The sequence below is a fragment of the Mesorhizobium sp. M1A.F.Ca.ET.072.01.1.1 genome (assembly GCF_004023325.1).
In the GTDB taxonomy this organism is placed as follows: Bacteria; Pseudomonadota; Alphaproteobacteria; order Rhizobiales; family Rhizobiaceae; genus Mesorhizobium.
This window is the reverse complement of the sequence record NZ_RZSF01000019.1, coordinates 1-41831: the sequence shown is the minus strand read 5'-3', so window position 1 is coordinate 41831 and position 41831 is coordinate 1. Positions and strand designations below refer to the sequence as shown.

Genomic DNA, 41831 nt, shown 5'->3' with positions numbered 1-41831 from the left:
TACCGGGACCGCCCTCTTACTGGTACTTGCGTGTCGGCGGCACTGACAGCGCTTGACAGATATCCTCCTGCGGCAGGCGCAGGAGGCGGCCATCGCGGGCCCAAAGCCGGTCGAATCGCTCGACGATCAGCGTGCGGCGCTCGCCGAAATCGGCAATTTCTGCGCGGGCGGCAGGAACGCCGAACGCCTCGAGAAGCATAAGGCACAGATACTCGTTCTCGACGCTGTTGGAGAGGTCGATGCCGTTGGGCAGACGGCCGATCTGCGGTTTCAGGATGTGGGTGGTCGCCGCCGTGCCGATTGGCTTGAACCAGCGCCCGTCCTTGCGTAACAGCGCCGTCTTTTCCTGTGCGCCTGCGATCGAGATGCGGAAATCCTCGTCCTCACCGAGGCCAAGGGGAGCGCTAGCGAGGTTGTCGATTATCCCGGCGATGTCCCTTTTGCTGACCGGCCTGCCATCGCTGCTGCCAGTATTGCCGGGATCGATGCCGTCGAGCAAGAACTGCAGCGCGCCGACACAGTCATGGCCGACGGTGGCGAGCAGGCTGTAGGCGTCGGTGCCATCCGCGCCGACGCGTTCGGCAACGCGCTTGCGGACGGCGTCACTATCGGGAAGCAGGTTGTCGAAGGCGTTGATGACTGGAGCGCCGATATAGCGATCCTCCCGCAAAGGGAGCGAGAGTGAAACCGGGAAGGTGCCGTGCCAGTCCAGCCATTCGCTGTCGTACTGGAAGTCTATCGCGCCCGTCGGTTCCCTGCGCAGCACGCCCACCAGGCGCCCGTTCAGGAAGACGTTCAGCGGCGCGTGAACACGGCGCCGCGCCATCAGAACAGGTCCTCGATGTCAGCGGCGCTGCCCTTGCTGCGTGCGCGCACGACGAGTTCGAGATCTAGGGCGGAGAGAGCCGCCATCAGTGTACGCAACTGCACCGCGGGCTCGCCCGCTTCGAGGCGAGATACCGTACCCTGCCGCAGGTGGATCTGATCGCCAAGCGCTCCTTGCGTGAGGCCGGCCTGTCTGCGGGCGCGGCGCAGGATGGCGCCGAGTTGCTTTTCATTGCGGGCAATTGGATCTGTCATAGCGAGCCTCCAGACGGCAAAATACGCGATCGCGTATAATCCGTCAATATACGCGACCGCGTATAGGTTCTGCTGAATACGCATTCGCGTATAATTCGGAAATATACGCAGCCGCGTATAAATTCGCAAACGCCGGAGATCCGAAAGAGCGAGGCGTGAGCGGGCGAAAGCGCAACGGCGCCAGTCGTGGTCAGCCGTACCGAGTCGGCTGGCGAGGCTACTCCAGAGTCTCAAAAAATCGACTCGTAACACTCTCGAAGCGATGGCAGTTGGCACCAGTATCGCCGTTCACCTGTAATTACACGCCACGCTACGATGCCTCGACATACTTGTTGAAGCGACCCGCAATCCGGCTCTTTTAATCATCCCCGAGCGGGACCCGAGGTGTTCCCGACAGAAAAACGGGGACCAGATGGCGGTTTCGCACAACACAGAAGGACACGCGCGCAGCTCGCGCATGCTGCGCACAGCGCTCGGAGCAGCCATCACCCGGCTGCTTGACGATCCCGCCATCGTCGAGGTGATGCTGAATCCGGATGGCCGTATATGGGTCGATCAGCTCTCCGCGGGTCTGGCCGATACAGGGGAGGTACTATCGGCGGCCGACGGCGAGCGCATCGTGCGTCTGGTCGCCCACCATGTCGGCGCGGAAGTGCACCCGCGCTCACCGCGGGTGTCAGCCGAACTGCCGGACACCGGCGAACGCTTCGAGGGGCTTCTGCCGCCGCTCGTTGCCGCGCCAGCCTTCGCCATACGCAAACCCGCTGTCGCAATCTTCACGCTCGACGACTATGTGACCGCGGGCATCATGACCCCCAAACAGGCGGTTGCGCTGCGTGCCGCGGTCGCTACTCGGGCAAACATCCTGGTTGCCGGAGGCACATCCACGGGCAAGACGACGCTGACCAATGCCCTGCTTGCCGAGGTGGCGAAAGGAGGCGACCGCGTCGTCATCATCGAAGACACACGCGAGCTGCAATGCGCCGCGCCCAATCTTGTCGCGATGCGGACGAAGGAGGGTATCGCCACGCTCGCTGACCTGGTTCGCTCCTCGCTGCGCCTGCGTCCCGATCGCATCCCCATTGGCGAGGTCCGTGGCGCCGAGGCCCTCGACCTCCTGAAAGCGTGGGGCACCGGTCATCCTGGCGGCATCGGCACCATTCACGCCGGTTCCGGCCTTGGCGCCCTGCGTCGTCTCGAGCAACTCGTCCAGGAAGCCGTCGTCACTGTCCCGCGAGCCCTGATCGCCGAAACCATAGACGTGGTCGCCGTCCTGTCCGGACGCGGTTCGGCGCGGCGGCTGACCGAGCTCACCCGCGTCGAAGGGCTCGGCCCTGACGGCGACTATCGCATCTTCCGATTTGCCCACGACAGCCAAGGAGACAATTCATGATCCGCCTCATTTCGCGCGGTTGCCGGAATATCGGCGCAAACGCCATGGCCCTTTTCGTTAGCCTCACGCTCGCAAATAGCGCGCATGCCGCCGGATCATCGATGCCATGGGAGCAGCCGCTCGAGAAGATTCTTCAGTCAATCGAGGGTCCTGTCTCCAAGATCATTGCAGTAATCATCATCATCGTGACGGGGCTCACACTTGCCTTTGGCGATACCTCAGGTGGCTTCAGACGGCTGATCCAGATCGTCTTTGGCCTCTCCATCGCCTTCGCAGCATCAAGCTTCTTCCTGTCTTTCTTCTCGTTCGGCGGCGGGGCGCTGATCTGATGGCTGCCGCTTTCGAACAAATCGACGCGGTGCCGGGATTTGTGATCCCCGTCCACAAGGCGCTGACCGAGCACATCCTGCTTGGCGGCGCGCCACGCTCCATCGCAATCCTCAACGGCACGCTTGCGGGTGCTGTCGGTCTTGGCCTGCGCCTATGGCTGATCGGCCTCGCGATCTGGGCGCTCGGGCACTTTGCGGCTGTGTGGGCCGCCAAACGCGATCCCCTTTTCGTCGATGTTGGCCGCCGGCATTTGCGCTTTCCGGCTTTTCTGTCGGTTTGAGGGTGGCCTCATGATGAACCTTTCCGAATATCGCCGCAGCGCCACTCGCCTGGCCGACTACCTGCCCTGGGCTGCTCTCGTCGCGCCTGGGGTGGTGCTCAACAAGGATGGGAGCTTCCAGCGCTCCGCCAGATTTCGTGGGCCGGATCTCGATTCCGCCATGGCCGCGGAACTGGTCGCGGTGGCCTCGCGCATCAGCAACGCCTTCCGTCGCCTCGGCTCCGGCTGGACCGTCTTTGTAGAGGCCCAGCGAAACGAGGCAGCGACCTACCCGGAAAGCCGGTTTCCCGATCCGGCCTCCGGCCTCGTGGATGCCGAGCGCAAGGCCGACTTCGAGGAAGAGGGCGTTCACTTCATCGCGGCCTATTTTCTCACCTTCCTCTATTTGCCGCCAGCAGAGGAGACGACGCGTGCCGAGACGTGGCTCTATGAGGGGCGCGAACGGTCGGGCGTCGATCCGCACGAGATCCTGCGGGCCTTCGTCGATCGTAGCGATCGCGTGCTCGCGCTGCTCGACGGCTTCATGCCCGAATGCCGATGGCTCGACGATAGCGAGACACTGACTTATCTCCATTCGAGCGTTTCCACGAAGCGCCAACGCGTGCGCGTGCCTGAAACACCGATCTATCTGGATGTGCTGCTGGCCGATCAGCCGCTGACCGGCGGGCTGCAGCCATGCCTGGGCGACCAGCACCTGCGCATTCTCACGGTCGTTGGCTTTCCGGCCGCGACGACGCCCGGTCTGCTCGACGAACTCAACCGGCTCGCCTTCCAATATCGCTGGTCGACCCGGGCCATCCTGCTCGACAAGCCCGAGGCTGCGAAGCTTGTGACGAAGATCCGCCGGCAGTGGTTCGCCAAACGCAAGTCGATCGCGGCGATCCTGAAGGAGGTCATGACGAACGAGGCGTCCGTCCTCGTCGACACGGACGCTGCCAACAAGTCGGCCGACGCTGACATGGCCCTGCAGGAACTCGGCGCCGATGTCTCGGGCATGGCCTATGTCACCGCGACGATCGCGGTCTGGGATGCCGATCCGCGTCACGCCGACGAAAAGATGCGCATGGTCGAGAAGGTGATCCAGGGCCGCGACTTCACAGCGTTCGTCGAGACCGTCAACGCCGTGGACGCCTGGCTCGGCTCCTTGCCTGGCCATGCCTACGCCAATGTTCGCCAGCCGCCCATTTCGACGCTCAATCTCGCCCACATGATCCCCCTCTCTGCCGTGTGGGCGGGGCCGGAACGGGACGAGCACTTCGGCGGTCCTCCCTTGCTCTACGGCAAGACCGAGGGCTCGACCCCGTTCCGGTTGTCGCTGCATGTCGGCGACGTCGGGCATACGCTCGTCGTCGGGCCGACCGGCGCCGGCAAGTCCGTCCTGCTTGCCCTGATGGCCTTGCAGTTCCGCCGCTATGCGCGCAACCAGGTCTTCGCCTTTGACTTCGGCGGCTCGATACGTGCCGCAGCACTCGCCATGGGCGGTGACTGGCACGATCTCGGCGGTGGGCTTACCGATGGTGCTGAGGCCTCGGTGTCGCTCCAGCCACTCGCGCGCATACATGACACTTATGAGCGTGCCTGGGCGGCGGACTGGATGGTCGCGATTCTCGGCCGCGAGGGGGTCGCGGTCGGTCCGGATGCCAAGGAGCATATCTGGGCTGCCCTGACCTCGCTCGCGTCTGCCCCGGTCGAGGAGCGCACCATTACCGGCCTTTGCGTTCTGCTTCAGGCAAACGACCTCAAGCAGGCTCTTCGACCATATTGCATCGGCGGCCCCTATGGCCGCATGCTTGACGCGGAGGCCGAATACCTCGGCGCTGAATCCGTGCAGGTCTTCGAGATAGAAGGACTTGTTGGCACCGGCGCCGCGCCGGCGGTCTTGTCCTACCTGTTCCATCGCATCGGTGAGAGACTGGATGGACGCCCGACCCTGCTCATCGTGGACGAGGGCTGGCTTGCCCTGGACGACGAGGGCTTCGCAGCTCAACTGCGCGAATGGCTGAAGACGCTGCGCAAGAAGAACGCCAGCGTCGTCTTCGCCACACAGTCGCTGTCCGACATCGACAACTCGAGAATCGCGCCGGCCATCATCGAAAGCTGCCCGACCAGGCTGCTGTTGCCGAACGAGCGCGCGATCGAGCCGCAGATCACGGCCGTCTACCGTCGTTTCGGCCTCAACGACCGCCAGATCGAGATCCTGGCGCGCGCGACGCCGAAGCGTGACTACTACTGCCAATCACGACGCGGCAACCGGCTCTTTGAACTTGGCCTGTCGCAGGTCGGTCTCGCGCTCTGCGCGGCATCTTCCAGGAGCGATCAGTCCCTCATCGCAGGAATCGCGGCCGAGCATGGCCGGGATGGCTTCCTCGCTGCCTGGCTGGAGGCGCGAAACGTCGGCTGGGCAGCCGACCTCATTCCCGATGTTCCGACACACTTCCCCCAAGCCGAAAAGGAGATCCACTCATGACTGTCCTTCGCGTCCGTTCACACGCCCTCCTTCTGGTCGCCGCCTTCCTCGCTCCGCCGCTCGCCGTGTCGCCCATAGTGGTGACATCCGCCTACGCGTTCATCGTTTTCGATCCCTCAAACTACGCACAGAACGTGCTGACGGCGGCACGATCGCTTCAGCAGATCACCAACCAGATCACTTCGCTTCAAAATGAGGCACAGATGCTGATCAACCAGGCTCGCAATCTCGCAAGCTTGCCTTTCTCCTCCCTGCAGCACTTGCAGCAATCGGTGCAGCGAACCCAGCAGCTCCTCGGTCAAGCGCAGAATATCGCCTTCGACGTCCAGCAGATCGACAAGATGTTTCAGCAGAAATACGCAAACGTCTCGCTTTCCGCTTCCGACCAGGAGCTCGTCACGGACGCGCGCTCACGTTGGCAAAACACGGTTGGCAGCCTTCAGGATGCCATGCGCGTTCAGGCGGGCGTCGTTGGAAATATCGAGGCCAACCGCGTTCAGATGTCGGCGTTGGTCGGCGCCAGCCAATCGGCGACGGGCGCGCTCCAGGCGACGCAGGCCGGTAACCAGCTTCTCGCGCTTCAGGCGCAACAGCTCTCCGATCTCACGGCTGTCGTCTCCGCCAACGGCCGCGCCCAGGCGCTGAGCGAAGCAGAACGCGCCGCCGCGGCCGAACAGGGCCGCGAGCAGCGTCGTCGCTTCATAGCGCCAGGCTCCGGCTACCAGGCTGGCGACGCCAAAATGTTCAACCGCTGAGGTGCGCTGTCATGGACGGCAACACGCTTGCGCGCATCGGCGCCGTCATCTTCGTCGCGGTCGCCGTCACGGCGACCGCTGTCGAAATGACCCGAAAAGAGGAAAAGCGGGAGGGTGCGGCATCGTTGCCGTCGTCTTCTACGCTGAGCCCGCTCCGCTGGGAGCTTCGGCGTTGTCAGATCCTCGGCGAGGCCGCGTTGCTCGACGGCGGCTGTCTGCGCCTGTGGGCCGAACAGCGCGACCGCTTCGTCGGATCTGCCGCGCCATCGTTTGGCTCAGAGCCCAAGCCGATCGCCTCTCCGGTTCCAAACGCGAACACCCAAGAGGCGCGATAGGAATGGGCAATACCGGCGTCATCGACCAGTTCCTCGCCACCTTCACCCGCTATATCGACAGCGGCTTCGGCCTGCTCGGCGGCGAAGTCGCCTTCGTCGCCACGACTCTGATCGTCATTGACGTCACGCTCGCCGCCCTCTTTTGGAGTTGGGGCGCGGACGACGACGTCCTGGCGCGGCTCGTGAAGAAGACGCTGTTTGTCGGCGTCTTCGCGTACCTGATTTCCAATTGGAACAGCATTGCGCGGACCGTCTTCGAAAGCTTCTCCGGTCTCGGCCTGAAGGCGAGCGGCACAGGCTTCTCGGTTGAGGACCTGCTCCGACCCGGCAGGATCGCCCAAACCGGCCTCGACGCGGGACGTCCCTTGCTCGAGGCGATCTCTGGATTGATGGGCTACGTTTCCTTTTTTGAAAACTTCATCCAGATCGCCTGCCTCCTCTTCGCCTGGGCGCTCGTCCTGCTCGCCTTCTTCATCCTGGCTGTACAGCTCTTTGTCACCCTGATTGAATTCAAGCTGTCGACGCTTGCCGGCTTCGTGCTGATCCCGTTCGGCCTTTTCGGCAAGACCGCTTTCATGGCTGAGCGCGTCCTCGGCAACGTCATCTCGTCAGGCATCAAGGTCCTTGTGCTGGCCGTCGTCATCGGCATTGGTTCGACGCTCTTCGGAGAATTCACCCGAGGCTTCGGCAGCGACAACCCAACCATCGATCAGGCCATGGCGATCGTGCTGGCGGCCCTGTCGCTGCTTGGGCTGGGCATCTTCGGTCCCGGCATCGCCAATGGTCTCGTCCCCGGCGGACCGCAGCTGGGAGCCGGTGCCGCTGTTGGAACAGGCCTAGCGGCGGGTGGCGTGACGCTTGTCGGCGGCGGCGCAGCCGGCCTTGCAATGCGCGGCGGAGCTGCCGCTTTCTCCGCAGCGCCTTCCGCAGCGCGAGGCGGCTCATTCATCGCCGGCGGTGCCACGACTGCCTACGTTCTGGGAGCCGCGGGTCAGACAGGCGCGGCAGGCGTCGTGTCCGGCCTTAGTGGCATTGCGAGCGCGGGAGCGAATGCCGCAACCTCGCCGCTCAAACGTGCCGCGGAGCGCGCCGGCCAATCGATGAAATCGAGCTTTGCCGCCGGCGCTGGCTCCGCCTTCGAAGACACGGGCGGGTCATCAACCCTGGGAACAGTCGGGGGCTTTACCCAATCCGCCAACGACGCCTCTTTCGGCCCTGTTGGCCAGACGGTTGGCGCGGCTGCAAGCCCGCCCGATTGGGCCAGACGCATGCAGCGCTCCCAACGTCTTTCACATGGCATTCAGACCACCGCCCATGCCGTGCGGGCCGGGGAATCTCACGGGGCCGGAACCTCCATCTCTCTCTCTGAAGGCAAATGACCAATGAACATCTTTCGACGCCCAGCCGTGCACTACGGCAAGACACCGCAACCGGAGACGCCTTACCAGAAGGCGGCGCAGGTCTGGGACGAGCGCATCGGTTCAGCTCGGGTGCAGGCCAGGAATTGGCGCCTCATGGCCTTCGGCTCCCTGATCCTGTCGGCAGGTCTCGCGGGCTCGTTTGTCTGGCAGTCTGCTCGTGGCACAGTCGTGCCCTGGGTGGTGCAGGTCGATAGTCTCGGACAGGCGCAGGCGATCGCGCCCGCGGCCGCCGACTACAAGCCCAGCGATCCCCAAGTAGCCTGGCATCTTGCCCGCTTCATCGAGCAGGTCCGATCGATCCCGGCCGACCCGATCATAGTGCGCCAGGACTGGCTGCGAGCCTATGAATGGACCACCGACCAGGGCGCGGCAATGCTCAACGATTATGCTCGCGCCAATGAGCCGTTCTCGAAAGTCGGCAAGCAGCAGGTAGCCGTGGAAGTCTCGTCGGTCATCCGCGCCTCGCCGGATTCTTTCCGCGTCGCCTGGACCGAACGTCGTTACGAAAACGGCCAGCTGTCCACCACTGAGCACTGGACCGCGATCCTGACGATCGTGGTTCAGCGGCCGCGCGACGCCGAGCGGCTTCGGGCCAATCCGCTCGGCATCTACGTCAATGCCATCAACTGGTCGCGGGAGATGAGCCAATGACCTTTGCCTCGCGAATTGTCGCCACCAAGGCCACCGGTCGACATGCGATCGCCATGGTGTTGCTCTCGGGGTCTTTCCTCGCCGGCTGCGCTACCCCCCAAAAGCCGCCGCAGTTTGCCTACGACGCCTATGTGCCTTCACTGCCAGCCGCTCCTGCCCTCGCAAAAGAGCGGCCCCCGAAACCGCTGCATATTCCGCCAGGCTGGACACCGGCGCGGGGCGGGGCTGTCGGAAACAGCCCAACGGCTCGCGTCGAGAACGCCAATGCCGCGGCGCGTATCGAGCCGCGGCGCGAGGGGTACTACAACGCTATCCAAGTCTATCCGTGGAGCGAAGGAGCGCTCTACCAGGTCTATGGCGCACCCGGCCAGATAACGGACATCGCGCTAGAGCCGGGTGAGAATCTGACCGGAACAGGTCCGATCGCGGCCGGCGACACAGCCCGGTGGATCATCGGCGACACAGAAAGCGGTTCGGGCCCCACACGGCGCGTCCACGTCCTGGTGAAGCCCTCGCGCGCCGACATTACCACAAATCTCGTCATCACCACCGACCGGCGCAGCTACATGATCGAGCTGCGCGCTGACCAGAAGCCCTATATGCCGGCCGTGGCGTGGGCGTACCCAGCCCGGCCGGGCGGACAGGAGCAGGCCGTCCCTGCTGTGCCGATGGTCCCCGACCCGGGCGCGCGCAACTACCGCTATGAGTTGACGGGTGACGCGCCGCCCTGGAAGCCCGTCACGGTCTATGACGACGGCAGGCGTGTGTACGTCGAGTTTCCACGCGGGATCGTACAGGGCGAGATGCCGCCGATCTTTGTCATTGGGCCTGACGGCGAACCCCAGATCGTCAACTGCCGAGTCTATCGAAACGTCCTCATTGTCGACCGCCTCTTTGGCGCAGCCGAGTTGCGACTCGGCAGCGGCAAACGGCAACAGACCGTCAGGATTGTCCGCACGAATGGGCCGAAGACAGGTCAAGTAACGTGGACCCCACGTTTCGGTGCGGTTCCGAAAGTCACAAACACCACGAGGCAGCGAGGAGGGGACGCGTCATGAGCGAGCACGAAACCGCTGCCGCACCGATGCGGCTTCGCGCCGAGCCGCCGCGCGTGACACGCCTGTCGCGCAAGGTGCTTGCCGGCATAGGCTTCGTTGCATCGCTCGGCATTGGCGGCGCACTGATTTATGCGCTGCAGAGCCGCGATACCGGCAAGCATGGCGAAGAGCTCTATTCGACCTCCAACCGGCAACCCGCAGATGGTCTAGCCAACCTACCACGTGATTACAGCGGGCCAATACTTGGGCCGCCGCTGCCCGGCGATCTCGGCAGGCCCATCCTTGACGCCCAGAGCAAGGGTCAGCCGGTCGTACCGCCAATGATTGCCACACCCTCTGTTGATGAGGTCGAGCAGCGCAGGAAAGCCGAAGAGGAGGCTGCGCGAACCTCGCAGGTCTTTTTCCAGACGGGTGCGCAGTCGGCAATCCGAGCCCAATCGTCGGGCGATACAGGTGAACTGACCCCCGCCAGCCTGGATCCAGCCAGCCAAGCCTCGCAGGATCGTCAAATGGCATTCCTGAAGACGGCAACAGACCGACGCACAGTAGCCCCCGATCACATTGTGCCTCCAGCATCACCTTATGTGCTCCAGGCCGGAGCTGTAATATCCGCGGCGCTGATCACCGGCATCCGGTCCGACCTTCCTGGCCAGATCACCGCGCAGGTGACGGAAAATGTTTACGACAGCCCCACCGGCAGGGCGCTTCTGATTCCGCAAGGTACGCGCGTTGTGGGCGAGTATGACAACGACGTCGGCTTCGGGCAGCGCCGCGTTCTGCTTGTCTGGAACAGGCTGATCTTTCCTGACGGCCGATCCATTGTTCTGGAGCGGCAGCCCGGAGCGGATGGAGGGGGCTACGCTGGTCTGCAGGACGGGATCGACCACCACTGGGGCGAGCTATTCAAGGCAGCCGCGCTCTCGACAATTCTCAGCGTTGGGGCAGAAGCCGGTTCGTCCGGTCAGGAGAGCGACATTGTGCGTGCGCTTCGCAGCGGCGTTTCCGATAGCGTCAGCCAGGTCGGCCAGCAGATCGTCCAACGCCAACTCCAGATAGCGCCGACACTAACCATTCGGCCGGGATTTCCAGTTCGCGTGATCGTTACTCATGACCTAATGCTCGAACCGTATGGAGGTTGAAATGGCCAAGCTGAAACTCGGGCCAATCGCCGATGACAAACCCGTCAAAGTCACGGTGGAGCTGCCGGCGGCACTGCATCGCGACCTGGCCGCTTATGCCGAGATCCTGGGCCGCGAGTCGGGACAAGCTCCTGCCGAGCCATCACGCCTCATCGTTGCGATGCTGGAGCGGTTCATTGCCACAGATCGCGGCTCTGCCAGCGCCAGGCGGTCGGCGAGCGGGTGAGCGTCTCAATGTTTAGTCACGCCTCCTTGGCTGACTTGCGGGTACCCCGTAGTGCAGGTTCCACGCTCCCGTTGATAAAAGATTCGGGTGGTTTTGCCGACGCCATGTTCCGGGCGGTCCCCACGAACTGCAGCAACGCGCGCTTTGGGTTCGATTCCAGCCACATCGCCCGTATGGACCTGCTGCTGTCGTGCCCTTCCATGGGCTTCCACACCGCGGAGTTTATGGCGACTGTTCTGGCGAAACCTTCGCCCGCCAAGGTGACGCCGTGACCGAGCTGGACTTTGAGAATGACCGTCGCCTCGCTGGCGCGACACATCTGAATGACAGGCCCTCCATTGGCAGCGATATGCTCGATCAAATTTGAGTCGAGCTGCGATGGGGCCGAGACCAGGAGACTGGTTCCCGCGAGATCGTGCCAACTCACGGCGGGCCTGTCCGCGAGCCGATGGCCGCAGGGAAGGAGAACGAACAACCGCTCATGCGTGAATATTTCGCTTCGGCATGAGGCGGCGTTCAGAAGCCCGTGCGCAAAGACGATGTCGAGGCGCCGGCGGCGTATTGCTGCCAGGCAATGTTCATGTGCGACGTCCTCGATGGCCACGCCCACGTTCGGATGAAGATGGTGGAAGCGCTTGACGAGGCGAGCCAGGAAAGCGCGACCGATCTGGGCGCACAATCCGATCCTTATCGTCCTGACGTCCTGATTGCCGCAATCGCCACCGACCAGCGCATCATGCAAGCCCTCGTAATGAACCCGCACGAGGTCGGTCCAGGCGCGGCCTGCTTCCGTGAGCCGCACGCCATGCACGTTGCGGTCGAACAGCTGCATGTTGAGCACCTGCTCCATGGCGACGATGTTTCGGCTGACGGAGGATTCCCGCACTCTGAGAACTCTTGCCGCCTGCCTGAGGCTGCCATGGTCGACAGCTGCGAACACATAGTCCAGGCGGCGAAAAGTGTTGCTGGCCTGCTTCAAAGGCTCAGTACGCCTCGGGTTATTTGGGCAAGGCGGCTCGACGCTGCGGCAGCGTCAATCCGGTGAGCCGCCATGCAGGCTGGTTTCGTAAACATATTCGTGTGGAATGGCCGGCGTGGCCATCTGGGAAACATAACGGCTCAGGTTATCCGCGCTGTTGCTCGCCGCAAGGCTGTAGAAATTTCCGCTGTTCCACGTCAGCACGCAGTGGCTGAAATGTTGGTGTATGGCCTCACCCATGTCCGCCAATGTCACCTCATTGGCGAACATCGTGTTCAGAACGGCGGCCTTCTTCTTCTCGATCTCCTCGGGAGGAAAATAGCGCGCCTTGAAACCGAAATCCTTTTGGTACTCACGGAGCCTGTAGTCCATCTCGTCGGTCGCCCGGAACTTCTCGACGAAGACGAAGATTCCGTCATTCTTGAGGTGCTGGCTCACGAATTCGACCTGATCCGCCCGGTTCGGTGAGTACATTTGAAAAGTGGTATCCTCCAGGATGATGTCGAAGCCGGAGGTGAAATGTGTCAGTCGCGGAGTGGAAGCGAGAACGTCCTTGGTGAGCCTATGGAAGGGGCCGATGAAGAAGTCGGCATGTGGGGGCTCGCCATACGCCATGAAGCACTCGTAGTTCTCCGGGTTCGGGCTGCACGACAAGGTGCGTATCTGCCCCTGGGATAGCTCGGATAGCGTCCTGGCCATTGTGCCTTCCGCCGTTCCAAGGCTGTAAAGCGAGAGCGGTCGGTCGCGATGACGAGCATATTTCAGTACAGCATGAGCCATCCGGCACTCTTCCTCCAATCTGTAAGGAATGCTGCCGTGATAGTGCTGGTCGAAAAAGCCTTGACGCGCTGCGTGCAGGCTGACCACGTCGCGCAGAAGTTCGTCACGCGGGAGCAGACGATTATCGGCCGCCGGTTTGCGCAGGGGAACCCCATTCTTGCCTGCGGCTGTCGCGGCAAAGAAGCCGGCGAGTTCGTTGATGCGCGGGGCGTGGTCGCATTCAGCCAGGAAGTCATCGAGTCCACGCATCGCAGTATGCCTCTACACCCATCGAGATGGTGAGGTGCCAATGCGCCCATGGAGCGGTGCCGACAGATTTAAGAATAATCTAATATTCAGTCGGGTGAAGCATTGACTTAGGCAAGTCGTAGGAAGGTTGGGAACTGACGGCTTTCCATTGATTGCGATTTTTTCGATAAAGCCACATCTTCAACCAATCCTGAGTTATTTGTGATTTGTTTGACAACCAAAGGTTCGACAAAACAGTGCTGACGTGACGAAAGTACGGGAACAGCTTCGAGTCGTGCGTTGTCTTGGCTTTGATCCGAACGAAATGCGTCCTTCGCAGCACCGTACGCTTGCTCATCAGTATGGAAGCTGGGGGCAGGTGCGGGTGGACATGGTCAGAAGAACCGGCCTCAAGCGGCAGGAGACAAAAATCTTTTGTCCCGGGCACGTGTTTCTGATGAATTTGCATGGCACGGCGCGCAACGGCGAGGACTTTGTCGACGGGCGCCGGATCTCCTTTTCTCCACGCCGTGCCGGTTCGATCGTCTTTGTGCCCGCCGGCAACGACTGGACCGGCTGGGACGAGGGCGACGAGACGGCGTCCTTCCTGCTGGTCTCGATTGAACAGCAGTTCGCGCAAGAGATGTTCGGGGAAGCGGCGCGACACCGCCAGACGGTTTTGCCGCCTTCGATCGGATTTCGAGACGGTCTCGTCGAAATGGCGTTGCAGAGGATCGCGATCGAGCTCAAGCAACCTGATCCGATCAGCGCCGCGATGGTTGAGAGCCAGGCCAAGCAACTGCTTGTGCAGATGGTCAGGCTAAGTGGCGCCTATCAAGAACGACAGAAAGGTGGTCTGTCTTCATTCGACCTCAGGCGCGCCATGGAGATGATTGGCTCGCTGTCGGGCGAAACCCTTACGCTTGCCGCCCTGGCAAAGGAGCTTGGCCTCAGCCGGTTCCACTTCTCCAGGGCGTTCAAGCAGTCGACAGGCAAGACGCCGCATGCATTCATCGCTGAGCGTCGCCTGGAGAAGTCGTCCGGCATGTTGCGATCGACCAGTCTATCGGCAACCGAAATCGCGTTGGAGTGCGGGTTCGGAAGCTCGAGTCACTTTGCCATTGCCTTTCGCCAGGCCTTCGGCGTGTCACCCACGGAATATCGCCGCATGTGCAAGCTCTAGGTCACGACATTTATTGGCAGCAAGTATTCGAAAACTGCAACATAGGCGCAAAGAATGCTTTTGGTGTCGGATGATATGCATGTGCGATCGACGTTCACGAGGCGCTGACATCGACCTCCGGGCGATAAGGGCAACGGGGAGAAGAGGGCGGATCGGGAGGTGGACGAGCAGACAACAGAATTAGAAGCGAAGCGGGCAATCCTGGAGGCGCTAGAATCACTCTATCCTTGGATGAAGCCGTTTCGATCCAGGCCGGTGCGCGAGTATGCATCTCGCCTGTTTGAGGCGCCTGCTTCGGGGTTAGTACCCGCGGTCCGGAGGCAGGCCCTAGACAAATTGTTGGGCATCATCAGGAAAGCGGCGGCACGTTGGGGGCTCTCCGCCGATACTGCCTCGGAAATCTGCCGCGATCTGGAACGGCGGCGCGTGTTGCAGACAGGGCCACATTTGCTTCTGCTTGTCGAGCCGGAAGCATATTACACGCACATCTTCAGCATGCTCGGTCTCGCCGCGCATGGCTGCTCGACCTATGTATCCTATGCGGTCTCAACGGTGAGCATCGTTGAAAGGTCACGCAAAGGACCGGGTTGGCTCGCTGTAGATGGAAGGCCCACCAACGTCTTCGGCCTCAGCCGAAGCCAGATGGTCGGCTACAATCTTCTGAGCGGGCCTGGATCCTACCGATTTAGGATGGTGCCTGTAGAGCCGGACGCGCAAAGCGATGCGCTAACGCAACTGCGCGATCTCCTGCCGAACATTGAATTTCAGCGGCCTGCGCATGCCGTCAAGGCTGCCAATCAGGTGCTTTGGCCAATGCTCTTCGGAAGCCGTTTCGCATTTCTGCAGATCGATGACGAAGATATTGCCGATTTGGTGGCAGCCCATCTTTCAGACCCAGATTCCTGGCTTCGGGCGTCGCTGCTGGAAGAGCCGGCGCTCGCTTCGAACATCCTTGCGCAACTTGACAGGCTGGCCACCGGCCTCTGGAGTGGGTGGCTCACGCGGGCTACCGATTTCTTCTGGTTCTACCATAATGGGAAGCGTCTCCCGCTGAGACTTGCTGCGGGAGATTTAATCGAACCCTCAAGCGGCATGAAGGTCGCCCGATTCACGGCCTCAGACATTGTGGCGCGGCTGGCAGACCGTACGCTCATTCCAAATTTCCTGACGGCCATGTTGGTAGTGTCCATCCTGCCCGGGGTGCGGGTCCTCGGAGGCAGCCACCAACCAGTCTTCTATCCATTGATGCGCCATGTGGTTCACAGGGCGCTCGATGTTGCGGGCGTCGCTCCCGACCTTCGACAAGCTCTCGCGACCGACGGCGTTTCAGGTGCTTGGGGACACCGGGTAATCGAGTGCGACGATGATCCGTTGGAGCGATTTCTGAATGATCCGATCGGTAGTGCGCATGCTGTTGCGCAGCGTCTTGGCGCCACCTCGCTGGCAGAGGCATGTGGCAGTTTGAAAAGCTTTGTCAGCGACGCATCGTGGCTTGAGCTTCATAGACGATTGGGGCGGGGCATGATCACTGCTGCCGATGACGAATGGGCTCTTTCCTGACGGGTTTTGCGCGTTGTCAGAAGCTGGCATTCAATAGCTGGCTAGCTTGGCTAAATGATTGATATGGCAACATTATCATTCGTTTTGCCTCTCCGACAAGCTGTGCGTTTTGACGCGAAAATCGTGGCACAAAGCGCACGGCCGCTTTACCCTCCAAACACATGATTCGCCTCGATCCCGCGACCGCCAATCCGGCTCCGCCGCCCACCGTGCCGGCCTGGGCGCTTACGGCCGCCGGCGCGCCGAGCGACTGTGACGCCGCCTTCCGGGCCGGCGCCGCCTTGGGCGCGCTCGACACGCTCGCCCGCGCGCAAGCCAGCTGGGCCGGCGCCTGGCGCCAGCGGCTGGCGCTCCGCTGCGCCGCCGCCAGCATGCGGCTCGCCGGCCGCGCCGAGGATGATGCCGCCCTGCGCGACGCCTGGCAGCTTTGCCCGGCCGGCGCCGATCCCGGTCCCGCCGGCGCCATTTTTGGCGCCTGGCGCCAGCTGGCGCTGCAGCCGCCGGCGGTCAGCGCCGATCGGCTGGCAAAGGTGGCCGAAATGCTCGGGCTCGCATGGGATGACGAGGCGCTCGCCGACCTGTGCATTGAGATCGAGGACGTGGCGGGGTCGCGGCGGCCGGCGCCGTTCGCCGCCGCGGCAATCGCCGCCCGCGTCGTCGCCGCTCGCCCCGATGCCGAGCTGTTTGCCTGGTGGCTGGCCGACCTGGTTCTGGCGCAAAGCCTGCGCTGGCCGCGGCCGCTGCCGCTGTTGATGGCCCAGGCCTTTGGCCCGGCCTTCCGCACTGAGGGCGGCGGCGGCACGCGCATCCGACCGGGCGAAAGAGGTTTTGAGCGCGTGGTCTGTCTTGCGTCGGTTCAAGCGGCGGCCGAGGCCTGCAGGCTGGCGGCCGACTTGTCGCGCCGCGCCGAAAAACTCCTGGCGGTGGCGCCAAAGCTGCGCGCCAAAGGCGCCGGCGACGTGATCTTTTTGCTGCTCAATGAAGATGCCGTCGCTGGATCGCTGACGACCAAAAACCTGTCGCGCTTTGCGGCGCGGCGGCTGTTCGAACGCCTGCAGCAACTGGATGCCGTTCGCGAGCTCTCCGGCCGCCCGACCTTCCGGCTGTTTGGGCTGTAGCGATGAGCCAAGCCTCCGTTCGCCACAAGATGAACGAGCAGCCGGCACTGCTGGACACCGAGCTCGAGCACCTGCCGCCGGAACTGCGCTGGCGCGAGTGGATGGGCCGGGTCGAAGCCGTGATCTTCGCGGCCAGCGAACCGGTGACACGTAGTGTTCTCGCGCGGGTGGTCGGAAGAAACTGCAACATCGATCTGATCATCGACGACATCCGCGCCGAGCTCGCCGGTCGCCCCTATGAACTGGTCTCAGTTGCCGGCGGTTGGCAGCACCGGACCAAGAAGGTTTTTGGCGACGTCATCCACGCCGCCTTCGGCACGTCGGCGGGGGAGGGTGCAAAAGAACTGTCGCAGTCGGAGACGCTTGTGCTGATGTGCATCGCCTATTTCCAGCCGATCACCCGTGGCGAGCTGTCTTCCTTCTTCGGCAAGGAAGTCTCGCGCGACCTGATCGGCGTGCTGCGCGCACAGGACCTCATCGCCTCGGGGCCGCGCAGCCCACAGCCGGGCGCGCCTTACACCTATGTGACGACGAAAAATTTCCTGTCGCAGTTCGGGCTCGACACGCTGCGCCAGCTGCCGGATTTCGAGGCGCTCGAGGACGCCGGGCTGCTGTCGAGGGAAAAGCTGCTCGCCGGCGCCATTCCAGCCGGGTTGGCGGGCGAGGAGGGGGAAGACGATATCGTTGAGGATCAGGTGCCGTGAGCAGGGCGTTGTCGCGATGCGGCCATAAAGAAGTCGATGCCTCAGAGTCAGGACGACTGGTCGTGCGGCAGCCGGTGATCGGGATCGTGAGCCGCGACATGATCGCCGTCGACAAGATTGGCCGGAAAAATCACCAGGTTGGTGCCGCCGGCATGACGCAGCGATGGAAACAGGGCCGGCCCGTTGACCGTTTTTCGCTTCCGCATCACGCCGACCTCTATCTTGACGATGTTGCCGCCCTCGGTCCTGTCTCGTAAACGAAGGACGGGCCTGCACAAGATGGAGCAGCCGATGGCGCCACCTCCGGGACGGATTCCCGAAAGCCCGGGTTGTGGGCGTTTGTGGGACCCCTGTCTGAAGCGCGCACTTCGCGTTTGATAGTCCACTGACGGCATTGTCAGCAGACATCACTCGATCATCTCTGTGCGCTCTTGGGGCGGTGCTATGGTACGCCTGCTTAACCGGCAGCGAGGAGGACGTAATCCATGCCCGCCATGACCCGCCGTGCTCTTTTTGCGTTGGCCGGCGCAGCGGTTACCGTCGACCCGGCGTCCGCTGACGTAAGGACCTCGCCGCAACTGCAGGCACTGATCGCGGCGCATGAGGCGGCCTATGCCGCGTTCCACCGCGTTGTTCGTCGAGCGGGGAGCAGCAGGGATAACCGCGAGCGCGCCGACCGGGTCGAGCAGGAGGCGCTGCTGGCCGTCTGCTCCTATCCTGCGATCAGCCGAGATGACCGCCGGATCAAGGCAAAATATCTACTCGCCGTCGAGGCTCGTGGCGAACTCGACCTGGAAGAGCACCTACAAGCCATCCTCCGCTCAACGATGCGGGGCTGATCGCGCCTCAACAAATCTCAAGGAGCGCAAAAGGGCGACGGTGATTGCAGCGAAGTACTTCCACTCAATGCATGGGTCCGAACCGCGGGCGCTACATCGCGAACACAACTGCCGAAGAGGTTCGATAACTGTAGGACAGCCCAAACAGAACTTAGAGCAAAGGCTGCGCATCCGGCCAACCGCAGCCTCGAAGACTAGAGTCGACCCCGCGACGCCTTTGATCGCTGCACAACTTTGCCGCTGGCACTCTTCGCTCACCGTTAACGGGGAGCGGTCGGCTTGACGATTTGATTTTGTGGCTGGTCACGGAGCCGCGTGGGGCGGATTTGGGCGGTAATTTGGTTCAGATTGGGCATGCCCGCCGATCCATACCCATTTACTGCGCGAAATGCCAACGAGCATTTATCGCGTCAATCGCAGTAGGAAAAGTGCGATTTAATGTGGCCAATGCGCTTTCGATCGCCTATGCATAAATGCGTTAAATCACTCACCTTGGACGATATTTTGTGGCGCTGGTGATCACGACCTGTACGAACCGCAAACGCAAGCCGGTCACGGATAGTCTCCGTGCGTCATCCCTTCTACAAGCAAATCTGGTCGAACTTGCAGGACGATGGTGTGATCGCCTGGCTCTGGCCAAGCCCAGATTCCCGGCCTCACAACTTTATGCGGGTCGAGCATTCAGGGAGGCTACTGCCGCAGCACAGGCGATAGACGCGCGGCTGTACGTGGTCTCGGCTGGTCTGGGTTTGATTGGCGCCTCGACCGAGGTTCCGTCTTACGCGTGTACGGTCTTGCTCGACGCTGAAGACAGCATCGCCGCGCGCGTCACAGGAAGTTTTGTCCGTTCGGTATGGTGGAAAGAACTCAACCGGTTCTCGCCATTTTCAGAGCTTCTCCGGCCCATCATTTCGCATTCGGATGGTTTGGTGTGCGCAGCACTTTCTGACGCCTATCTTGATATGATCAGTCCGGATCTAGTCGAGTTAGCGGCAACAGATCGGCACCGGCTTCGAATCTTTACTCGCACCCCAGTCGAGCGGATAGCGCCCGAGCTGCGGGATTTCGTGATGCCGTACGATGATCGGCTCGACGGACCTGATAGCACGATGCGAGGCACACGCAGTGACTTTGCCTCGCGGGCCCTTCGGCACTTCGTTGAGCATGTCCACATTGCTTTCGGTGGCAATGATGCGGCAACGGACTCCCTGCACGTCACTGCCATGCTACGGGATTGGCGATATCCGACAAGGGTTCAGCGGGAACGCTGTGATGACGATGCGATGCGCCGTCTCATCAATGAACATTGGATTATGTCAAACGGTAGCACCGCCCGCCTTCTGCGGCTGTTCCGAGACGAACTAAATATCGCCTGCGAACAGGGCAGATTGGCGGGGTTGGTGCGCGAAGTCAGGATGGAACGTTCATGACTGCAGTGGAGCATCTGAGAATTCGAGCGGTTCGTGCGGAACAGGGTGGAACCGGCGTTTTCGCGTTCTTTCTTCAAGGCTCTGACATCACGCGCATAGCCGATATCAGTCGTATCCGTCGCGAGGAGCAAGAACTTAAGGGGTTTCAGCGTGGCGTGATTCGCGAACATGTGAAGCAGATCACCGCCTTTCTGGACAGCGGTCCGGTGCTCTTTCCAAATGCCATCATTCTCGCAATGGCGCCCGAGGTGGAATTTGCGTCGGCGCGCGGGCGAGCACCCGGAAATATTTGTGAGGTGGGTGACGCCGGCACGCTGTCGATCCCGATATATCCGGAAGGACGACGAGCGGCGTGGATCGTTGATGGTCAGCAACGCTCACTTGCACTTGCAGAGGCGAGGGATCGATCGATTGCTGTCCCTGTCATCGGTTTCGTGTCGGCACACCTGGCAACGCAGCGGGAGCAATTCATTCTGGTCAACAAAGCGAAACCGCTTCCCACCCGTTTGATAAATGAGTTGCTTCCGGAGGTCAGTGTTCTTCTGCCGCGTGACCTCGCAGCGCGTCAGTTGCCGAGTGCGCTTTGCGAAGCGCTCAATACGGATCCAAGCTCGCCATTCTACGGATTGATCCGCCGCGAATCTGACGGCAAGGATAAGGTTGGCATTGTCACCGACAATTCGCTCATCGAAACGATGCGCATGAGTCTCAAAACGCCAGCGGGGGCGCTCGGCCAATTTAAGCACAACGGACGTGGCAACGATACAGAGGCAATGTATGAGGCCCTGTTGCTCTATTGGTCTGCGGTCCGCGATACGTTCCCCGACGCTTGGGGAAGGCCTCCGGTTGAGAGCCGTCTTATGCACAGCGCAGGTATACGTGCGATGGGCGCGCTGATGGACCCTATTATGCTTCGGACCGACGGGGTGCCCGATCGCGTAGCGGCGGTTCGAACCACGCTCAAGCGGCTCGCGCCCCATTGCGCGTGGACGAGCGGTTCCTGGAAGGGCCTCGGTATTGACTGGAACGATATCCAGTCAACGTCCCAGCACATCAGCAAACTCAGTGATCATTTGATGCACCTCGAGCGTGACCTCGCGCGAGGCGTCGCATGAAGTTTATTTTTGCTGACAGCCTGGACTATGTAGATCCTGCCTTCGACTTCATAGCCGATCGCAGCCCAGCGGAGCGACAACCCTATTGGGACGACGCTTATCCGCACGAGATCTTAGGCTACGCGCCTTATGATGGAGTGCTGGTTTCGCGCGGTATTGTTGGAGACCATCGTGTGAAGGGCAAATACACGGCGAGCCAGGCGCGGCGCTTTGGCTTGGTTGGTGTCCGCAAATTTCTCCGCCTCGACAAGCCAGAATTCACACACCTGGACATATTCGGCGACTGCGGCGCCTTCACTTATGTCAACGAAGAGCGTCCGCCCTATACGCCGGCGGAAATGGCTGAGTTTTATGACGAGTGCGGCTTCACTCACGGCTGTTCCGTCGACCATGTCATATTCGACTTCGACCCCACCGTCGTCGCGATGGAAGGCGGGTCTGCTGATGCTAAGCAACGGTTCGACATAACGCTTGAGAACGCCGATCAATTTCTGCGTGAAGCCGAACAGATAGATGCGAGTTTCACGCCGTTGGGGGTCGTTCAAGGATGGTCCCCCGGCAGCATGGCCGAAGCCGCGCGACGGCTCGTCACGATGGGATATGAGTATCTTGCAATCGGCGGCATGGTTCCGCTCAAGTCGCCAGAGATCAAGATTTGCCTAGAGGCTATTCGCGCCGTGGTGCCAGCCTCAACCCAGCTTCATATTCTGGGTTTCGCCAAGGCCGACGATATCGACAGCTTCCACGGTTATGACATCGCCAGCTTTGACACGACATCGCCGCTAATAAGAGCGTTCAAGGACGCTAAAAAGAATTATTATCTCCCGAGCGACGGCCTCGCGCTGCGGTATTTCACATCGATCCGAGTGCCGCAGGCGATCGAAAATCCTAGGCTTCAGCGAAGCGTGAAAAGGGGAACGTTCCGGGCCGAGGATTTAATCCGAATGGAGGTGGCGGCGCTTGGATCGCTTCGCGCCTTCGATCGGGGCGAAGCCGATCTTGATGAGGCGTTGCATAGTGTTCTTGTTTACAGCGCCCCGCTGTTTGAAGAAAAGCCTTTCGACGACTGCAAAAACAGTCCAGCACTATCGCAACTTGCGAAGCGCTATCGGGAAACCTTGTCTGAACGGCCATGGCGGCAATGTCCTTGCTCGATATGCGCGGCCACATCGGTCGAGGTAATCATCTTCCGCGGCAGCAATCGCAACAAACGCCGCGGGATCCACAATCTCGCTGTCTATAAGAATCATATTGAACGATTGGATCTGAAGCGTGCTGTCAATCGAACCGATGAAATATCTCGCCGTCTGTGCGCAGCAGAGTGCTGAGCATCAGGTACTCACCTTCGCGGCGAGGGCCGCTGACGTCTTACGCTTTGCGTCGATCGAGCGCATTGGCCGCGACGAGCAGGGTGAACTCAGTGGGTTTCAGCGGCCACAGGTTGCGGCCCACATTCGAGAAATTCGCGACTATCTCGAAAAGCCGAACGCTGTGCTCCCGAATCCCATTGTGGTCGCGTTCACAGATCGCGTCGTAATTGATGATCTTGGCAACGGGGCCGCTCAACTCACAATCGACGTCAGCGCGGGCACGCCAGGGCTTGTCGTCGATGGTCAGCAACGACTGTCAGCACTTACCCAAGTTGATCGCGACTTCCAGGTCTTCGTTTCTGCACTAATTTGCCGCGACGATGCAGAACTACGGCGCCAGTTCGTCCTCATCAATAACACGCGACCGCTACCTAAGTCCCTTATCTACGAATTGCTGCCTACGGTCGACGACTTGCCGCCGCGTCTTAGCCGGCGTTCCATGGCGGCGAACCTGACTGCGCGCCTGAACTTCGAGAATACCGCGCTGAAGGGCTACATTAAACAACACACATCCCCGGGCGGGATCATCGCTGACACGGTTATTCAGAAAATAATCATGGAATCCCTCGCAAATGGCGTGATGCGTGAACTGGTCAAATTGCATAATGGTGAGAAGAGTTGCGTCCGACTTCTCTCGGACTTCTTCGACGGAGTGAAGCGAGCCTTTCCCGAGGCCTGGCATGGCCACAATCCCAGTTCGTCGCGACTGTTACACGGTGTTGGCATTCAGGCGATGGGAGATGTCATGGAAGTGTTGGCGCAGCGGGCGAGTGCTCGAACCGTCAACGACTTTTATGATGGCCTCCAGTGTCTCAGGGGCAAAACCGCATGGACTGAAGGTAGGTGGGAGTTGGGCGGGGAGGTTCGAAGCTGGAACGCGCTTCAGAATGTCAACCGCGATATCTCGCTTCTAAAACACTACCTCGTCGGTGTCGTGAAGGCAGATCAGCGCCAGCGGCGCAAAGCGGCGCCGACTCCACTTCTCGATAGGGCCGTTGGCTGACCATGAGTTATGCAGTGAAGGAAATATTTTACACTCTCCAGGGTGAAGGCCGGCAGGCTGGACGCGCGGCCGTTTTTTGCCGTTTCGCCGGATGCAACCTTTGGTCGGGCAGGGAGGCCGATCGCCTGAAGGCCGTGTGCCGGTTTTGCGATACCGACTTCGTGGGCACAGATGGCGACGGCGGTGGTCGCTTTACAACATCCCATGACTTGGCTAGCGCCATTGAGGTGAAATGGCCGAACTCATTGTCGCAACGGAGGTTCGTCGTATTAACAGGCGGCGAACCACTCCTTCAAGTCGACCCATCTCTCATCGACGCGTTGCACGATAGGGGATTCGAGATCGCGGTCGAAACCAACGGCACGCTCATGCCACCCTCAGGGATCGACTGGGTCTGCGTAAGCCCAAAAGCAGGCACTGAAATCGCGATTAAGACCGGAAACGAACTCAAGTTGGTATTTCCGCAGGTAGGCGCAGAACCGCAACGCTTCGAAGCTCTGGCTTTCGAGCATTTCCTCCTCCAGCCAATGGATGGGCCCAATCGCGTCTCGAATACGCAGGACGCAGTCGCCTATTGCCTAGCGAACCCTCGCTGGCAACTCAGCCTTCAAACTCACAAACAACTTGGAATCAGATGAAAATAACTCAGGCATTCACGTTTGAGGCTGCCCACCGGTTGCCCCATGTGCCGTTGACGCACCGCTGCCACCGCATGCACGGCCATTCCTATAGAATTGAACTCCGCCTCGAGGGACCTGTTGACAATCACACCGGTTTTGTCGCCGACTTCTTCGACGTGGAGGCCGCCTTTAAGCCATTGCTCCTTCAACTCGACCATTATTGTCTCAATGATGTCGAAGGCTTGGAAAACCCTACTGCAGAAAACATTGCAATTTGGATCTGGAACCGCATCAAGCCTGCGGTGCCGCAGACGTCTGCTGTTGTCGTCTACGAGACGCCTGACTGCTGGGCTGAATACGAAGGGTGAGATGGCATCATGGAAGACTCTAAAGCAATCGTCCTGTTCTCCGGAGGTCAGGATTCAACTACGTGTCTTGCTTGGGCACTAGACCGCTTTGAACATGTCGAAACGATCGGGTTCGACTATGGTCAACGTCATCGCGTCGAACTCGATATTCGTCCGGAGGTGCTCGCAGCAATTCGCCAAGGTTTTCCGTCTTGGGACAAAAAGCTCGGCGAAGATTGTGTGATCGACGTGACTGTCCTCGGACAAATCAGCGACACGGCGCTCACACGCGATGTCGAAATTGCGATGCTTCAAAATGGCCTTCCCAACACGTTTGTCCCAGGGCGAAATCTGCTTTTCATGATTTTTGCGGCAGCGGTCGCTTATCGCCGTGGGGCACGCCACATCGTCACAGGTGTTTGCGAGACAGACTACTCTGGCTACCCCGATTGCCGCGACGACACCATGAAGGCGATGCAGCTCGCTCTCAATCTCGGCATGGACCACCGCTTCATCGTTCACACACCGCTAATGTGGATCGATAAAGCCGAAACCTGGCGGATGGCAGATGTTCTCGGGGGCAAAGCTTTGATCAACCTCATACGTGATAAAACACATACCTGTTATGATGGTAATCGAACAGAGCAGCACGTCTGGGGGTGGGGCTGTGGACACTGCCCGTCGTGTGAGCTTCGCGCCAACGGTTACCGCCAATTCACCTGTGATCTTGCACCCTAGCTTTCTGGCCGAGTCTGCCGGCTTGCAGCACGTTAAGTGGAGGGACGAGATGAGCAATGACCTAACAATAGATAGCCTTCCCGAAGCATTGATGTGGGTCAAGGACGCTCCAATGTTTATCGACCCGCCCAATTTGGAACGTTTCTATGATGCTGTGGTTCGGCCTACCTTCAAAACCACGCAAGGTCGTACTATCCAGATTTCTGCCAACAAACGTGCCGAACTAAAAGCGAGGTTCGCCGCTAAGGCCGGCTTCAGTCTCCCTTCTTGGTTGTCTGGCCTTTTCGCCGCCGGAGCAGAAGCTGAAGCAAACGCCGAAGGTGGCTCCGAAACCGGCAAATCCGATGTTGAGACTATCAATTTCGAGTCGATCGATACGCCCGAGCGCCAACTGGATCAATTGATTGCCTTCTATTTTCTCGAACGAGAGGACCGGTTGCTGGTAGGCGACATCGCGGGGGCGGGTCGTTGGCAATCGGAAGGCAAGGCATCAGCGGTGCCGCGTGCTCTGGTGATGCTCGATCTAAAGCCGCGAACGAAACTTATCCCGATGGCGGCTGAGTTTTCCAACGGCAAAGTAATGACGTTCTTCGATAAGTTTTCCAAGTCGAATGGTGAACGGCCGCCAAAGGGCCTTGGCGACACTCGGGAACTTTGGAAATGGCTCGGAGACAATTTCGACCCTGACGCCGCTATGGCGATGATCGAAAACGGTGCAGCCGAACAGAACAGTCGAATCGAATGGATTGACTATCGGCTTCCCCTCAACGACGTGGGAGATACCATGCACGTTCATATAGAAGCAGGCGGGCGCTATTATACAGGGACCTTTGCCTTCGCAGATGTCACGGCCACGGCATGAGGTTGATTGGGACACTAAAGGATGGGCCTGATCTAAATGTGCTGGCGATCTATGAAAAATAAACATACGACACGAAGCGGGTATTAGGCCCATAAGGGCGGCGCGGTCTTCTCAGTTACGATTGGTACAATTGGCCAACTTGCAACGGGTAATCTGATCAAGGTTAAGCAAGTTCTGGACTGTTCGCCTAAGCCAAATGATCAAGAACGGCACGCAGTATGCTCGCGGTTCCCTTGCCCGGTGCCCAGATCGGCTCTCCCTTGGTGAGGGCGTCCTTGACGCAATAGAAGGCTTGATGGCTGCTGCTTTTCCAGGCGAACACGAACATATCGGCACTCTTTGCCAAACTCGTGAGTTGCGGTGTAGCCACGAGGTCAGAGTTCACCACGACTTTACAGCCAGGAAACAGCTTCTCCAACGCAGCCTTGGCCCTGCTGCCAGCAGCCTCCGCCAGTGTGTAAATTCCGATCATCTTGCCCTCAAGATTAGGCAGCAGCGGTCCAGCATCATCACCCTTTGCGTCGCGTCTGAGCGTACTGACTGTTTCTGGGCTGACGCCGTAGTCCTTGGCGAGTATTTCAATCGGCACCAAATCGTGCGGCGCAAGGCGATGGGCAAAGCCGGCTGCTTGACCTAGCACCTGTAGGAACAGGCGCAGACGGGCATCGCGCGCTACGTCAGACGTGCAGGGTAAAATCGCCAGCGCCTCGGTGAGGTCCAAGCTCCAGGGCAGATATGCGTAGGAACCGATCCGCTTCTGAACATCCTCGAGATCTTTGATCAGGATGACATAGTCCTCAGACGACAGCCCCTGCTCGACAAGGATGCTGGCCAGTTGCGCGAGCAGGTCGAGATCGGCCCGCGAAAGGGCCTCATCCATCGCGATCAATAAAAACAGGAGCGATGCGATCGGCTTGGCGGCCGGCGATGGGACGGCATCGACGGGAAAGAAGCTCGCAAAGATTTGGGGCACCGCCGCTCGCGCGATCATACCGGCCTCACCGCCGAGACCACTAACGATGGTGGCGAACCGTTGAGAGAACGGGCCGCTCTCTCGGACTTCTGAGGCATCCCAGTTGGTCGGCGCCGATTGGACCTCCTGCTGCGCCGCGGCTAGATTATCACCCGCCTGCAACCGCTCCGCCCAATTCATCCACGGGTTGGCAGTGGGTTGTGCCGGCTTGCCCGTGACCGCGGACAGCCAGGAAGGTTGCGCCTGCCTAAGGCTCTCGACTTTACCGGCGATGCCTGGTGTCAGCTCCGCAGTCAGGTCCGGCTTTGCCCGGTCCACTAGGGCAAGCAGCCGGTTGCGCGCGTCGTCGGTCCCGATCATACCCACGCACGACAGTAGCCGGCTGATTGTCTTCTTACTGGGCGCAAGACGCAGGTAGAACTCGAAAGCACGATCGAACTGCCCATCATCGAAGGCTTCGTCCGCTTCATCCGATATTGCCGCACCGGCCACCCTTGGAGCCGGTCCGGCTGGACGCGACGCCTCGAAGAGTGAAGCGTCGGTTCCCGGCGGCAACACGTCGAGCAAGTCCCCAATAATTGCGGGGTCGGGACTCGCCTGCAGGCGCTCGAACAGCAGAAAGGCCTTTATGACGCGGGAGGTACGAATGCCGCGGCGTGAGGCGAACAGTTTGGGATATGGGGCTGCGATATGCCGCGCGAAGGCATTCTGCATTGCAGCCGCGTCGCCGCTTGCCTCCGCCTCATCGACATAGGTCCGATAGAGCGCCTCGATCAGGTCCGCGAGGACCTGCGGCGGCAGCGCCAGATCGGCCATCGTCTTGATGAGCCAGTGATCGCGGGCGATCTGCGGCCAAAGTCCGAGGCCCGCGCTTAGTCGCACTTCGAGGTAGCGCAGATTCTCTTCGTTGAGGCGGCCGGTCTGCTTCAACTCGGCGATCATCGCCTCCGCCTGGGCTTCGTCTCCGGCGAGGAGCGCGCGCTCGAAATCGCTGCGAATGGCCCCGACCGGCCGGGCCTGAGTCCGAGTGACCAGCGGCCTGCGCTCCAGCAGGGCGGCGAAATTACCCAGCCGCGCCGAGATCGCTTGAAGGGCAGCGTCGTCAGGCCCCGTGAACCGATAGACCGTCCCGCCAAAGCGGTCGCGCAGCGCTTCGGCCATCGGATCGGAGGAACCCTCTGACACTCGCTCGAGGTGACTGAGCCAGGTGGGACCCAGCCACGCATTGATCTCGTCGCGCAGTTCGGTTCCGCCCGAAGTTCCTTGCGTGGTGGCGTACCAGCCCGTGATCGTGCCTCCCCGAACGAAAGGGAGGACGAGCGGCGCACTTGGGTGCTGAGCGGCGAGCAGTCGAAGCCATTGCCGCACCTGATCAGCCTCTCTCGTCGACACCGATCCGTCCAGCAGAGAAGACCACCTCAACTCGTTGGGCGCCGCAAAGAAGCGCGCCAGCCATTGCTGCTCCCGTTCGGGCAGATGCTCGATCATGTGCCCGCTCCCACATAGGATTCGAAGTTGATTCGTGCCTCGGCGAGCGTCTTGGGTATCGTGTCGTAAACAACCATCTCGTCGTTCAACTCGAGCCCGCTATAGGTGAGGTTCATCGAGCCTGTCAGAAGTCCTCGTTTCAGCAGCACGCCTTTGATGTGCAGATGCTCCCGGCGCACGATAGACAATTTGTTGGCCAGGCCTGCCTCATCGGCCGCCATCATCAGCGCATCGATCAGCGGATCGTTATGATCGTCTAGGCTCGTTGCAATGCCCAGCGCCGTTCCGCACGCCATCATGTCCATGACAACCTCAATGAGCCGGATCTCGCGATTGCCCCATTCCGGGTTTACAGTGCCGAATCCCCCGGCACGATTGTCGAACAGGATGATGTTGCTAATCCAGGGGCTGACCAACCAGGCGCGCTCGCCACCAGGCGCCAGCAACTCCCCCAGAAACATCAACTGGAGGAGTTCGCGGATCAGGTTCTGGCTGGTCACCGCGCTTTTGAAGATACGCCGCGTCTCGAACGTCATTGTAGCGCCTCCGCGACGTCTATATCGACGTGAAAGACATGCGCCACGCGCCTAACGGCCTGCACCCGAGCAAACACCGAGAGATAGGCTGTCTGCACCGGATTAGTCGCAAGGAAGCTCAGGGCATCTGCGAGCAGCGATGCGGCGGCCATTGGGCACACCAAAGTGGCGGCCCCGACATCTGCGAGGCGATCGAGGCATCGGTCATGCCACCCTTCGGCCTCCAGATCGATGAGGGCCGCATCTTCCGCGAGATAGGTCTGTAGCAGCAAAGGATCCGGTGCCGGCAGATCGGCAAAAGGCGAATAGATCCGCAGGCCTGACTGGCGAATTTGGGCGCCGCGGGGCCAGAGCAGTCCGTAGATCACGCCAAAGCGCCACTGATCGGGATTGATCGTGGGAGTGTCGATCCCCGCCAGCCCAAGCGCGGCATCGATGTCGTCTGATCGCGCCAATCGGTAGGCCAGCACGCGGGCATCGAGTTCTACGCCTAGGCGCTCCTCCTCGGCGTTCCAGAGGCGCACCGCGTCAAGGAAGAAGGCGTCACTGTCGATGCTTGAGCCGGGACGAAGGATGCGGTTCGCGAGCGCCACGAGGAACGCGTGAAAGGTGACGAAGCCCTCCTCGGCGAGGGTGTGACGAAGGGCCGTGAAGGACATATGACTCTCCTCCGCACCCGAGGCCTGCCGAAACACGCGGGTGGCCGTTGGCAGGGGATCGTCGCTGTCGCCCTCCACGACGGCGGCAAGGAAGCGGCTCAATTGGTAGTCGTTGAGGGAGAAATCATTGTCGCGCAGCGCAGCCGTCATCAGGCTGAAGAAGCGGCGCGGGTCCTCGACATACTGACGTTGCGCCTCTTCAATCTGGCCGTTGCCACCAGGCGTCATCTCGCTGATCCAGATTTCGCCATTGGCGACTCCGGCAAGCACATCGTCTTCCTCGCGGGGTCCAGCCGTGATGTCGAGCACCAGGCTGTCTCCGTCGATTTGAGGGCAGAGGCTTGTGATAGCGCTCAAGGCAGCTGCGCCGACGGTGGCCGCATAGCGTTCGCGCAGCCACGATTCCCAACCAGGGTCGATTGGTGTCCATAAAATCGCGGCAAGGCTGAACAAGCTGTTCACGACCTGTCGATCGGCGAGGAAATCCGCCAGTTCCTGCCGGAGCTTGTCCTGCAGATTGCCCTGGGCATTCGCATCGTCGACGATCGGCGACTGGAATAGGATATTGAGCGTCTGGTCGAGGTCGAGTTCGGCGTTCCCATCGGCCAGCCGTGCCGCTGCTTCCGGAAGCGATATGCCACGCGCCATCGCTTCGTTGCTGATGGCCGCGAGCACGAGATGGGCAAGCCAATCGCGCGCGAAGGGATTGTCAACCGCTTCAAGAAGGGGGCCGTGAACCGCGTCGTGATGAAAGCGCGCGGTCCGCATTGCGCGGTAGCGTGGATCGACCTCGTCTCCAAGGTTTGACCACAACGCGTTGGGGAAGCGAAGCCGGATGCACACCGCGTCGACGGCGAGGCTGAAGCCCAGCGCCGCGGCTTGCCCATCGACTTCGAAGTGGAACTTCTTGTTGAGCGATCTCCCATCCCGGAAGCGAATGCCCGCATCACTCCCGAGCGCCATCCGGCGAACCTCGATCGGACTCAACCCTTCATGCGTGTAGAAGCGGATATCCTCGATCAACGAGGTCCACGGGCTGCCCCGTGGCGGGGCCAGCACCAAGCCGGTCTCGCGTGCGACAAGCTGACTGCGCCAACGAAGTCGCGCGTTCGAGGTGTCGACGACCGTGCCCGGCGGCGGCTGAACCTGGAGAACCCGCGGCCGATAGACAGGCACACGGCTAATTGCGCCCTCGATGATGGTCCGCCAATCACCGAGGCGATCGAGATGCGCGAACGGCTCGAGTGGCACGGCTTGCGCGCCGTTCTGATCGAGCGGCGGACACAGCCAGTGGCGTTCGAATGCGTGGCTGATACCGTACCGCCGTGACACGCGGCCGGGCGCGAACTCACGCAGCGCCTGTGCTACGGGCATCGCCACTTCATCGGGCGTTGCGCTGCCAGGTTGGGGCAAAACGATGTTGGCTTCCGGAAGGTTGAGGTCGCTGAACAGATTGGCTGGAGCGAACTCCGGCAGCGGCGAATTGAACACCTGGAAATCGTCGCAGGCCTGTCCCCACGCGCGCCAATTGCTCTCGAGCCGGCGCAATGCTGTCGGCAGCACCTGCGTCATGAGGGGTCGGGGATGGTCCCAGAGCAGCGGAACGACCGCGCTTTCGTCGATCTTCAGCGCCGAGGCGAGATAGGCCGTATAGCGATCCAACTCGGCCGGGACGGTCAGGATGCGCTCGATCAGCGCGGCGAGCGCTGTCTGGCGCGCGCGTTGATAGCTGCTGTCAGTACTGCCCGAGAGATCGAACCAAACGCTGCCCTGCCGCGAAGAGCGCGACGCTTGGCTAAGATAGTCCAGCGTCGCATAGATCGCTTGGATCCGCCTGACGTAGCGGTTGCCGACGGGCAACGTGCGCAGTGGCAACTCCGGATCGAACAGCAGGTCGTAGCTCTGATAGGCCAAGCGATCCCGGCCATAGTCGGACAGCACAGCGACCGTCCAGGGGCGCATCCGACGCGAGCGGCCTGCGCGGCCTTTGCGCTGGAGGAACTGGGCCACATCGCGCGGGGCCTTGTGCTGGATCACAGCGCCAACCCGCGGATCGTTGAAGCCGACCTCGAGCGAGGCGGTCGCCACGATGATGTCGAGGTTGTTGCCGACGCCCGGGTCCATCGACATCACGCGGCCCACCGATTTCCGGTCTTGCGGCTGTAGGCTGTGGCCGATTTCGATCACCGCCTCCCAGTCTTGGCCATGAAGCCTGCGCTGTTCGACAGGCAGCGGCCGACGAAGCGAAGCCAGCCCGCCGTCCGGTCTGTTCACCAAGTCGGGAGCGCCGCTGCTCCTGCGCCCCTCGGCATCGAGCATCGCGAAATACATGCGGTTGGTGACGTCGATATCGTCCGTGAACAGGAAGAGTCGCTCACCAATGATGCCTTGACTCTTGCGAGCATCCGGCACGTCGAGGAGCCGGGACAAGAGCATTCCGGTCTGGATCGTGGTCGACAGCAATGCCGTGCGCGACACGGGATCGCCCCTGAGCGCGAGGAGATACTCAGCGCCCTCGGCGATCATGTCGCTGTTGGCCGGTGCGATTTCGACCGACGACTGCTCATACACGCCGGTCAGTTGCGCGAAGAAGCGCGCTCCGTCCTTGAGCGTCGCCGACAGTCCGACGAAGCTGACATGCTGGCGGACCAACCGTCGCCAACGGCGAAGCAGGAACGCCACCTGGGCGCCGGAGATGCCGGCATAGGTATGAACCTCGTCTAGCAACATCATCTCGACGGGGCGCTGTGCCCGGTCGCCAATTCCGAACAGGTGCCGAAACCGATCGTCTCCCATCCGCTGGTTGAGCATCTCTGTGGTGGTGAACAGAATGTCCGGTGCTTCGGATCGCAATCGGTCGCGAGTCAGGATGATCTCGTCACTCTCGATCGCGGCAGAGCACTCGAGGCACTCAAGCCGCTCGCGACTGGCGTGCCGATCGGCGTCGCACCAAGCCATGTCCCCGTCGCAGCCCGGAGCGGGACAGCGCAGATATTCACAAACGAGCCCAGCCGATGTCTGCCGCCAGCCGCTGCGCGCGTCGTGCGCCTTTTCGGCTGAATGGGGCGTCGGACCGAAGAAGGTCCCAATCAGGATCTTGCGGTGACCGCGCGCGGCTAACGTCGCGTCGAGGCGCCGGGCCTGACCGTAGACCTCTGCAAACTGGTCTTTCAGCAGTTCGTTGCGGGGGTAAAGAGCCAGAACCTTGACCCAGCGATCCGCGGCAGGAAGTGCGGGCCGAAGCTTTCGACCAGCGCCGAAAGCGCCGCACGCGCAGCTTTGTCAGGCGTCGCCGCCGCGATCGTGGCGAGCGCTGCCGCCGCGTCGATCTCACGACGCGGGTAGCGGCGACGACGCCAGATGAACCGGAAGTCGGCAACGAGTGTCGGCGCGGCCTGCCAGCCGGTTGGTCCGCGATGTTGAGGAAAGAGTTGGCGCAACCGAAACAGCAGGCGGACACCTTCGGCCATGCGGGATCGGTATTGCGTACCTGGCTCCTCGCCGATGTCGAACAGCAGTGCTCGGCGGATCAGTTCTGCGATGACATGACCAGCGTCCGGAAAGCTGACACCGGCGCTCAAGACCGGGTTGTCGAGCAGCACATCGATGATCCCATGCATCTCACCGGCCGACACATGTCCGTCGACCAGACCCCAGGTCAGCAACCGGGCTTCACGCTGCTCAATCTCGTCCAGTGCAGTCAGCAGCAGGGCTTCATCGGCTTCCATCTGCGCTCCGCGGCACGATACGATAAGTGTCGAATGCATTGTTCTCTTCGAGCCACTTCAGCACGACGTCTGTCAGCAGGTCGAGCTTTGCTCCTCCGGTCTGAATGGCCTCAAGGAAACGCTTCACGTCGGCTGGTACATCAAAGTCGAACTCCTTGGCTGTCTCGGTCAGCGTTGTCGCAAGGGCCTTGACGCGATCGATTGCCGCCTTGTCGGCTGGCAGCTTGTCGAACTCGGTGCGGAACGCTTGGTGAAGCTGGTCATACATCTTGAAAGCGGCGGTGTTCGCGGGCGTCATCGCAATCCGGCCCTTCACCACTGATGGTGCCTCGCCGGTGAACACGCTCTGGCTGTACCCCTTCCAACTTCTGACGACGCCGGTGCCAAGGTCGGTCGATGCCGTCTTGATCTCCTTGATCAGGTTAGCCCAACCGCTGCCCCTCTTGAGCGTCGTCGCCTTCTTCTCGGCAGTGAACCTTTCGAGAAGTACGGCAGCACGCTTGCGGGCAGTCGCAAGCGAAGGCGGCTCCGGCGCCTCAATCCCCGAGCCTATGAGCAGCCTGCGCTGGTCGAGCGCGCGACTGAGCTCTGCTGCGGGTGGCGCGAGGTCCGCGCGGAGATCCGCGAGCAAACCGGTTTCCTCGACGTTAGCCCCGAGTTGGTCAAGTGCCACCAGCCCCTCGTGAAGCGCCTTTGCGCGTGCGGGAAGCGAAGTGCTCATGCCTCAGCCTCCAACAGTGCGGGCTGACTGCCGCTCACCCCCTCGAGCAGGCTCGCGATTTCCGCTGCCGCATTGCTTGGGTCGGATTGACCACGAATAGTTAGCTGTTGTGCCACACGCGGCGCTGCCTGAGTTACGATCTCATTTGCTATGGTCAGGAACGACATGGTGCGTTGGATCAGCCCAAGATCGAGCGATCCAAGTGCATTGAGCAGCTTCGGGATTTGCTCTCGGTCGGCTTCGTCGACGATTGTCGCCGTCTTGTCCACTAGGTCGACAAAGCGGCTTGTCTGAAATTCCGTGAGACGCGCCTCGAACTCATTTTGCTTGATCATAACGCCTGACGGCCAGCAATTCGTCTTCTGCAGCAGTGGGATGATTTCACGCAAGTTGGCAACGAACGCGTTCTTGTCGAGATCCTCATCGACGAAATCCGCAATCTCGGCCCGGAAGGTGCGAAGCTTGGCGATAACTGCCTGCAGCTTGCCCCAGAGCCGGGCGTCTGTCAGCGTCGGGATGAGGGTGCGCGCTTCCTCTGGAAGGCCCTCCGGAAGAGGACCCGCCGGCGGATCGCCGGCCAGCACGTCGAGCAGGCGCGGGCTGTCAATTGCGAACGGTTTGTTTCCTGAACCCTGGAAGCTCGCGCTCCGATCGAGCAGAAGCCCCTGAAGGATGACGCGCGTGCTTCGGCCGTTGACCGAACCCAGCGCCTGGGTGCGAAGCTGATCCCACCCGTCTTCGAATGTTTGCGTCTCGACCTGCGGCGGTGGAGAGAACAGCCCGCGCAAGAGAGCTTCCGCGCCTGCGGCACGAACCGGTGGCGCGAGGCCAATGATGCGCGACTGATTAAGCAATGCCCGAGCGACCACGGCCGCCTGCGCCTTCGTCTCCGCAACCAGAATCGGCACCAGTTGATCGACCAGGTGATCGATGATCGCGGCGCTCGCGACATAATCGACGTCGGCCTCCGGATAGTTCCAGCGGTGCCCATTAAAGCCAAATCTCAGTGCGCCGAGGAAGCCCTCGCGAAGTGTGCCGTCTTCATCCTCGCGCCGGTCACAGACGACGAGGATGCGTCCGCTCACAGGATTGTTGCGCGCACCAGCAATGGAAAGCCAAGTTGCCTTGATATCCTCGTCCGGCATCCGGAGCGCAGGCCAGTTGATGGCGCCCTTCAGCATTGCCGCTAGCGCACTGCGAAGCTCGCGAGCGTCGGCCTGCACGAGTTCCGTCCCAGACGCCCAGGCATCAAGCTTCTTCGACCAAGCCGCCACGCGCGGATCCTGCTCGGGAGCAGGTGTCAAGGGAGGCGGCAAGGGATTCGCATCTTCGCCGCCGGTTGGCCTCACTGGCGCCGTCGAATCGCGCTCCGGCACGAAGGCGACATTGGCGAGTTCGGTAAGCGTCGGCAGCGAGAAGGTAGTAAAGATCGCTGGCGGTACATGGGCGAGGGCAGTTTGATCCGCGGCGTTGCCGCCCCACACCGCGAGTGCGGAAGCAAGGCGCCGCTTGACGGGTTCGGGCTGACTCGCCTGTCGGATCAGGCCGGCGAGATAAACGCTCGGCCGCAGCCCATGGAAGTCGGGCGGCGGGAAATTGCCGGTGACGAACGTGCTCCGCATGAGAAGCGGGCGACGGAGGATCTCGTTTATGACGCGGCGCGGATTGAAAACGAGCCGGCTTCCTTCCCCCAGATGCCGCTGGACGAGCTGCTCCACCGCGAGACGGTTGAACGGAAACAGCGCATGGCCGCGCGTGGAAAAGCCAAAGGCCCTAAGCGCCTCGCCTTCCTCATCTCTCTGCGCTTCATCATGCCAGGCGGGTAGCCAGCCGGTGAGCCCGTCGCCGGAACCGCGGCGGTCGAACCGCTTGCGCAGGCCGTCTTCACCCCAGCGCGCCGCGTTCAGGTAAGCGCCGACCATCTCGATCACGGCGCTCTTGATCTCATCATCGCTCTGCTCACGGTTGCCGATGACCCAGACCCGCTGCGCCCGCGTGAGTATCGTGTCGCGCGAAGCAAGATAGCCATCAGTGAGCGCGAGCGCCGTCCGCATGGTAGCGCGCACTTTCTTGCCGTCATGTGTGCCTTCCTGCACGCACACCTTGAGCAGCACGTCTTGGATGCCTGACAGGGCTGCGAAATCCTCCACGAGCAGGACGAGGTCCATGTCGTCCTTCAGCAGGATCTCACGGACGCCGAGGATGATGTCCTGCAACGTGATCCCGCCGGTACTCTGCTCGAGCTGGAAGACGTTGCCGATCGCTGTGTCGACGATCGTGTTGAGCAGGTCGGCCGCGGACTGCCGGCGGCGGACATCCTGGACCGCGAGCTGCGTCTGATAGTAGGTCTTAACTGGGAGGGCCGCATTGTTGAGATCGATCTCATCTGGCAGGATGAGATCCTCAGCGAAAAACTGGGACTGAGTTTCGTCGCCCTCGACGCCGTCCTCACGGCCCTGTAAGGCGCGCGCAACCACCCTGGCGAGCACCGTTTCGTCGAAATGATCCTTGAGTGCCGCGTCACCGAAGAGCTTGGGCAGCATCTGCGCATGGCCGATGAGAGGTCTAAGCTCGGCCGCACGTTCTTTATGCTCGCGGGCCTCTATGACCAGGGCCTCAGCCCGACTGGCGAGCGCATTCTCTATCTGCGCTCGAAACAGGACGACGGCCTTGCGCTTGTCGACTTCGGCGACGGCGCGGGAGAGGTCCGATCGCGATTTCTCGAATCTAAGATCGCCGGCCAACGGCTCAATGATCAGCTCGACGACCCGGCGCAGGCTTGCGCTCTTGGGAATCCGGATGATGTGGAGGCGTTCGCGCCGGGGCGAGCGCTGGAGCTGCGCATCAAGCCAGCGAATGATGTGTGACTTGCCGACACCCGAGGGACCGGTGATCGGAAACAGCAGATATCCGCCCGGAACGTCGTCGGAGAGAAAGGCATCGAGCAATTCCTGCTCGGACGCCGGAGTCTCGATGTTCGTGCCGGCATTCCGCGTCGTGAGCGGAGTCGGCTGATGAACCGCGAGCAGGACCGACACGTCCGCGGTCTCGGCCTCGTTCTTGATGCAGGCATTAACGCGATCGGGCTCGGGCCAATATTTCTCAAGCATCAGCCGGCCTTTCCTGCCTGAACAAGCCCGACATGCGAGACATCCCGCCATGTCCGCGCGTTGCTGCCTGTTAGCGTTACGACGCCCTCGGAGTCGCTTCGGTTTGAAAGCGTGATGAAACCCTCACGGTCGAGGCGCTGGATCGCCCGAGACAAGGAAGACGAGACGAGGCCGGCACGAAGTCGGTGCCAGGCGCTTTCCTTCAACGCTGCCTCGACCTGCACCCGATACGCACCACCATCGAGGACGGGCAGCACCGAGGCGGTGCGGTCTACGAAGGCTGGGCCGGACAGTTCTCGGCTCGACCCGAAGATTTCGGTGAGCGCGTCGCGGAGCGCCTCGGTGGGGTCGACGACCCATTGCATCCCGTCGCGGGCGAAGCCCAGATAGAGCATCCAGGTTTTAAGGCCATTCCAGCGCGTATTGTTCTGGGCAATTTTCTGACTGCCGCTGTCGATCAACTGTTGCGCCTCCAGTTCTGCCAACCGGTCGGAATTGGCATCGAGGGTATAGACATCCTGGGCCAGCATCCACGCCACGCCTCTCGAAAAATCCGCGCTCCTAGCTTCCTCGCTTTCCCAGAAGCGCGCATTGTTAGCCTGCAGCAACGCCACGGTCCTTGCCACTTTGGGGAGGCGCGCTTCAGCGTCGTCTGCGCTCTTGCCGAGGGCAGAGCGGTGGGGCTCGGCGATAATGATGGCGCCCCTATTTTCGCCGAACAGGCCTAATTCGGTCCAGCGGTTCAACGTTCTTGTCAACTGGCTGGTGTCGAACGCATCAGCGGCGCCTCCACATGCGAGGATCAGGTCTTCGCGCCCCTTTGGACCGAAGCGAACGAGGGTGCGAACGAGCACGATCAGCACATTGAACAGCCCGTCGCTGGCTTGGTTGAGAATACTCACAGGCGCGCTCCGAGCTTGAATTGATCGACCGACAGCACATTGGATCCAGTGTCGGCGATGCGGCGCAGGACGTTCCACGGATCCAGCGTCGACGCCGGCGTGATGATGATGTGCAGCGGCCGTTTCATCGTGAACAGATACTTCGGCAGCCCGGGGCCGACCGCGCCGGTCCAGACCGTGACGCGCGGAAGCTCGTACGACGATGGCCGTAGAACTTCCTCCTCGAGCGACTGCAACAGCAGCACGCGATCGTCGCTGTGCTTGTGCAGTTCGGCAAGCGAGGGGTTTCGCTCCCGAAAGGCGGTCTGCGTGCCGATCTCGCGTACTCCGAACATAGCGACGAAGTCGCGCAGCAGGGAAACAACAGCGGTATCGTCAATGGGTTCTTCGACGGCAAGGATGACGGGCTCCCCGAGATCGAGTTGCGGGAACCGGCTGACGAAGAGGTTGAGATCGAAATGGCCGACATGCTCAATGCCGTATGCGGGTGGAGCAGAATAATCGGTGTTCTTGGTCCCCATGCGGCGGTGGACCGGGCATCCGCCGCAGGCGGGCGATACGATCACCGCCCGGCCCGGGGCGTTGCTGCGATAAAGATCGTCCAGTAGCAGCGAGACCTCGCTCGTGCCGCCCAGTAGCTTGTCGAGCAACGCGCGATTCTCGGTGGCCTCATCGAACGCACGCTGCCGTTCCTCGCCGATGAGGCATTCGAACCGCGTCCGGCTCATGTGCTCAAAGTCGGTCATGCTCACCACCGCGCGCTGGAAATAGTCCGTCCAGTGCTCATCACTGCGAAGCTCGAATGCTAGCTCGGTTTCTTGCTCTTGCCGCGCGATACGCGACGGCGGCTGCGATTCAAGCTCGAGCATACCGGCCCGCGCCATCATGATCAGCGTTCGCATGTTCCAGGATTGATTGTAATCGGACTGTCTCCGCAGCCGGGGCGGGACAGCAGCCAAATCCACCTCGAGCAATCGGCCAAGCGTATCGAGTTGGATGCTATCGCCATACATCGTCGACCACCGTTCGAACGCGAGGTCGTCGCTAATCAGCGAAGGTGAGGCGATCTGGTTGGCGATTTCCTGGTCTTCGCGCGAATAGATCAGGAATGAAGCCGAGGGGCAGCCGTCTCGCCCTCCGCGCCCGACTTCCTGGTAGAAGCGATCGAGCGTCTCCGGGACGGCGGCATGGATCACCGTGCGCACGTCCCGCTTGTCGATCCCGACGCCGAACGCGGAGGTGGCGACCACCCCGTCGAGCTTGTTGTCGGACCATTGATCTATGATCCGGAGACGATCGGCGTGGGCAGTCTCGCCGTGAAAGCAGTCGATGCGCGCGCAGCCTTCTTTGCGCAGTCGCTTGATCCACCGCCTCGCATCGCTGCGCTTAGTTACATAGAGGATGAATGGCCGCGGCGCGTGCCGCAAGATTTCAAGGACCTTGCGGTCCTTCTCCTCCGGATCGTCCTCGCGGTGGACCCAATATTGAGGTTCGGGCCGCAGATGGACCGAGGCGACCATCTGAACCGTACGAGCCGGGCCGAAGAGAGCGTCGATCGTCTCCACGGTCTCCGGGGTTAGCGTCGCGGACATTAGCAGCGTCCGAAAGCGGCGACTGGTCGGGCAGGCCGCGAGCAATCCCCGTCGTACGCCTGCCAGCATTTGAAAGGCTGGTCGAAAACTGTCACCCCACTGACTTACCAGGTGCGCCTCGTCGACGATCAGATAGGACAGCAATCCGGCGTGCGCCGTCTCGTATAGCGAAGGCAGCAAGGCTCCGGTCACCGCTTCGGGCGAGCAATAAAGGATGCCTTGGCGGCCCTCGCGTATCGCGGCCTTGATCGCCGCTCGCTCCTCCGCACTGAGGCCGGAATGCCAAGCGAGTGAAGGCACGTCACGCCGGGGAAAGCGGCGCTTGAGCATTTGCCGCATTTGACGCGCCTGATCGAGCACCAGTGCCGTGGTCGGAACGACGCAGAGCGACAATCCGCCTTCCAATCCGCGGGCAAGGACCGGGGCCTGTGCAACGAAGCTCTTCCCAGACCCGGTCGGCAAGGCGACAACGAGAGTCTCTCCGGGCGGCAACAGAAAGGCGCTGCGCACCGCCTCGCGCTGGCCCGGCGATACATAGCTGTCGAATCCGCTCGCTTCGCCGAGGAACGGGTCGATTGGCCGCTGCCAATCGAGCCGAATATTTTGCTCGGCGAAGATGTCCTCGAAAACCGGATTGTCGCTGTCGTCGAGCCAATCAGCGCGCCACGGTCGAGCTTCGACCAGGAAATAGCCTTGCGTCTCGCTATGAGCCCGCACCCCAAAATGCGCCCAGGAAGCTCGGTCCGGCCAGCCTGGACGAGAGGGTACGCGCAACTGCGCCTGCTGACCCGCACGAAGGGACTGGCGTCGCAATACGTGCCTAAAAAGGGCCATGGCATCATATGCATTTTGCAGCCGCCCAGTTGCCTGTGAGGCTTTTAGGATCTGCGCTAGGCGATCGAAGACCCCGTCGCGGGGCCGGGAGTCGCCAATCTCGCTCCGATGGTCGAGCAGAAAGTCTTGCAGACCTGCGAAATCGAATGCGCCCATCACAGGTCACTCGAAACGCGCTCGGTGACAGAGCGGTTCGCCGAGACGAAGATCGCGCCAACAGTGTCGAGCCGAACCTGAGGAATGCGAATGCCCTCTCTTAGCGCAGTAGCGAGTTGCTCCTCAAACGGAAGCTCGGTGTCGTCGCCAGCACTCACTGCGGCGCGAGCGCGAGCCTGCAACTGGCCCAGCCGCCTCTGAGCGGCCCGTAGCGCGCGCTGCTCAGCTTTCGCGAGGCTTTCGATGAGATCGGGATCCGCGCGAAGCGCTTTTTCGGCCACTTCCCGCGCCTTAAGGCAAAGGTCAGGCCAATGAGCGAACTCCGGAAGGTGCAACTGTGACAGGCGTTGCCACCGGCGAAAATTAAGATTGAGGTCGCGTGCCCCGTTCTGATCCGGTTCGACTCGATAGCGTTGCGCAAGGAGCGCGAGAAGCGCGTGATCGGTCACCAGCGTCAGTTCGCGGTCGAGCCAAAGCGAGCGGTAAAAGGGAGGGAGTGCCATGTCGCTACGACGCCGGATCGCAGCGTTCGCCGCGCTATCGTTGCGTTCGTGTCGGCGGAGAACTCGGTCCGCGGCCGCGACGTCGGCTTCGAGGACGAAGTCGAACCGGAAGAAGACATCGGCTGTGGGATCGCCGACATAGCCGGGAGCAAAGCGCCACATAGCAAAAGATCGGCCGCGATCGTCCGACTCGGTGAACGCCGTAATGCCGCTGATCAGGTCATCGCCATAGCGCAGCAGCCCCAAGCCATTGGCGCGCGCGCGCGGATGCAACGCGGTGCGTCGGCGAAAGGTGTAGGGCATAGTCCGGATCGTCCTGTCGCCCCTATATCTCGGACCGAAGTCTAGCGCAGCGTCACAATGTGCCAGGAAGGTTGGTAGCGGGATGAGTGTTTGACGCCCGGGGGTGGTGGAGTAGATGTATCGGAACGGCGTTCCTGCCCCAGCGCTCGGGGCGAACCGCGGCTCGTCGAGGCGCTCAAATTTTAAAGTGCTTTCGAGCCAGATCGTTGTATCGCTGGCGATCGCGCGCCAATCCTCTTCGATCGCGGAGAGACCGTCGAAAAGAGCCGCAGGTGGCGCGCCGAGGGCATCTAGTGCATCCTGTTGATCTAGCGC

37 protein-coding genes and 1 pseudogene are annotated in these 41831 nt (G+C 61.3%); 24 read left to right on the top strand and 14 right to left on the bottom strand.

What is annotated here, in order from left to right; all coding sequences use genetic code 11:
• Window positions 1-19: 19 nt before the first annotated feature.
• Window positions 20-826, bottom strand: a pseudogene (locus EOA32_RS05145) (HipA N-terminal domain-containing protein); the annotation flags it as partial.
• On the bottom strand, window positions 826-1080 hold the full coding sequence (locus EOA32_RS05140) for a helix-turn-helix transcriptional regulator (protein WP_095832319.1): 255 nt from the start codon (window positions 1078-1080) through the stop codon (window positions 826-828). The gene EOA32_RS05140 and the pseudogene EOA32_RS05145, both read right to left, overlap by 1 nt.
• Before the next feature lie 412 nt (window positions 1081-1492).
• Here EOA32_RS05140 and trbB point away from each other — a divergent pair, with 412 nt between their 5' ends.
• Genes trbB through EOA32_RS05085 form a run of 11 tightly spaced genes read left to right on the top strand, consistent with a single transcriptional unit; the run spans window position 1493 to window position 11135 of the window.
• A complete protein-coding gene (gene trbB, locus EOA32_RS05135) occupies window positions 1493-2473 on the top strand; it encodes a P-type conjugative transfer ATPase TrbB (protein WP_128371062.1) in 981 nt (326 codons plus the stop codon).
• The gene (locus tag EOA32_RS05130) at window positions 2470-2802 is read left to right on the top strand and encodes a TrbC/VirB2 family protein (RefSeq protein ID WP_127216555.1); all 333 of its coding nucleotides are present in this window, start codon (window positions 2470-2472) and stop codon (window positions 2800-2802) included. Before trbB ends, EOA32_RS05130 begins: the two co-directional genes overlap by 4 nt.
• Entirely contained in the window at window positions 2802-3083 is a 282-nt protein-coding gene (locus EOA32_RS05125) for a VirB3 family type IV secretion system protein (RefSeq protein ID WP_127216556.1), read from the top strand. The genes EOA32_RS05130 and EOA32_RS05125 overlap by 1 nt, the downstream gene beginning before the upstream one ends.
• A gap of 10 nt (window positions 3084-3093) precedes the next feature.
• The gene (trbE, locus tag EOA32_RS05120; protein ID WP_128371061.1) at window positions 3094-5550 is read left to right on the top strand and encodes a conjugal transfer protein TrbE; all 2457 of its coding nucleotides are present in this window, start codon (window positions 3094-3096) and stop codon (window positions 5548-5550) included.
• Window positions 5547-6305, top strand: a complete 759-nt coding sequence (gene trbJ, locus EOA32_RS05115) for a P-type conjugative transfer protein TrbJ (protein ID WP_128371060.1) — start codon at window positions 5547-5549, stop codon at window positions 6303-6305. Before trbE ends, trbJ begins: the two co-directional genes overlap by 4 nt.
• A gap of 11 nt (window positions 6306-6316) precedes the next feature.
• On the top strand, window positions 6317-6640 hold the full coding sequence (trbK-alt, locus tag EOA32_RS05110; protein ID WP_128371059.1) for a putative entry exclusion protein TrbK-alt: 324 nt from the start codon (window positions 6317-6319) through the stop codon (window positions 6638-6640).
• A 2-nt stretch (window positions 6641-6642) separates the two neighbouring features.
• The gene (gene trbL / locus EOA32_RS05105) at window positions 6643-8019 is read left to right on the top strand and encodes a P-type conjugative transfer protein TrbL (RefSeq protein ID WP_128371058.1); all 1377 of its coding nucleotides are present in this window, start codon (window positions 6643-6645) and stop codon (window positions 8017-8019) included.
• Between the two features lie 3 nt (window positions 8020-8022).
• A complete protein-coding gene (gene trbF / locus EOA32_RS05100; protein WP_128371057.1) occupies window positions 8023-8712 on the top strand; it encodes a conjugal transfer protein TrbF in 690 nt (229 codons plus the stop codon).
• Complete coding sequence (gene trbG / locus EOA32_RS05095; protein WP_128371056.1) at window positions 8709-9770, top strand: P-type conjugative transfer protein TrbG; 1062 nt, start codon at window positions 8709-8711, stop codon at window positions 9768-9770. Before trbF ends, trbG begins: the two co-directional genes overlap by 4 nt.
• Window positions 9767-10909 (top strand): TrbI/VirB10 family protein, encoded by a 1143-nt coding sequence (locus EOA32_RS05090; RefSeq protein WP_128371055.1) that lies wholly within the window; start codon window positions 9767-9769, stop codon window positions 10907-10909. Before trbG ends, EOA32_RS05090 begins: the two co-directional genes overlap by 4 nt.
• Before the next feature lies 1 nt (window position 10910).
• Window positions 10911-11135 carry a DUF2274 domain-containing protein gene (locus EOA32_RS05085; protein WP_128371054.1) on the top strand — a complete coding sequence of 75 codons (225 nt, stop codon included), beginning with the start codon at window positions 10911-10913 and terminating at the stop codon, window positions 11133-11135.
• Window positions 11136-11151: 16 nt separating this feature from the next.
• On the opposite strand, the gene EOA32_RS05080 is transcribed toward EOA32_RS05085, so the two are convergent.
• Both EOA32_RS05080 and EOA32_RS05075 read right to left on the bottom strand, forming a co-directional pair.
• Complete coding sequence (locus EOA32_RS05080; protein WP_128371053.1) at window positions 11152-12114, bottom strand: LysR family transcriptional regulator; 963 nt, start codon at window positions 12112-12114, stop codon at window positions 11152-11154.
• A 54-nt stretch (window positions 12115-12168) separates the two neighbouring features.
• Complete coding sequence (locus EOA32_RS05075; protein ID WP_128371052.1) at window positions 12169-13143, bottom strand: class I SAM-dependent methyltransferase; 975 nt, start codon at window positions 13141-13143, stop codon at window positions 12169-12171.
• Window positions 13144-13387: 244 nt separating this feature from the next.
• Between EOA32_RS05075 and EOA32_RS05070 the strand changes: the two genes are divergently transcribed.
• From EOA32_RS05070 to EOA32_RS05055, 4 genes are all read left to right on the top strand, one after another.
• The gene (locus EOA32_RS05070) at window positions 13388-14305 is read left to right on the top strand and encodes an AraC family transcriptional regulator (protein ID WP_245499162.1); all 918 of its coding nucleotides are present in this window, start codon (window positions 13388-13390) and stop codon (window positions 14303-14305) included.
• 159 nt (window positions 14306-14464) lie between these two features.
• Window positions 14465-15865, top strand: a complete 1401-nt coding sequence (locus tag EOA32_RS05065) for a hypothetical protein (RefSeq protein WP_128371051.1) — start codon at window positions 14465-14467, stop codon at window positions 15863-15865.
• 161 nt (window positions 15866-16026) lie between these two features.
• Window positions 16027-16983, top strand: a complete 957-nt coding sequence (locus tag EOA32_RS05060) for a DUF1403 family protein (protein ID WP_128371050.1) — start codon at window positions 16027-16029, stop codon at window positions 16981-16983.
• Window positions 16984-16985: 2 nt separating this feature from the next.
• Window positions 16986-17687 carry an SMC-Scp complex subunit ScpB gene (locus EOA32_RS05055; RefSeq protein ID WP_128371049.1) on the top strand — a complete coding sequence of 234 codons (702 nt, stop codon included), beginning with the start codon at window positions 16986-16988 and terminating at the stop codon, window positions 17685-17687.
• Window positions 17688-17734: 47 nt separating this feature from the next.
• Here EOA32_RS05055 and EOA32_RS05050 read toward each other — a convergent pair whose 3' ends face one another.
• Window positions 17735-17893: a hypothetical protein gene (locus EOA32_RS05050; protein ID WP_245499161.1), complete on the bottom strand. Its 159-nt coding sequence runs from the start codon at window positions 17891-17893 to the stop codon at window positions 17735-17737.
• A 279-nt stretch (window positions 17894-18172) separates the two neighbouring features.
• On the opposite strand from EOA32_RS05050, the gene EOA32_RS05045 reads away from it, so the two are divergent.
• From EOA32_RS05045 to EOA32_RS05005, 9 genes are all read left to right on the top strand, one after another.
• On the top strand, window positions 18173-18526 hold the full coding sequence (locus EOA32_RS05045) for a hypothetical protein (RefSeq protein WP_128371048.1): 354 nt from the start codon (window positions 18173-18175) through the stop codon (window positions 18524-18526).
• A gap of 506 nt (window positions 18527-19032) precedes the next feature.
• Entirely contained in the window at window positions 19033-19956 is a 924-nt protein-coding gene (locus EOA32_RS05040) for a hypothetical protein (protein WP_128371047.1), read from the top strand.
• A complete protein-coding gene (gene dbpB, locus EOA32_RS05035; RefSeq protein WP_128371046.1) occupies window positions 19953-21071 on the top strand; it encodes a DGQHR domain-containing protein DpdB in 1119 nt (372 codons plus the stop codon). Before EOA32_RS05040 ends, dbpB (EOA32_RS05035) begins: the two co-directional genes overlap by 4 nt.
• Window positions 21068-22399, top strand: a complete 1332-nt coding sequence (gene dpdA / locus EOA32_RS05030) for a tRNA-guanine transglycosylase DpdA (RefSeq protein ID WP_128371045.1) — start codon at window positions 21068-21070, stop codon at window positions 22397-22399. Before dbpB (EOA32_RS05035) ends, dpdA begins: the two co-directional genes overlap by 4 nt.
• The gene (dbpB, locus tag EOA32_RS05025) at window positions 22344-23444 is read left to right on the top strand and encodes a DGQHR domain-containing protein DpdB (protein WP_245499160.1); all 1101 of its coding nucleotides are present in this window, start codon (window positions 22344-22346) and stop codon (window positions 23442-23444) included. Before dpdA ends, dbpB (EOA32_RS05025) begins: the two co-directional genes overlap by 56 nt.
• A 2-nt stretch (window positions 23445-23446) precedes the next feature.
• The gene (gene queE / locus EOA32_RS05020; protein ID WP_128371044.1) at window positions 23447-24082 is read left to right on the top strand and encodes a 7-carboxy-7-deazaguanine synthase; all 636 of its coding nucleotides are present in this window, start codon (window positions 23447-23449) and stop codon (window positions 24080-24082) included.
• Complete coding sequence (gene queD, locus EOA32_RS05015) at window positions 24079-24432, top strand: 6-carboxytetrahydropterin synthase QueD (protein ID WP_128371043.1); 354 nt, start codon at window positions 24079-24081, stop codon at window positions 24430-24432. The genes queE and queD overlap by 4 nt, the downstream gene beginning before the upstream one ends.
• A gap of 9 nt (window positions 24433-24441) precedes the next feature.
• A complete protein-coding gene (gene queC / locus EOA32_RS05010) occupies window positions 24442-25149 on the top strand; it encodes a 7-cyano-7-deazaguanine synthase QueC (RefSeq protein WP_128371042.1) in 708 nt (235 codons plus the stop codon).
• A 49-nt stretch (window positions 25150-25198) separates the two neighbouring features.
• Window positions 25199-26011 (top strand): hypothetical protein, encoded by an 813-nt coding sequence (locus EOA32_RS05005; protein WP_128371041.1) that lies wholly within the window; start codon window positions 25199-25201, stop codon window positions 26009-26011.
• A gap of 187 nt (window positions 26012-26198) precedes the next feature.
• Here the strand turns inward: EOA32_RS05005 and dpdD are convergent, their stop codons facing one another.
• The 9 genes from dpdD to EOA32_RS04960 form a co-directional block, all read right to left on the bottom strand.
• Window positions 26199-28472, bottom strand: coding sequence for a protein DpdD (gene dpdD / locus EOA32_RS05000; RefSeq protein ID WP_128371040.1), 2274 nt, complete (start codon window positions 28470-28472; stop codon window positions 26199-26201).
• On the bottom strand, window positions 28469-29008 hold the full coding sequence (gene dpdK / locus EOA32_RS04995) for a phospholipase D-like domain-containing protein DpdK (RefSeq protein ID WP_128371039.1): 540 nt from the start codon (window positions 29006-29008) through the stop codon (window positions 28469-28471). The genes dpdD and dpdK overlap by 4 nt, the downstream gene beginning before the upstream one ends.
• Window positions 29005-32841 (bottom strand): protein DpdJ, encoded by a 3837-nt coding sequence (gene dpdJ / locus EOA32_RS04990; RefSeq protein ID WP_281013129.1) that lies wholly within the window; start codon window positions 32839-32841, stop codon window positions 29005-29007. Before dpdJ ends, dpdK begins: the two co-directional genes overlap by 4 nt.
• On the bottom strand, window positions 32838-33395 hold the full coding sequence (locus tag EOA32_RS04985; protein ID WP_128371037.1) for a hypothetical protein: 558 nt from the start codon (window positions 33393-33395) through the stop codon (window positions 32838-32840). The genes dpdJ and EOA32_RS04985 overlap by 4 nt, the downstream gene beginning before the upstream one ends.
• Window positions 33382-34116, bottom strand: a complete 735-nt coding sequence (locus tag EOA32_RS04980; protein WP_128371036.1) for a hypothetical protein — start codon at window positions 34114-34116, stop codon at window positions 33382-33384. Before EOA32_RS04980 ends, EOA32_RS04985 begins: the two co-directional genes overlap by 14 nt.
• Entirely contained in the window at window positions 34113-37226 is a 3114-nt protein-coding gene (gene dpdH, locus EOA32_RS04975) for a protein DpdH (RefSeq protein ID WP_128371035.1), read from the bottom strand. The genes EOA32_RS04980 and dpdH overlap by 4 nt, the downstream gene beginning before the upstream one ends.
• Window positions 37226-38128, bottom strand: coding sequence for a protein DpdG (gene dpdG, locus EOA32_RS04970; RefSeq protein ID WP_128371034.1), 903 nt, complete (start codon window positions 38126-38128; stop codon window positions 37226-37228). Before dpdG ends, dpdH begins: the two co-directional genes overlap by 1 nt.
• Window positions 38125-40710 (bottom strand): protein DpdF, encoded by a 2586-nt coding sequence (dpdF, locus tag EOA32_RS04965; RefSeq protein WP_128371033.1) that lies wholly within the window; start codon window positions 40708-40710, stop codon window positions 38125-38127. The genes dpdG and dpdF overlap by 4 nt, the downstream gene beginning before the upstream one ends.
• A partial coding sequence (locus tag EOA32_RS04960; RefSeq protein ID WP_210214808.1) for a hypothetical protein occupies window positions 40710-41831 on the bottom strand: 1122 nt, incomplete at its 5' end. The genes EOA32_RS04960 and dpdF, both read right to left, overlap by 1 nt.

What these genes read in the sequence shown, in the direction of transcription:
- EOA32_RS05140 (WP_095832319.1), bottom strand. Translation starts at nt 1,080, where the DNA reads ATGACAGATCCAATTGCCCGCAATGAAAAGCAACTCGGCGCCATCCTG.
- trbB (WP_128371062.1), top strand. Translation starts at nt 1,493, where the DNA reads ATGGCGGTTTCGCACAACACAGAAGGACACGCGCGCAGCTCGCGCATG.
- EOA32_RS05130 (WP_127216555.1), top strand. Translation starts at nt 2,470, where the DNA reads ATGATCCGCCTCATTTCGCGCGGTTGCCGGAATATCGGCGCAAACGCC.
- EOA32_RS05125 (WP_127216556.1), top strand. Translation starts at nt 2,802, where the DNA reads ATGGCTGCCGCTTTCGAACAAATCGACGCGGTGCCGGGATTTGTGATC.
- trbE (WP_128371061.1), top strand. Translation starts at nt 3,094, where the DNA reads ATGATGAACCTTTCCGAATATCGCCGCAGCGCCACTCGCCTGGCCGAC.
- trbJ (WP_128371060.1), top strand. Translation starts at nt 5,547, where the DNA reads ATGACTGTCCTTCGCGTCCGTTCACACGCCCTCCTTCTGGTCGCCGCC.
- trbK-alt (WP_128371059.1), top strand. Translation starts at nt 6,317, where the DNA reads ATGGACGGCAACACGCTTGCGCGCATCGGCGCCGTCATCTTCGTCGCG.
- trbL (WP_128371058.1), top strand. Translation starts at nt 6,643, where the DNA reads ATGGGCAATACCGGCGTCATCGACCAGTTCCTCGCCACCTTCACCCGC.
- trbF (WP_128371057.1), top strand. Translation starts at nt 8,023, where the DNA reads ATGAACATCTTTCGACGCCCAGCCGTGCACTACGGCAAGACACCGCAA.
- trbG (WP_128371056.1), top strand. Translation starts at nt 8,709, where the DNA reads ATGACCTTTGCCTCGCGAATTGTCGCCACCAAGGCCACCGGTCGACAT.
- EOA32_RS05090 (WP_128371055.1), top strand. Translation starts at nt 9,767, where the DNA reads ATGAGCGAGCACGAAACCGCTGCCGCACCGATGCGGCTTCGCGCCGAG.
- EOA32_RS05085 (WP_128371054.1), top strand. Translation starts at nt 10,911, where the DNA reads ATGGCCAAGCTGAAACTCGGGCCAATCGCCGATGACAAACCCGTCAAA.
- EOA32_RS05075 (WP_128371052.1), bottom strand. Translation starts at nt 13,143, where the DNA reads ATGCGTGGACTCGATGACTTCCTGGCTGAATGCGACCACGCCCCGCGC.
- EOA32_RS05060 (WP_128371050.1), top strand. Translation starts at nt 16,027, where the DNA reads ATGATTCGCCTCGATCCCGCGACCGCCAATCCGGCTCCGCCGCCCACC.
- EOA32_RS05055 (WP_128371049.1), top strand. Translation starts at nt 16,986, where the DNA reads ATGAGCCAAGCCTCCGTTCGCCACAAGATGAACGAGCAGCCGGCACTG.
- EOA32_RS05050 (WP_245499161.1), bottom strand. Translation starts at nt 17,893, where the DNA reads ATGCGGAAGCGAAAAACGGTCAACGGGCCGGCCCTGTTTCCATCGCTG.
- EOA32_RS05045 (WP_128371048.1), top strand. Translation starts at nt 18,173, where the DNA reads ATGCCCGCCATGACCCGCCGTGCTCTTTTTGCGTTGGCCGGCGCAGCG.
- dbpB (WP_128371046.1), top strand. Translation starts at nt 19,953, where the DNA reads ATGACTGCAGTGGAGCATCTGAGAATTCGAGCGGTTCGTGCGGAACAG.
- dpdA (WP_128371045.1), top strand. Translation starts at nt 21,068, where the DNA reads ATGAAGTTTATTTTTGCTGACAGCCTGGACTATGTAGATCCTGCCTTC.
- queE (WP_128371044.1), top strand. Translation starts at nt 23,447, where the DNA reads ATGAGTTATGCAGTGAAGGAAATATTTTACACTCTCCAGGGTGAAGGC.
- queD (WP_128371043.1), top strand. Translation starts at nt 24,079, where the DNA reads ATGAAAATAACTCAGGCATTCACGTTTGAGGCTGCCCACCGGTTGCCC.
- queC (WP_128371042.1), top strand. Translation starts at nt 24,442, where the DNA reads ATGGAAGACTCTAAAGCAATCGTCCTGTTCTCCGGAGGTCAGGATTCA.
- EOA32_RS05005 (WP_128371041.1), top strand. Translation starts at nt 25,199, where the DNA reads ATGAGCAATGACCTAACAATAGATAGCCTTCCCGAAGCATTGATGTGG.
- dpdD (WP_128371040.1), bottom strand. Translation starts at nt 28,472, where the DNA reads ATGATCGAGCATCTGCCCGAACGGGAGCAGCAATGGCTGGCGCGCTTC.
- dpdK (WP_128371039.1), bottom strand. Translation starts at nt 29,008, where the DNA reads ATGACGTTCGAGACGCGGCGTATCTTCAAAAGCGCGGTGACCAGCCAG.
- EOA32_RS04985 (WP_128371037.1), bottom strand. Translation starts at nt 33,395, where the DNA reads ATGGAAGCCGATGAAGCCCTGCTGCTGACTGCACTGGACGAGATTGAG.
- EOA32_RS04980 (WP_128371036.1), bottom strand. Translation starts at nt 34,116, where the DNA reads ATGAGCACTTCGCTTCCCGCACGCGCAAAGGCGCTTCACGAGGGGCTG.
- dpdH (WP_128371035.1), bottom strand. Translation starts at nt 37,226, where the DNA reads ATGCTTGAGAAATATTGGCCCGAGCCCGATCGCGTTAATGCCTGCATC.
- dpdF (WP_128371033.1), bottom strand. Translation starts at nt 40,710, where the DNA reads ATGGGCGCATTCGATTTCGCAGGTCTGCAAGACTTTCTGCTCGACCAT.